Consider the following 57,671-nt stretch of genomic DNA (forward strand, 5'->3'; position numbering starts at 1 on the left):
CCTTGTTCTCCCCGAATCGAGTGCAGCCCGCCTGATAGGCCTGCATCAAAACCTCCACCGGTTTGGTTTTAGTGACGGCAATTAGTTTTGTCTTAGTTCCAAGCTGAGAATTTACCTGTAAAATGTTTTCTTTTATAAATGTATCCATTTTTGTATTAGTTGCCTGACAGTGAGTTATTTAATAAAGTAATTGAAATAAAGCCTTATATTTGCAAAAAGTTGGGATTCAAAAAATCTGGAATAAATAGCATTCAAACCAAACAAACACTAAGCATCGCATGGATTACAATCAGGAGCAAAAGCGTGACCGTAAAACCTTACTTTGGGCCGCGCTCGCCATATTGGCACTTTTAAACATTGTCCTGCTCTATTTCTTTTATCAGGAAAGACAGGAGAACGAGAGCAAAGATACCATCATAGCTGCCAAGACCGAAGAGGTATTGTTTACTAAAACAAAATTGGACTCCATTTCCATTCAACTTGATGCAAAAATTGCAGAAATACAACAATTGGGCGGTAGCGTTGATTCTTTGATTGCACTAAAACAGCAATTGGAAAAAGACAAACAATCGTTGCAAAGCAAGAACGCTTATTCGGCCAAAACCTACGAGGACAAAATTCGCTCCTACGAAGCAATTCTTTCCCAAAAAGACAGAGACATTGCGCAGTTGAAGGAAGAATTGGGTATCGTTACGGCCCGAAACGAAGAGTTGTCACAAACCGTAACCGGGCTCCAATCAGAGCGGGAAGCGTTGGCGGATTCGGTAACAAACTTTGCCGTGCAGAATCGGGAGCTTAGCGAAAAAGTCACGATTGCCTCTGCCCTCAGAGCCGAGAATATCCGGGTAAATGCCCTGACTGCCAAAGGAAAAGAACGCGAAGGTGGCAACTACAAAGCCCGCCGGATTGATCAATTGAAAGTAAGTTTTGTATTGGGCGAAAACTCAATTGCCAAGCAAGATCGTAAGGATGTATTCATGCGGATTCTTGATCCGAATGGTGCCGTACTTTCTGACATGGCTACCGGCTCAGGCGCCTTTGTTCACAACGGACGCGAAATGATTTACAGCTCCAAGGAAGCGGTTAATTTTACCAATTCCCGCCAAAATCTGGATATCTACTACGGAAAAGGTGGCGTTCCACTGAAAGATGGCAAGTACACCGTAGAGCTGTACAGTGAAGGATTCAAAATCGGACAGGGCGACTTTACGGTCAAGTAATTCACCCGGCATCTATATTAACAGCAGCAGGGCTTGGAAAAGTGGATTCCAAGCCCTATTTTTGCACCCTCATTTTTTGAGAAAATAGTTTATATCATTTTAAAAATCAATTCATTCGTATGAACAATCAGTATGAAACGGTGTTCATTTTAACTCCCATCTTATCTGAGGCCCAGATGAGGGACACCGTTGACAAGTTCCGTAGTATCCTTACCGACAATGGTGCGGAGATGGTACACCAGGAAGACTGGGGATTGCGCAAGCTGGCCTACCCAATTCAGAAAAAAAACACAGGTTTTTATCACTTATTCGAGTTTACTGCTCCGGGTACTGTGATTGATACCCTGGAAACCGAGTTTCGTCGTGATGAACGCGTGATGCGTTTTCTTACCGTTGCGCTTGATAAGCACGCTGTGGCTTACAATGAGAAAAAGCGTAAAGGGCTGGTAGGCAGAAAAAAAGAAGTAGAAACTGAAACCAAAAAAGAGGAGGCTTAAGCTATGACACTCGTAAACGAACCGGTTGAAAAAAACATCAACCGCAAAAAATATTGCCGTTTTAAGAAATCAGGCATTAAATATATCGACTATAAGGATCCCAATTTCTTATTGAAACTGGTAAACGAGCAGGGCAAAATTTTACCCCGCCGCCTGACAGGTACAAGCTTGAAATATCAGCGCAAAGTATCGCAAGCCATTAAGCGGTCACGCCACTTGGCTCTGATGCCGTTTGTAGCCGATCAATTGAAATAATCACGTAAAGAAGATCGAAAAGAAATGGAAATCATATTGTTAACTGATATTGCCGGTGTTGGGTATAAAAACGACACCGTGAGCGTGAAAGCCGGTTACGGCCGTAATTACCTGATTCCACAGGGATATGCTGTTTTGGCCAATTCTACAAACCGTAAAATTGTCAACGAAAATATTCGTCAGGCCTCACACAAAGCTGAAAAATTGAAGAAAGATGCCGAAGATATTGCCGCGTCAATTGGTGACATGGTGATCAACATTCCGGCAGTGGTTGGCGAAAGCGGACGTATTTTTGGTCGCGTTACCAACACACAGGTGTCTGATGCCCTGCATGCAAAAGGTATCGAAATTGACCGTAAGAAAATTACGGTAGATGACGTGAAGTCAATCGGTACGTACAATGCAATCATTGACCTGCACAAGGAAGTAAAACATACGGTGGTTATCAACGTGGTACCCGCCGAATAATTTATTTTTCAGGTTTATAGAAGAGAAGGCACGGCAATCCGTGCCTTCTCTTGTTTTTAAAGGTAATCCCAGATTTTTCAGCGCTCTATGCATCTGTACTTTCATATTCCCTTTTGCAGGCAGGCCTGCCACTACTGCGATTTTCATTTCAGTACTTCTCTTTCACAAAAAGAGACGATGGTGCAGATGATGATTCGGGAACTTGACTTACAGAAAGACTATTTGCAATCCAGTCAAATCCAAACCATTTATTTTGGAGGGGGGACGCCTTCGCTTCTGTCTACCCACGAACTTTCGTTGCTTCTGAACGCCATACATAAAAACTATACGGTGTTACCTGAGGCAGAAATTACGCTGGAAGCCAATCCTGACGATCTTTCCAAACCTATTTTAACCACGCTGTCGCAACAGGGCGTCAATCGTTTAAGTATTGGCATTCAATCGTTTCATGATCCTCATCTGCGCTTCATGAACCGGATTCATTCGGCACAGGAAGCCGAAGTCTGTGTGAAACAGGCGCAGGAAGTCGGAATTACCAATCTCAGCATTGACCTGATGTATGCCCTGCCGGCCTCCAATCATGCGATTTGGGAGCAAGACATCTCACAGGCCCTTGCGTTGGGTGTGGAGCATATTTCGGCCTACTGCCTGACGATTGAACCCAAGACCACGTTTGGCAATTGGGTAAAAAAGAAAAAAATTGAACCGATTGAAGATGAATTTGCCGCTGAGCAATTTGAAATCCTCATGCAATCTCTTGACTCACAAGGATTTGAACAATATGAAATTTCAAATTTTGCCAAAAACCAACGGTATAGTCAGCATAACAGCGCTTATTGGCAGCGGAAGCCTTACCTCGGCATTGGCCCAAGTGCCCACTCCTACAACGGGCTTAGCCGACACTATACTATCAATCGCAATGCGGCGTACATTCAGGCGCTTTCAGAGTATACTATTCCGGCTACGGTGGAGGAACTGAGTATGACCGAAAAAGTAAATGACTACCTGCTTACCGGCCTGCGCACCCGTTGGGGCTGTCGGCTGGAAGTTTTACAGGAATTGTCTTTGGAAACCTATTGGCCACGAATGCAAAAGGATTTTGAATCAATTCAAAAGCGGGGCTGGATTGAGTTGGAGAATGACGTACTACGCCTGACACATGCAGGAAAATTCTTCGCTGATCGGGTAGCCAGCGAGTTGTTTTTGGAGGATTAATTTTTTGTGAAGCAAAAAAGGTCTGCCAGCAGTTACTGACAGACCATACTTTCCCAAGAATACTCGCTTTACTTTACCTTTGAGAAATCAGAAGCAAGACTTTCCATGTCGGAATCAGACAAATGATGAGACGCTACCACAACCCGATAGCGTACGGTCATGGATTCGCCTTTGGCAAGTTTCTTATTCCGAGCCTTTTCTTTGCCTGAGGAATATTCCTTGTCACCCATAGGGTTAATCGCATAGAGTCCGTATCCACGTGCATGCCAATAGGCCGGATAGCCAATGTTGGCCGGATGATCCAGAATAGCTACACTTACTTTCTCGCTGCCGATAGTACCTTCCAGATCGCACCACGCAGAGCGCTTGCCCCATACATCGTCGCCGGTTACACCTTCTTTGTTCTGATACATACCTGTAACCCCTTCATTATTTAAGGATGCCACTTTGGTAGCAACACCGTTGGCATCAGTAAATACCTCCGGCTTTTTGGAAGGATGTTCCAGCTCTCGGGCAAGCCGAAGCCCCAAAAGGCCTTCTTTGGAATCATTGAACGTAACATCTTCAACAGCGGTAAGCGTTGTGATGCGGTCAATAATTCGTTGATCCCCCGAGGCACTGAACAGATAAGTAGTTTTTTCGGTCAACAGTGTTTTCCCATCCTGACTTACCCAATCGGCCGTTACACCAAGCTGTCCTTTTTTCTTACCACTTTTTACGGTTGTGATGCCAGTATGAATAATGTCTCCATACTTATGTTTGGTACGATCCACGGCATCTGAACTATTCCAGAAATCATAGCCATTTACATCACCATGATTAAGCCATAGTCCTACGTGGTGCGGATGATCTACGCGTTCGCCCGGCCGCGGATCCATCGGCCACCCGCGGGTGATGAGCGTTCCCTGTGCCGTTCTGACCGGATAAAGTACTGCTTTTTTAAGCTTGTCCGGACCAGGAAAAATATAGGATGTAAACGGCTTGCCATCGACACTTACATCTACCTTTTTTTCGGCAGAATTTTCTACCAGTGTTACTTTTTGAGCCCACACATTTCCGGATAGAAAAGCGATGCCAAGGATACAAATTATTTTTTTCATCTGTAAAAATTCAAGTTGCACGAAATAGATAAGGAATTAACTTACGACAATATCCTTCTTCGTTTCATCCCAGGTAACTCTCTTACCCGTGTGCAAAGCCTGTGTAGCCATGATGTTGGCAACTGCGTGGTTAAATCCGGCCCGGGCGGGTGCATTTGGCTGCTTGCGGCTGCGAATGCAATCCATCCAGTTGCGCATGTGCAGCGAGGTCATCGGATCTGCACCCGTGTTGGCACCTGTTTCCATTTTCATGGTACTTGCCAGCGACATTTCCGGTAGCATATTGGCCGACATTCCCATCGCCTTCGCCGGACCGGCAGCGAGACCGCCTTCGGGTGTAATTTTGTTGGTATCCAGGTTAATCATCCCGCCGTTTGAGTAGTAATATTCTTTTACATCTCCGGCAGCCTGATGCATTCTCGACGAATAAATCACCTGAAATCCTTTGTTTTTGTCATTGAACGGGCCATATTCAAACACGGCCGTAAACGTATCGGCGTTGGTACGTCCGTCTTTCCAGACATATACACCACCGTTGGCTACCACGGAACGCGGAGCTTCTAAACCGGCAAACCAGTGCACGGTATCAATTTGGTGCGACATCCACTGTCCGGGAATACCCGAAGAGTAGGGATAAAACAAGCGGTATTCCAGATAGTACCGGGGGTTCCAGGCAACTTTGGGGCGATTGAGCAGGAAGCGATCCCAGTCTACATCTTCTTTCTTGATGGAATCGACGAGATCCGGGCGGCGCCACCGTCCGGGTTGGTTGACATTCCAGGTCATTTCTACCATCGAAATATCACCAAATTTACCGGAGTTGATAAACTCATTGGCTGCATGGTAGTTTGGTGCTGAGCGGCGCTGCGAACCTACCTGAACAATTTGCTTGGAAGCCTCGGCGGTTTTGAGCGCAAGTTTTGCATCTTCCAGCGACTCGGCAAAAGGCTTTTCCATGTAAACATCGCGTCCCGAGCGAACAGCATCTACGCTATGCAGCGCGTGCTGAAAATCGGCGGTACTGATAATTACGGCGTCTACATCCTTGCGGGCAAGTAGCTCATCGTTGTTGCGGCATTTCACAAAATCGTTGCTTACCCATCCTTTGCCTTTCAGCGTTTTTTCGGCTTCTTCGCGGCGGCGGGTCCAAATATCAGATACACCCATGAACTCAAAATTCATTTCTTTGGCATGCTCCATAAAACTAGGGGCCAATGAACTTCTGAAACGGTCCGAAAAACCGATGATACCAACCCGAACACGGTCGTTGGCACCAACAATTTTGCGATAGCTTGCGGCACTGAATGCCTGTGTGCCGAGCGCAACGCCTGCCGTGGCAAGGGTGGCTTTTTTTATAAAATCTCTTCTGTTTGACATAAATCTGATTTTTTTAGGTTGGGTACGGAATAAAATAATCTCGTTTTGTTCAAAGAACTATTTTTTGATTTCTCTTACTTTCAAGCTTCTGAAAGAAACCAGGTCGCCGTGATCCTGCAACAGAAGATTTCCCTGCTCAGCAAGACCAAATTTTTCGTGATCCTTATACTTGGAACGTGCGACAAGCGCATCATAAATCGGACCGCCACGGGGATATTCCAGTACTTTTTGTTCGTTCAGGAAATGTTCAACTTTTCCATCCGGATGCACCACAATACGCCCACGGTTCCACACGCCAATTTTATTTACAGCGTTTCTTGGCTTTTGGGCCGGAATCAGATCATAAAGCGAAGCAAGCGTGCGGTTGCCCACTACGCCCATTTTGGCATCAGGGTGTTTGGCATCATCAAGTACCTGATATTCCAGACCAAGACCCGATTTTCCTTTGGCATCCAGGCCTTCATTTACAAAATACTTCACACCGCTATTGGCACCTTCGGAAAGTTTAAATTCAAATTGAAATTCAAATCCGGGGCCAAATTTCTCCCGAGTCACGATGTCATTTCCAGTTTCAGAACCATCCGATTTCGTAATTGTGATGGTGCCGTCCGAGGTATTCCAGCGTTTCTGAGGAAACGATTCATTGTTATAACCCCGCCATTGGTCTGCCGACTTACCATCGAAAAGCAGTTTCCAGCCCTGCGCTTTTTCGGGATCTGAAAGCGTATTGGGAATCATGTTAGCTACCCGGATATTTGCTGCGGGTGTCAGCTTCAAATCCGTTGTTTTGATTCGGATATTTTTCCATTTTACCTGCGTTCCGTCCTGCTCGGGCGTGTTGATAGCGTGTACCTGCAAACAGATAAATCCGCTTGGGGTCATGTCGTCGATCAGATACGCAACGGGTACGCCATTCAGGAAGGTCTGAATCGTGTTTCCGATGGCTTCAATACGGTATTTGTTCCACTGATTATTTTTGAAGGCTGTTTTTGCCTCAGGATTAAGGTCGCCGGGATAGAGCCACCCGCGGCGGGCTTCGTCATAAATACCAGCGGCCCAACCCCGGCTACTCGGGTCAATTTCTACCTGATAACCGTGTACGCGGCCATTCATGTAGTCAGGCTTTGACAGACTGCGAATCTGAATACCGGAGTTCAGGCGGTCGTCTACCATGACTTCACATTCGAGGATAAAATCGGCATAATCCTTCTCCGTGGTTAAAAAAGAATTGGGAGTATTCAGGGTAGAGGTTCCCACAATTGCTCCATCTTTTACTTCATATTTTGCTTTTCCATTCAATTGCTTCCAGCCACTCAGGTCTTTGCCATTGAACAGATTTACCCATCCATCTTTCGATTTCTGGGCGAACGAACTACTTGCCAAACATCCAAAAAGCAGGACGGCTACTAAAAAACAATGTTTTTTCATTCTTGAAACTATTAATGTTTTACAGGGTCAGGCTAACGAACGTCAGCCTTTGGATAAGATTGTTGGGAATTAAGTAATTGGAATGTAAATTCTTTTACTCCTTAAAAACGATACAAACCGACTCTTACCCTTACAAAGTCTGTGCATTCAGCCATTTATGGTCAATTCTTTTCATTTTTTAGCCGAATGCCTCACATATATTTGTTCGAATTACTTCATCAATAAAGAAATTCTCGTTTCCAATATACTACTCCTGAAAAAGAGAAAAGTCCCCTACGAGGGGGACTTTTCTACTGAGGAATCAATCGCGCAGAAGCCAACAATTCAATGAATTATGTAGCAAATGCCCTACCCTCACACAGGTAGTGTCGTTAAATGGAATCAATAGCCAGGATTTTGTGGGAAAGCCGTTTGATTGCCTTCTACCCGGTCAATTTGATTTTGTGGGATCGGTCTCAGCACGTGAAAATCCTTAATATTGGGTGCAGCCTGTGGGTTATACTTCTTTACACGCTCCACCAGATTTCCCCAACGTTTCAGGTCAAACCAGCGCATTTGCTCGCCGAGTAATTCTCTCTCACGTTCTGCCATAAGAAATTCCATAGTCAAATCGGAGGCCGTAATTTCCATTTCAGCCTTTTTACCAGGCCAACCTGCACGACGACGAATCACGTTAATTGCCTCTACTGCTTCGGCGGTTTTGCCTTGCTTAAACTGTGCTTCGGCAAGTATCAGGTAGGTCTCAGCCAAACGAAAAGCGATATAATCACGAACCCCTTCAAACTGCGTACGGTCGGCGCGGCCACCGTCTATGTGTTTACGCAGCGCTGGAAAAATACGTTCGGTATACATACTTGGAGTCATAACCTGATAGGGCCGCTTGGCGCGCTCGGCTTCGGACATTTCATAACCCGGATCGAAAATCGTGGTATCTCCCTGAGCAAACGTTACGGTAGGCTTTGATTTATCAAAACTGGTATTGAAAGTTCCAGGCTTGTTGCTATAATACACATCTTTGAAAGTTTTGTAATAGCGACTGTCGATATCACGATTTACAAAAACCTCATTAAGCGTATATTTTGTAGGCATGTACCGCTTAAAAGGGCGACCGTTTTCAGTATCCCGTTGCATCCCGGGAAGTACATCATACTCCATCAGAAAGAACACGTGGGCGTTATTTCCACCACCATTGGTTAAGGGGCTGTTTGTGTATTGTACTGCAAAAACCACCTCTTCGTTTTTCTCATTTCCCTGCCGATGCACATCCGCAAAATCATCTACAAGTTTAATTCCGTAGTTATTAATTACATTGGAAGCAAACGTTGCTGCTTTGGCAAAATCGTCAGAAGCCTTAGCCTCTGAGGTAGCTTTTGTCAAATATACACGGGCTAGTAGATGCTCGGCAGATGCCCGGGTAAAGCGGCCATAATCAGCAGATCTTGCCCTGTTTTCCAAATCGGGCAATGCTGATTCGAGATCGCTAATAATGGCAGCATACATTTCCTGAATAGAAGCCCGGGTCGCTACCTTTGTAGGCGCAACTGTTTCAGTCAGACGTAAATCTACTCCACCATACAATTGCGTAAGAAGGAAGTAGTGGTGCGCCCGGATCACTTTGACCTCAGCTACGCGCTGCTTACGCAGGGCTTCACTGATATTAGGAACAGCTGGTGCACGCTCAACTACTGCGTTTGCGGCATTAATACCTACGTACAACAAATCCCAAACCTCACGAGCGTGTGCTGACCGCGCATCAAAACCTCCGTCGTAGGTATTGATGAATTTGTGGCTACCGTCGGCTCCGTTCTGATAGGAATCTGTACCAAAAATGGTAAAGTTGTTTCCCCGTTCTGTACCATACCATTCACGTAAAGAACTGTAAACTGCATTTACACCATCATTGAAACCGGTGGTAGTATTGAGATAATTATTTCCAATACCAGATACAACTTCCTCATCAAGAACACTCACGTTACATGACTGACCAATGAATAAGGCGGCAACGAGCGCCCCCGTCTGGAAAAATTTAGAAGCTTTTATATTGACTATTTTTTTCATAAAAATAAAATTTTCAGGTTACCGAATAACTTAGAATCGAATGTTTAGTCCGAAAGTAAAAATAGAAGTTGCAGGAGAAAGATCAGACCCAATAGACCTGTTTTCGTTACTTGGGCCATTGTCTAGTTCAACCTCAGGATCTATTCCTTTGTATTTGGTACGGTATTCAGAGAATATAAATGGCTGCTGTATGCTGGAATAAATCCGCAGGCTCTGCATTCCCAGCTTGGCGGCTACATTTGAAGGCACGTTATACCCTACATTAATATTTCTCACTTTCAGGAAAGAACCGTCGAAATACCGCAGAGTTGAGCTATACCGGGGCGATTCCTGATTTTCATTTGGACGCGGGAATTCGTTGGTAGGATTGTTGGGCGTCCAATAGTCGATATCCAGGTTGTTATAACGACCTGCAAGTGCGTTGTTACCCTGATGGAAACCGCTGGTAATAAACTGCCCGGCCCGTGCATACAGGAAGAAGGACAGGTCAATACCTTTATATTCAAAACGGTTGGTAAGACCGGCAACAAATGCGGGTATCGCTGAACCCAAAATCTGACGGTCATCAGCATTAATCACGCCGTCGTTATTGATATCCTCAATTTTGATTTCACCCACTTTGCTTTGGTACCGTGCAGCTTCATCCGCTTCGTTGGTTTGCCAGATACCAATCTTTCTAAAATCAAACACTACCGATAACGGCTCGCCGATAAAACGCCCGGCTGCTATATCATCCACTTTGCCATTGGCAAGTTCAACGATTTCCTCGCGGTTACGCGTGAACATAAAGTCACTTCTCCAAACAAAACCGCCTTTATCTACATTCACTGTTGACAGAGAAAGCTCGATTCCTTTGTTACGTGTGTGCCCGATATTGGTTGTAAAACCACCAAAACCTGTTGAATTAGGAAGCGGCTGTGGTGCAAGCAAATCGGTAGTATTGGTCACATAATATTCCAAAGCACCGGATACGCGACCGTTGAAGAAGCTAAAATCAAGTCCTGCATTTGCAGTGGCGGAGGATTCCCAGCGAAGGTCGGGGTTTCCAATAGAACCCGGACGGTAGCCGAAGGCGGCGTTATTGTCCCAGGCGTAGGAAGTGCGGGAAAGCAATGGTTGTGTTTGATAGGGGTTAATTGCCTGATTACCCGTTGATCCATAGCTCAGACGTAGCTTTGCCATATCTAACCACCGAACATTTTGCAGGAACGACTCGCTGGAAATGTTCCAGCCCACGGCTACCGATGGGAAATAACCAAACTTAGTATTGGCGCCAAATCGCGAAGAACCATCAGCCCGCATGGTTGCAGTAAGAAGATATTTTTCTTTATAGTCATAGTTAACCCGTGCCATGTACGATAACAAAGCCCATTCTGTTAATCCGGTTCCGACACTATTTACCTGGCTTGCGCTTCCCAAGTTATAGAACTGCTGGGTTTCGGCTGGGATGCCTGTCACATTGATACCAGAGGTCTCGAAGTTATCTCTCTGATACGATTGCAATGCCGTTATATTCAGGTTGTGTACCTGATTGAACTGCTTGGTATAGGTCAGGATGTTTTCAAGTGTATAGTTGAAGCTAAATGTATTTCCTACACTACCCGAAGGTGGTGCACTACGACGGGCATTGGTTTGACTTCCAAAGAAACGGCCATAGCGGTTGATGTTAATATCCGGCCCAAAATTAAATCGATATTTCAGCCCATCAATAATTTGAACTTCACCGTACAAACTATTGAAAATGCGGTAGCTTTTGCGCTCGTCAATTATAGCACCTGGTATGATTTCAGCCAATGGATTGGTACGAAGACCATCTTGTGTAGGCAGGAATATCAATAAACCTTCGTCATCATAGGGTTTTCCCAGAGGGTTTTCAGCCAATGCACCTCCAAGTGGGTTGAAGTTTTCACCATTGCGCAAACTATACACAGCCACCGTAGATGTTCCTACCTTGATTTTGTCATTAATTTTATGATCAAGATTTACTCGGAAAGTATACCGGGTAAAATCCTGATTTTTAACGACGCCTTTGTCTTTAAAGAAGTTGCTTGAAATATTGAATTGAGTTTTTTCAGTACCACCTGATACCGACACCTGATGGCTCTGAATAGCACCCGTCCGTAGGAGCGCGGCGGGATAGTCAGTGCTACGGCCCAACTGAATGGACTCTAACTCAACAGGTTCAAAAATTCGTGCATCAGCATCGGCAGTTGCTGGCCCGGCAGGATAGTTGCCACCCGTACGGCGCGACTCACGCTTGTACTCAGCGAACTCCGGTCCGTTCATTACGTCAATTCTTCCAAGCTCCTGATTTACACCAGCATAGGTATCAATACTTACCGTAGTTTTACCGGGCGTTCCTCTTTTAGTGGTAATAATTACAACCCCATTTGCACCTCGTGAACCGTAGATAGCCGTTGATGAAGCGTCTTTCAAAACCTCCATTGACGCAATGTCATTGGGGTTAATATCATCAATACCACCGGCCAACGGAATACCGTCGACCACAAACAGAGGATCGTTGGAAGCATTGAACGACCGGCGACCGCGGATACGAATCTGCGGAGCGGCACCCGGCTTACTACCCGCCTGATTCACGTCCACACCGGCTGCACGTCCCTGCAGAGCCTGACGGGCATTGGTTACCGGAAGTTCGCCAATTTCACGGGCACTTACCGAGGATATTGCCCCCGTCATTTGGCTCTTTTTCTGGGTACCATAGCCCACGACAACTACCTCATTCAGTGTTTTTAAATCAGCACTCATAGATATGTTTATCGTGCTTCTGTTGCCAACAGGAACCTCCTGAATTACGAATCCTACTGCCGAAAAAACAAGAATAGCATTACTGCCCGTCACATTAATTGAATACTTGCCATCTGCATCGGTAGTAGTACCTGCGGTAGAGTTTTTCAAAACTACGGTCACCCCCGGTAATCCTGTATTATCCTCAGCCGAAGTAATGACCCCGGTAACAGTCTGCGCCTGTGCAAATACGGGCATCATGCCCATCATCCAAAGAATCAAAATTGGTACTAAACCCGGAAAACGCGTCCCTTTTTTGCGGTGGGGATCTCCCATCTGACTACTTGTAAAAAGTTTTCTCATTTGTACATTTTTTTTAAAATTTAACTTTGTTTCAACACTCCTTTTTTACTTATTTTAAACTACTCCTATTTTTCCTTTCAATTTCTTTGGATGTACTATCCTGATTTACAGTCACTTGCAAGGTGTCATTTTCACACATAATCGTTTGGGAAAATGAATTCCCGGAAGCACCCGACTCCCAGAATACAACACCTAAAAACAGCCCAATTACTACCAAAATACCTGCACTCCATCGCAAAAAATTCCAGTTGGTGGCGAGCGCTTTCAGCGATGGATCCAGTCTCTCGATTTCGGGCAATAGCTCAATGGACGTGCGAATTCTGTTCCAGAGCGACCCCGTTTCTTCTCCTGACATTTCCTCCAATTCCCAGTCCGATACAGACCGCACCAACTCCCTGGCCGACGATACTGTGCCCGACATGTGTGGATGCTTTTGCAGCCACTGTTCCCAAAAAATCCGAATTGGCGAATCTTCGGGATGACGGATCCACCGGATAAATAGGCGCTCCGTTGCTAACTCTTCGGCAGTATATTCCGAGTATGGTTTCATCGTTTGTTCATGAGATATGCAGGTTTTTGACCTCCCAAACCCATGACACCGATAACGGAATATCGGACGCACGCTTCGGAAGATTACCCCTACAAGAATTTTACAAATTATTCGTAGAATCGTGTAAGAAAAGAGATGCTAGTTAACCATCTACTCGTAATCAGTCAATTTGTCATAGCGTGTAAGATGCTTTAATTTATTTATATAACCGAAAGTAATTTATGCATTAATTTAAAATATAATCATCTGTTTATCAACATTTTGCATAGATCAAAAATTTAGTTCTCTTTGACTATTTTCAATGTAATTCAGCAGTTTTTGGGCACAAAAAAAGACCTCTGCCAGATGGAAGCAGAGGTCTTTTTAAGTAAAATTAATTTTGTATTAAATCTTTTATTTTTTGGATTTCCCTTTCCACTCGTTCAGCGGTTCCGCCTTCTGAATGTTTTTGGAAGAAGTGAAGTATACGGTAAATGCCTGCGTAGAATTTGCCGGCAGATCCGATTCAAAGCCGATCAGCTGTGTGCCTGGATTAGGCGCATCGTAATCATGCGTCGGAACGGTCGTCCAGGTTTTTAGCGTAAGAGGGTTTTGGGATTCAAAAATCAAATACATCTTTTTACCGTTCTGCGAAAGCTCGACCGTCGAGCCATCCACAATACGGGCAGAGGCTGCCGTCAGCAAGGTCCAACGCAAATGGGTCGTTTTGTTTTTGGTTTTTATTTCATCCCGTACCACCACATATTTTTGTTCTTTTAATGCAATGCCACGCTTGATTGTTTCCACCTGATCGGCATATACGGTTGATAAATCCGACACAACACTCTGATTCATCGGTTCTTCGGACCATTGATCAATTTTGGCATAGCCCTTTACCTGCTGACAGGCTCCATTAAAAGTTAATGTATTGTGAACCAAATTATTATATCTGAAAATATCCCAGCGCTCGGCATCCTGAGTCCGGCCAAAAAGCTTGATACCCCGCTCTTCCAACGAATTATATTCCTGCGGGCCAAAATCCATGGCCCAGCGCTCACCCTGTACATCAAGCACAAACGAACCGATGTCCATATGCGCGTGATTCACAGAAGCTGAGCCTGCTTTGAATCCTACAAAAATCGCATTGGGGTCTGTCCACGAGGTCCTGAACATAGCAACCGGGCTATCCCCCTGCCCTACCCATATGTTTGATTTAGGTGCCGAAATGGTTTCCAGTTTCTGCTCGGGGCTCCAAATAAGTAGTGTAGGCAAAATACGATTTCCCGTTATTTTTCCATTACTTTTTGCCATCAGAATACTTCGCTGTCTCCACAACAGGCTCGGGTCTTTTTCCCGACCGGCAAACCAGAACATTGCCGGACTTACGCCTTCACTCAACCCGCTGTCGCCCCAATTGTGGACCATGCCCGTAGGACCGACCATACTTTGATAAAAAGATGCGGTTTCTGAAAATCCTTTAATTTTTGTTAGTCCAAAATCAGAACCCAAAGCTTTTTCCAGTGCACTGATAAACAATACATTAAAGCTCGTACCGTAACCCCAATAGCCAAACCCTTCGGGGTATCCGCCATCGGGTCCGTAAGCTTCCATTGCCCTGGGAATTGTTTGAATGGCCCGGCTGATGGTCCCGGCAGCGAGCGCGGGCTCATCTTCGGCAAGAGCCAATGCGCCAAAGATCATCCCGGCATTGCATACCTGATTCCAGTTATGCTCGGCTGTTAAAAACCAGTTGTACCTGGAATCGTACGATGGCTTAATGCCTTTGGTCAGCATCGCTGACTTTAAAGCTTGGCGCGAAGCGGGCGACAGTTGGTCATACAGCCAATCATACCCGATAGCCACGGCCATGGTCATTTCGGCTACATCCAAAAAATGCGAAGGATTCCAGTCTGAAAATGCGGCAACTGCCAAAAGTTCCTTCTCGGCTCGTTTGAGATATTTTTCTTCTTTGGTCGTGCGGTAGGCATAGGCAAGCTGCATGACCCGGCGCAGGCACTCGCGTGATTTGTCCAGCAAACGGCGACCAATCTGAATTCGCTCAACGGGTGCAACTGCCAGTAAATTATCGCATTCAGCAAGAATGGCTTTATGGACATTGCGCAGGAGTTCGTCATTTTCAACTTTTTGCAACACTTCTTTTTCCTCGCCTTTTTTCCAAAGAAGTCGCGGATGGCTTTTGTCCATCTTTTGCAAGTGTGCAAGAATAGTGGCACTATCGCCCGGAACAGATCCGGCGTGTTGCGCAAAACTGCTGAACGCAAAGAAAAAGAGCAACACGAGGACACCAAATGAAAGATTACTTTTCATATAATTGGGTTTAGATAAAAAAGTGTTCGCATGTGTAATACAAGTAGTTACTGTACTTTACCCTGTTTTTTTAAAAATATTTTTATTCACTAACAATTTCACCACCAATTATCAAAAAGTATGGGCAAAAAAATAGGTTTGGACAATCGGATGAAGGATTGCCCAAACCTTAAATCATTTCAACTATTGAAGCGTGTAGCGCTTGATGCTGATTCTTGCTGTTTTTGCTGAATTATTTACAGCATTGATGTACACATACGCCCGGTACTTACCATCGGCGGTTTCTACCCAAGCCCCCGCTTCTGAACGAAGATTGATGGCATAATTCGGTGCTTCGGAAAGATTAAGCACCTCAAAATCAAGATCATCAATATAAATTCCAAATTGCAATCGCGCCAGGTGAAAATCACGGAGATTCCAGACTTTGCTGATCCTTGTGCTGTTGGTCAATCCTGAGGGAATAAGTACATCCGGACGATATTGGGCTTCCGCAACGGGCGAAACCAACGCATGGTTAAACGTAATATTTGGAATAGAACGGTACAAATACACGAGGTCAATTTTGTCGGGCCGCTGAGCCGCTTCCTCTGCCGTGTAAACGGCCATATCGGCAATTGACAGATAAGCCGCCTTACTATCGCTAATGGTCATGTCCAGTTTCATATCCATTTTTGCAATGGTATATGGCCCCATTTCGTAGGTGATTTTCTCGCCGGTACTGCTGGTTGAAATAAACTTAAACGAAACCTGCTGTCCACGGGCCGCTTCCGGAATTTTGTAATAATACCGCAGCGTAGCCGCAGAGGTATCAGCCGTAAAATTTACACGTGTAATGGGTCCCTCGCTTGACGACGGCTGACCGACCACTACGCCGATATCATCGCCGCTTCCATTGGTGTAGTAGGAGCGGTGTTCGAGGTACGTACCTGAGGCACCACCAATGGAGGCTTCTACTTCTGCCGACACCAACTTACCTTCTTCGGAAGGAAGCGCCATGGCAAACGCAAATTCGAGGTCCAGCCCAACTACATTTGGGCCTAATGTTCTTTTGATAACGTCGTTCTGAAAACCTACCTTTTTGAGCGGCGTTACCGTTGGATTCTCCTCTATTTGGCAGGCGGTCAATCCCAGCAGGAGAGACAAACACAGGGTTGAAAAATATGAGATACTTCGTTGCATGATCAAATGGTTTATGATTACGGTTTTTGAACAGTAATGAAAACTGTATATGTTTTTCTGACCTTCCGATTTCCCGAAACGACAGTATACGTTTTAGGGTTGGTCAGGTCTGAAAAATCCACTTTGCCCACAATTTTGGGATCAAGTTTTGCGTCGGTAACGAGTGAGAACTGTGGGTACACATTTCTCAAATCCGTGCCAAAAAATACATCCACCTGAATGGTTTGGGCTACGGTGTCAATTACTGCATTTTTTGTCCGAACCGTTTGAAAATCAGTACCAAGTAATTCAAAATTACTTACAAAACATTCAGCACGATCGGTAATGAGCAGGCCATCCTCATCGATTGGGAATTCGGGGGTACATCCCCACACGCACAGGGCAGCCATCAGGGCTATTAGTATTTTCGAATATCGTTTCATCAGCTATAATTTTTTAGTAATTAAATCCCTTTTTGGAAAAAGGCCGCTTAGAGCCAGGGAGTGTTTTGGGTTAAGTTGGGGTTACGATCCCGCTCACCGGGTGGAATTCTGAAAATATAGGCTTGCTGATAGACCCGTTCGTCGGTGTTTTGGTAGTAGCGCTGTTGATTGGCGCCGTGGGTATCAATGCGCCACACTCCGTCGGAGTAAGGAGCTCCCCATACACGCTCAATGGCACGCCACCGGCGAAGGTCAAACCCACGGTGTCCTTCGGCCAAAAGTTCAATGATACGTTCCTGCTCAATTGCATCAAAAAACGCCTGTTTACCCGCAACTTTGTCAGCTGCCAAAGCAGGAAGATTTCCTCGGTGGCGAATTTTATTTACCAAGGCAATTGCATCAGCCTGCGGCCCGCTTATTTCGTTGGTTGCCTCGGCGTACATTAGATACACATCAGCCAGTCGCATGACAGGATAGTTATAGTTACCTTCGCTACGACCTTGTCCGGCATAATTTCTCAAAAACTTACGGAATACGTAACCTGAGTTTGTACCATCTGTATTATAGGAAGTCAGGCGCTCACCATTAATGGTAACGGGCTGATTCCAGGTCCGATAAATGAAAGGCACCCAACCCGTAGATTGGAGGGCGATCATGCCGATACTACGTTCAAAATCCCACATAATGGACGATTTCATACGATAGTCACGGTCAGCATAGCTTTGAGGATTCACGGCTGAGCGGGGCATTGTGCGTGCACCAGCAGTGGTCGGATTCATGGGTATGAGTGGCTCAACGAAGTCTCCGGTTACGGTAGACTGATAGCGATCGGCAATTTCGTAGCGGGGCGAAACCCAGCATTGCGAACCTTCGTGCGAGCGCCCCGAAACGTCACGCATGAGCTCTTCACCCTGATTGGTACCGGGCCCGCCGTGCGTAAATACCATAATCATTTCTGGATCACCGTTGGCAACCGGTGTAAAGAGATAGTAGTAATTGGGCAGAATGTCGGCCTTACCAATTTCATCAATCGGACCGGGCTCTCCTCCTCTGAAAAGTGCCAAACCATAATCCTCAATGACAGCTTTGAAATCAGCGGCAGCTCCTGCGTATGCTGTATTAGCTTCGGAAGCACTTGGCGTAAAAGTATCGAGCTCAGGCCAGCCATTTTTATTCCAGGATGCCCAGTATAATTGCAGTTTACCCCGGAAAGCCAATGCGGCGGGTTTTCCGGCCCGGCCAACCGCTGAACCTTTTACCGGTAGTTTTTCGAAGGCATATGTAAAATCCGCCATAATGGAGTCTTTTACCTGAGCCATAGGTATCCGGGTAATGTCCGACACTTCTGAGTTGTCATTAATTACCTTGCTAATATAGGGAACATCACCCCACATGGAAATCAATCGAAAATAAACCATTCCTCGCAGCAGGCGAGCTTCGCCTACAATTGCTTCCAGATTGGCAACCGACGACGGATTGGCAGTAGCAAGCAGGCGATTGGTGTTTTCGATTACATAATTCGCACGGTTTACACCACCATACAAGTAGCGGTACATTTTATCAAAACTTGCACCATAACCCACCGGATTATAGTTGGCACCCTGATAGGCATCCCCCAAACGCAGGTTGCCATTGGTCGCACTTGTACCTCGTGTACGCACATATTCACCGTGTCCGTCAAGGTAGTAATCACGGTCAAACAAGGGACGGATTGAACTATATGCTCCCTGCAAAGCAAAGGTGGCATCAGCTTCGGTTCTCCAGAACACCGCGGCCCCAAGTTCGGTAGTTGGCTCCTGCTCGAGCAAATCTTCCACACAAGAGCTTGCCATGAACAATGTGGCGGTCAGGAGTGAAATGGATAGTATTTTGGATGTTATCTTTTTCATGAGAGTTGTCATTAAATACCGATGTTAATACCAAATGAATAGGACTTATTCAAGGGGTAGGCATCACTTCTGTTGCCAGTTTTTTCAGGGTCAAGACCACGGAACTTGGTGAATGTCGCCAGGTTCTCAGAAGAAGCGAATACTCGTACATTGCTGATCCCTAATTTATTAGTCACAACCTTAGGGACATTGTATCCCAACTGAACGTTTTTGAGACGTATAAACGACAGGTCATCCAGCCAGAAAGTAGTTTCTTCCCGGTTAGCACTTCCTGCCAAACGAGGCCATTCGCCGCTACGGTTTTCTACCGACCAGGGATTTTCCCAGTGCTGCCAGGTAGAAGCATAGCGCTGCGAACCAAAGTTTACGTTGTTGTAAATGTTGAGCCAGTAATCCTTACGACCGGTTGACCCTTGTGCCAAAACCGTTAGGTCAAAGCCTTTCCAGGACACACTGGCATTCAGGCCAAAAAACGTGGTGGGTCGGTTGCGCTGAGTTTTGGGGTAAGCTTTTCTATCGTTACCATCAATCCGGCCATCACCGTTGAGGTCTTTCCGAAGAATATCACCCGGACTTGCTCCCTGTGGAGTAGCGTTGTATATATCCTCCCAGGTTTGGGCAATACCGGCATCTTCGTAAGTATACAGAAATTGATAAGGCATATTTAGAAAAATCCAGCCTCTGCCCAAAAACTCATTCCACTCTTCCAGTACGGTTGCATTATAGGACGCATTCAGGTTGACACTGTACGAAATATCGCCCCGGCTTTCGCGCCAGGTAATGTTGGCTTCAACACCCCGGTTGCGCAGGTCACCGATGTTTCTACGAGGTGCTGTATATGCACCAGTCAAGTGAATCGACATTTCGGACGGACGGTTCATACCCGTAGTAAGACGATCGTAATAATCCAGTTCAGTGGTCAGGCGGTTGTTAAGAAAACCTAAATCCAGACCAGCGTTAAATACTGTGGTAGTTTCCCAGGAGAGATCGCGGTTCACTAGTTTTTGATTTACAAACCCTTTCACAATACTTCCGCCAATCATATAGTTGGAGGAATTGAGCGTTTCTTTTTGCTCAAATCGCCCTACGCCGGAGTTGTTACCCAAGGCACCATACGACACCCGAAGTTTACCGCTGCTCATGAAGCGATCCGTGAAGGATTTAATGAAATTCTCTTCCGTAAAACGCCAACCCAAAGCCGCCGATGGGAAAAAACCAAACTGACGCTCTGTTAAGAAACGGGAAGAACCATCGTACCGGAAGTTCAATTCAAGCAGGTATTTGTCATAGGCAGCGTAGTTTAATCGGCCAATGTACGATTGTAGTCCTTCGGTACTTGAATTACCACCCGTGGTCTGAATATCCGTAAGTGCCGCATCAACTTCACTCAGCGTTGGGTACAAACGGTCGTTCCGGCCTGAGGCCTGATAGCGGTCATACCAGTATTCCTCGCTATATACCACAAGTGCAGTAATATCATGATTACGGGCAATCTTTGTTTTGTAGGTCAATCGGCCATTCAAAAGTGTTTTGTGGCCATTGTTTGTAAAGTTGCCTACACCGGCATTGTCGCCTACATACACGCGACTTCCAAACGTATTGGTCTGAAAATTGAACGAACGGTTAGGAATTGGCGCCGTTACCCGAAACTGATTGTAGTAGTTCAACGCATAATCCAAACGAGCCGTCAAACCTTTGATAGGCGACCAGTCAATGTATATATTGGTGTTTGCTTCCTGCCGATTCTGACGGTTCAGGTTGTTTACGTACAATGTATAAGGGTTATAAGCCTGCGGATCTTCGTTGTAGGCCATTACCCCGCCATAATTTCCAGACACCGGATCGTAGGGTACAATCCCGGCGATAGCATACTGCATGTCAAATCCAGCAGTATTGGTAGCATTGTCATCTGTAAACCCATCTTCCAGTGCATAGGTGAATTTAGACCAGTTGCCATTGAAGCGAATCCCTACGTTGATGTTGTTACGGATTTTGTAATCGTAGTTGAAACGGGCATTGTAGCGGGTAAAATCATTGTTTACCTGCAATCCCTTTTCATCCATGACTCCGACAGAAATAAAGAAATTGGATTTGTCATTTCCACCAGAAGCCGATAAGTTATGATTTTGAACCGAACCCGTCCGCATGATCACATCCCACCAGTCAGTACTTGGGTACCGCAGCGGATCTACCATGCTGAGCGCCATCCACTGATCAATTGTTCCGTCACGGAAAAGCTGATTGGCACGCAGGGTGTTAACCGCCGCTGACCGCTGATGCAGAGTAAGTGCCCGTGAATAATCGTTCATAAAGTCGTAGGCACGGGTTGGATTCTGGAAAGCGTAATTGCCTGTATAATTGATACTCGCTTTTTCCTGTCCTTTACCCGATTTGGTCGTAATCAGAATTACCCCATTCGCAGCCCGTGATCCATACACCGAAGCAGATGTCGCATCTTTCAAAACCGATATACTTTCAATATCATTCATATTCAGACGGTTAATATCCACATCGGGCATTCCGTCCACGACTATCAGCGGGCTGGCGTTGTTAACCGTACCCAACCCACGAATAATGAGTGCAGCATTATTACGTCCGGCCATACCAGTTGACTGTGTAACGGCCAAACCAGGAACCAAACCTGCTAAACCAGACGAAACGTTGGTCAGCGAGCGGCTCGTGATTTTGTCATCAATCGTTACTGTAGAAACAGCGCCGGTCACGTTGGCTCTTTTCTGCGTGCCATAACCGACGACCACCACTTCTTCAAGAGCCTTGATGTCAGCTTTCAAAACCAGATTAATGGTAGATTGAGCCCCCACTTCCACTTCCTGTGACATATAGCCAATGGCACTAAAAACCAGAACAGACGACTGATTGGCCACATTGATCGTAAATGTGCCTTGCACATCCGTATTGGTGCCGTTGGTCGTTCCTTTTTCCAAAATATTTACCCCCGGAATTCCCTCTCCATCTTCTCCGGTAACCTTTCCGGTGATCGCAATGGCTTGCATTTTCAGGACGCTTGTAAGCATTTGGCTCACAACTTCCGAACGAAATGGATTTTGAATTCCGACCTTAGGCTCACGGGTTGCCATATGAACAGGTGTCGGGGTAGCCGAGCCAACCATTTCAGTAACAGTCACTTTCTTTGTCGGATTGTGCATTACATAAATTGTCTCGTTTACACGACGAAAACCAAGGCCGGTTTCTTTGGAAATGGAGCGCAGCACATTGCCCAAACTAGAATTTACAAAGTTGTGGCTCAGCTTTTTGTTGGCAACCAGTTCTTTGGTGTACTGAAAATTGAGATCCGTTTTTTCTACAATTTTCACGAAGGCATCTTCCAAACTTACGTTTCGAAAATTTGCAGTGATAAAAATGTTCTCGATACTTTTCTCCTGTGCACTCAGATCGGAGGCAGTAAGAAGCCCCACAAACACACACTGAATCATAAGACCGATCATAGCATACCTTGTCATGGCTACAATTTGTGGTAGTAATTTGTATTTCATAATTTTAAGGGTTAATAAATAGTCTATTAAATGGAGCCCAATGTGATTTAATGGAGCGGCAACTCCTGCAAATCCTGGGCGGCCCTGAAAGCCGATGATGTTTCATTGTCGGTTTTTTTTATTTAACTACTGTTCATTTTTTAACTATTTTTACTTTATAACAACTTTATTATCAAGGACTTCATATGAAAATCTTTCTGGATATCGGCAAACATCCAAAATGTAATCAATTGATTTTTTCTCAAACTTTCCGCTAAAACGCCAGGTAGAATCTACCTTCACACCTTGCTGAACAGTCACCTCAACACCGTACCATTTTTCAAGCTGATTGACGATTTGGGGGAAACTCGCCTTTTCAAAATAAAGTATACCATCCTTCCATCCTAGCATATCGGTCTGATCAAAGCTGCTCACTTTCAAGGCCTTATTTTGCTTTTCCAGCGTGGCCATTTCGTTACGAGTCAAAAATACCTCGTTCGTTTCGGTTGATTCTGTGTCTTCTTTTTGGTTAGAATTTACCGCCACTTTGCCTTCCACCACGGCTACTTTCACCTCCTGATTCTCGGGATAGGCTTTTACCGTAAATTTGGTACCGATTACTTTCACCCGAATGTCTTCTGTATAAATGAAAAAGGGCGCGTGGGCATTGGGCGCTACTTCAAAATAGGCCTCGCCTTTCAGACGAACTTCCCGGCGGTCTTTCTCAAATTTTTCAGGATAAGATAAAGTAGAACCGGCGTTGAGTTGAATCACCGTACCATCGGTCAATGTAACCGTTACTTGCTGCCCGTTAGGAGCCTCTTTTTGGGTTAGTAAAGTAGACGAAGGATGGAAGAAAGGCAGGTAATTTTTGCCAATCCAAAGCCCGGAAAGCAAAACCAACGCCGCCGCAGCCACTCGTAGCCACCCTGGAAAATAACGTATAGGGATATCTTCTTCCTCACTTGCTGACTCCGGCTCCAAATCAGCGATCTTTTCCTTTACCACTTCCCACTGCTGCTGTACGACATTCATATCGATTTCCTCGGTACGGAAAGACATAGACATCAACAAATGCCGCGCCTTTTCTACTTCGACTCGTTGCTCAGGATGCTGAATCAGCCAGGTATTCCAGCGTGTATCCAACTCTGGATTTTTATGCCTGATCCAGTTAACAAAATCATCATCCAATACAAAATCAGATGCTTTGAAGTGATTGTAGCGTTCCTTTTCCAAATGCGTTCAAATTGATCTATACCCCTATAAAGCTTCCTTTTTACCAGAGTGACCCTTTGGAAATTATTTTTTTTCTAAAAAAAATGCAGAATCTTTTTCAAAAGAAACAAGCAAACCACCTGAGCAAGGCTAAACTAGCTAGTATAAAGTAGTTAACTAAGCTTACAGGTTCTGAAAGTCATGGGAGACAAGGCCGGAGAAGCCTTTCGGTAAATTTACTCGAATCGGTAGGTAAATCGAAGTTCATCATTCAGTGTATCGAGCGCTTTGTAAATCAACTTATAAACGGCCCGCGTCGTGATATTCATAACGGCTGCAATTTCGGCAAAGGACTGATTGCCAAAATATTTGAGGTAAAGTGCCTCTTTTTGTCGTTCCGGAAGTTTCTCAATAGACTGTTGCAACAGAATTAAATTCTCCTTTATCGACTGATCCTGAATAAGTTGCGCCTCTACTGAAAGCTCCGTTTGGAGGTTAAATGTGTCCAAATCAATGCCCATTCGGCCATTTTGATCTCTCATGCGTTTCAGCACAAGGCGACGTAACGAAGCAAGCAGATAGTTGCGGATTGAAGTGGTAGTGCCCAAAAACTCCCGCCGTTCCCAAATGGTAAGAAACAGGATTTGAATACAATCCTTTATCTCGTCTTCGTCATCATGAAAACGAAGGCAATAGTTGAACAAAAACCCATAATTCGTCTTGAAAATACTTTCAAATACAGAAACATTTCCTGCTTTCAAAGATTCCCAAAGTAATGCATCGGTTCTGTTTTCGTCCTGATTCAAGTTCAATTGCCTTTCTACTTATTTAGTGTCTGTTATTCTACCGGCCAATTTACTCCTACCTGCCCGATTAGCGCTGTCTGCAGGGTCAGGCTATTGAGGTATAGCGCTTAGGATGTGGATTGGGTTTATGTATTGCTTTTTCAGGATTTTGTATCTTTTCGATACATGGATTTACTTTTTTACTCCGAATCTAACTTTTTTGGGAAAGTGAATGTAAGAAAATGTTATGATTACTTGTTCAAACAGGACGCCAAATACAAGGAATCCCCCTACTTTTTAGGTCATATCGTCAAATTAGTGGTTTTTGTTGGAGGCAAAAGAATCGTTCTTAGTAAACTCCACACTGATAAAAATCATTTCGTATTCGGTTGTATTTTTTATAATTCGGTCTATGAAAAAACTGCCGACCTCCATGCTTTATATAGCTTTAATTACAGTATCGGTTATATGCTGTAAAACGACTACTTCCGAAAGCACCCGGCAAGAGCGCAATTTTATCGCAGTAGATTCCATTCAATCGGCAAGGTTACAAGAGCTTGGAGCCTATTTGGACTCTACCGATTTGTCAGCGTCAGTGCTGACAGTTGATTCGCTTTTCGCCTTGGCCCATCAGCTTAAGTACGGCTCCCGGCCTGCTCATATTAGTTATATGGCACTTTCAGAAACCCTCGATTCTTCCTCCTTAACGAAGATTGTTGCCGCATTTCTGAATCCTGAAACTCAGAATTATATGCAGCAATTTCAATCACTTGAACCCACCGCTCAGCAATATCATTCCCTCAAAAGACACTATCAACGACTGATCCGCGAACAAAAAACCGACAGCTTACCCGGAGTTCGGGAATCTCTTCGGGCTTTTCGGTGGATGCAGCGCATAACAGATAGCACACTTGTGGTTATAAATATTCCATCTGCCGAATTATTCGTCAATCAAAAAAACGGCGTTGAAAAACTTCGGATGCGGGTAATTGTCGGTAGTCGTAGCCACCAAACACCTTCATTTATTACTTTCTCGGATGAATTGGTCACCTATCCCTACTGGAATGTTCCTCGTAGCATCGCGCTAAAAGAGATTCTGCCAAAAGTAAAACGAAATATAGGGTACCTTAGTCAGAATAATATGCAGATTATTGATTCTCAGGGGAATATACAAAACCCGGAAGCCTTATCCTGGGCAGATTTCAGCGTAACTAATTTTCCCTATCGGTTTAGACAATCGACCGGCTGCGACAATGCTTTGGGGCTGGTAAAATTTAATCTCAAAAACCCCTACTCTATTTATCTTCATGATACAAACGCGCGGAGTTTGTTTTCCCGCAGCAATCGTTGGCTAAGTCATGGATGCATTCGGCTACAAAAACCAACTGAACTAGCTAATTTTTTTCTGAATGATGAAGTATTTGACGAGAAATTCATGGAACTATGCCGCCTGAACGCCAAACCCTCCACGCTCAAACTACCAAAACCTATTCCCGTTTGTATTGTATATTTATTGACTGACGTAGACACAAGCGGAAACTTACGCTGGAACTCGGATGTATACGGTTGGTACGAATAATTCGAAAAAACAGGATACCCTTTTATTCAATAATCAAAGCATATTTATGAAGCAAACCGGGCAAACCTTCTTTCGAGAATTTTGCCTTTTGAATTCGGTTAGTTTCCGGATTTATAGAAAAATTCCATGCCGTTCGTAAATCTGCTTTTTCAAGATTTGTTTCGTCAAAAAGAGCGCCGGAAAGGTTGCAGTCCGAAAATATTGCTTGCGAGAGATTGGCCCCGGCAAAATCTACCTCTTGCAGCGAACAACTCAGAAACCTTGTTTTTCGCAAATCCCGGCCATAAAATGACGATAAATTGAGCTGACAATTATCAAAAGAAACTCCAAATAAAAACGGATTACAGGCATCAAAATGTACACCTACAAGCTTACAGTTCTGAAAATGTACCTCCTGAAACGACGTTCCCTTGGTGTGAGACAAGCTAAAATTACAGGAATCAAAATGGCAATTGACAAACCTAATCTGTGAAATAGTTGATTCTGAAAAATCACATTGTTTAAACAAACACTGTTCGTATTCACCCTTGTCCAACGGTTTTTCTTTAAAATCAATACCTACAAATTCCTGCTCTTCTATGTACATACCTTGTCTTGTTCCTTAAAAATGTTTTTGTAAAATTAAATCAATTGATTCAGGAAACTGTCTGAATGTTGGGAATTGGAAATTTCATTTTAAAATCACGAATTGCCAAGCCACCCAATAGATTTGACTCGTTCATCATGGGAAAAAACTCGGGATCAGAAAACCATCCGGTCGCACGCAGCCGCTGCCCTTTTCCCCTGGCTTCGGGTGCGGTGACGAGCAGTTCGTGGCGGCGTTCCTGACCGATTTTTAACGGAAAAAGCGCCGTAGAAATCGGAAATTTCCAGCCTGAGCGTTTTAGATGAACCGAGAAAAATGGTTTCTTATTTCTGCTCACTACCCATGTTTCTTCCAACTCACTTCTAGCCAAATCGTTCGTAAGCACATCAAAATCAGCTACTTCTTTCGGGATCCCCCAATTTTCGACGCCATTCCATTGGCTATCCGCAGAAGAAACATAAATCTTGGAAATTGAAAACATGTAGCTACTGGCAAACTTAAATATACCCGGAATGTAGAGTAGCTCGTGGTAAGGGCCTACCGGCGATTCGGCATAGTCTACGAGCAGCAAAGCCCCAAGCCCGGTAATCAATCGCTGACTCTGATATTCTTTCAAAAAGGCATATTTTTGAAGTGCTTCTTTGGACTGCCGAAACAGAAAAATACTGCCATTTCCCCGAAGTTTCCAGGGCGCAGGAGCTACTCGGGAAGGGCCAGTAAAAAAGGGATCTTCGTAGTTTTTCACTTCTGAAAATTGGTTTAGGTAAAAAAATTTTTGAGTAATTTTTTATTCCAATCTGCCACTCAAAAATCTACATCATTATCCAGCCATTGTAATGCGCGAACGTTCACAAACTCCCCCAATCGGTGGATTAAATTTTGATACCGATACCTCAACCCGGCCAATTTCCGGATGTAGTTTTTTTATTTCTTCAATCAATCGGTACGCAATATGTTCCAGTAATCGTGCGGGTTCCTGCATTACTTTTACGGCCACCTGATACAAGTCAACGTAGTTCACCGTGTCGCTCAGGCGATCTTCCTGAGCCGCCTTTTCAAAATCCGTATGAACGGTAATATCCAGCGAATAGCGATTTCCCATTTTTTGCTCCTCGGCAAAATACCCGTGATACGCAAAAAACTCCATTCCTTCCAATGAAATTGTTCCCAAGGTTGAATAAAGAAAAAGTGCAGAAAAGCCATTATCAGGTAGGTTTTTCTGCACTTATGTTAAAAAAATATACGATTGATTTATTAGCCTATTTGATCAAAAAACGAACCTTTATTTTTGGTATCGTCTTCCGTTTGGGCACCTTTCTTTGCCTGTTCAAGTTCCTGAGCGGCTTTTCGATTTTGTGCCATTTTCTCAATTTCGGCCATTGCTTCTGAGGCAGCATCCGAAACACGGCTATGCCCAAAGGTCATTTCTTCATTACCTGCTTCTTCCGACGCAGTTTCCACGTCTTCATCGCCTTCACTATTTTTAGCAACTACCTCAATTTCAGCACCTTCTACCGCCTTCAATTCAATTTCTGTCTCAGCTTCCATTTCTGATGTTTCCACTGGAATATCAGCAACTATTTCTTCGGCGGCAGGCACTTCCAGGTCATTTTCCGACATAACAATCGCCTCCTCTTCACCTGACTCCTTCTCTACCGGTTCGGCAGGTACTTGCGGTTTGCCTGCTTCCAGAATTTGAAGTTTAATTTCCTCCATCCGTTGCCCAAAGGATTCCTGATTAAACTTCTTTTCAAAACGTTCTACGGTTTCATTAGTGTTGTTAACCAGGGATTTAAGCTGAACAATCAGATTATCCCGGTATTTTTCCATGGTCTTAAAATCCCTTTCCTGATTTTTAAGCTCATTGATAATTTCTTCTTTGATAAACTTCGCCTCATTTTCGGCATCCTGCACAAGCATAGCTGCTTTCCGACGAGTTTCAACCAGCATTTCATCCGACTTTTGCCGCGATTCAAGCAGGTATTTTTCGGCAGCTTTGTTGGCCTGATCCGTAATTTGGCTGCTTGTGTCCTCTGCGGTTTTGAGCGTCCGGAAAAGTGTCATTTCTACATCTCGTAGCTTATTGAGTTCTTTTTCGGCAATTTCGAGCTGCATTTTCAGCATTTTATTCTCGTTCATCACGCGCTCCCATTCCTGCGAAAGTGAGTTCAGAAAGGCATTTACCTCGTCGATATTGTACCCTCTAAATCCTTTTTCAAATGTATGCTGACGAATATCAATCGGTGAAATTTTCATTCCAATAGCCTTTTTTATGGTGACGTAACTGATTCGGTAAGTACAGATTTTAATTGCAATTTTCAAAAACTTATGCAAATTATTATGTATTCGTAGTCAAAAATGAGACCATTTTTAATCGGCAGCCAATAAAAGTTTTCAGGATTAATTATCGCCAAACTCCCAAACAGAGACCATCCGGTCGTCACTTGCCGAAACAAGCAGGTTTTCGGTGGTCATCCACAGCAGTTTATTGATGGAAGTAGCATGCCCTGCATGTCGGGCCCGATCTACCACTTTTAGGAGTTTAAAAGAATTTGCATCCCAAATTTTTATCGATTTGTCCATACTTGCCGTAGCAAGCAAAGCGCCGTTGCCGCTATATGTGATATGATTTATCGAAAACATGTGCGCCGGAATATCCTGAATCGACTGATAATTTTGTTCAACACACCATACTTTCAGGTGCGCGTCACGGCCGGCCGTGACTAAAAAAGTACCATCAGGAGAGTACTGCGCTGAAAAAACCGAATTGTCGTGTGCTTGAAATCTTTTTTTCAACGACATCGTGGTTAGATCAAAAATGCACACGCACCAATCACTAAATCCGGCGGCCAATTCGTTGGTAGTTTTCAGGATTGCTAACGTCCGGACACTTTTCTGCGAAATTTTCAGGTGCTTTTGGATTGAAAATGTCGGTGCATCCACCACCGTCAGAATTCCATCTCCCTGAGCGATATACGCTTTTTGTCCCTGAATTTTTATGTCAAAAATGGCTAATGCTCCTAGCTTGATGGAAGCTACAATCTTTTTTTGGACAGGATCTACCACCTGAATGCCTTCGTAATTATGCCCAATCCAAAGCAACCCGGTTTGCGGGTCAAGGGCCAATGCATAGATTGACGCCCCTACCCGAGCGACCAATTCACCCAAATCAGGCTTTGTTACATTCCATCGAACCACCTGCCCGTCTCCCCCGGCAGAATAAAAAATGGGGGAACGTTGATCAGAAATTAAAGCGTAAACACAGTCGCGATGCCCCGAAAAAGTATCAATTTTGCGTACATTCATAAAAATAAGCCAGCCTGCATGCAGGGAAGGCCGTTTAGAAATTTGTTAGTTAACGTTTATGTTATGCCGCTCGTTCACTCCGAAATCATTGCATCCAATTGTCCGCTACTTGTCTGGAAACTTACCGAAACCCTAGATGAGTTACATGAACTCTTGCCGATTTACTGCGAAAATGATGAATTAGCTTCCATTTCTCATCCCCAAAAAAAACGAGAATGGCTGGCTGGAAGACTGGTTATCAAGTATTTATTGGAAAAGGAAGGCCACATTTTTATGGGTCTCCGAAAAGATGAACACGGCAAACCGTTTCTATTAAATTATGATTTTTTCATTTCGGTCACGCACACAGCTGAATATGTGGCTGCGGTTTTATCTCCACAGAAGGTTATTGGAATAGACATGGAAAAAAAACACGAAAAGTTACTCAGAACATTTCCACGTTTTATGTCCAAAGGCGAACTTCGTCCTGACCCACAGCAGCTTGCGCTGTTGTGCATGTATTGGTGTGGCAAAGAAGCGATGTTCAAATTGAACGGACGCAAAAAAGTAAGTTTCCAGAAAGACATTTCACTCGAACCACTTACAGCCGAAAGTATCACCGGAACAGCCCGGCTGCATGACGACGGTCAGACAATTTCAGCGGGCTTACATTTTCGATGGATTGACGATTATTGCCTTGCCATTGCGGTTTGAGTGAATTTCCGTAGGTTAATCTTCAAACGAATTTTCGTCCAAAATAGCGATCAGTACCTGTTCTACTTCCTTGATCTTTTCGGGCTCGCCGGCTTTTTCGTACGAGAGAATCAGATTTCTCAGGACCCGCTGTACGATTTCAAGGTTGGAGCAGGGTTGAAAAAAGGAATCTTTGGGAGGCAAATTCAGCTGTGCGATGTAGTGATCAATGTCGGTTTTGGAAAAAATGATCCCCCGATTAAATACATTGATGTAGAATTGAACTTTATCCTTTTTAAAAGTCAATACAAATAAATTAGGCAGATTAACACCGTATACCGGCATGTTGAGCCGACGGGCAATCAGTAAGTAAATCACACACAGGGTGATAGGATTTCCCCGGCGGCTTTCGAGCACGACGTTGATCATAGAGTTAGCGGCCGAATGGAAACTCTTGGTATTGGCACCAAAATTCATGGATCCATAAAACTCTCCGTTCAAAATCTTCACCTGATCCACCGGATTCATCTCCGCTTTAAATTGCAGCCATACCTTATAGTACAGTTGATTGACATCAGCCTGCAATTTTTCCAGCGACAAATCCGGATATTGATAGGTAGCCACGATCCACATCCCTTCCAGTAAATCGATGGCACCACCGTTTTTCCATTCGGTTAGCCGCTCAATCATCACGGAGAGTTGAAGTTCGTGAATCAACTCTTCGATCCGGCGTTGGGCAATTGCGCTGAAACTTTCCTCCCATTCAGATTCCAGAAAAGGAATAATCTTACTCCCCATCGACCGGATTTTCTGCTCTACAAGCGTCGTTACCTCCGAATCCTCATCGTCCAACAGCGAAACCAATGCTTTTATTTCTCGCTCATTCATACCTGTTCATTTCTTTTTTCCACTACGAATGCTTAAAGAAAAACAATTTTTATATGGCTTTCAAATTTTCTACTTTTGCCACGAAAAAAATTGCACTTTCAATAGAAAGAATCGACCCTTAGATTGATTGTTTTGTATTTTCATCAATAAGTTACTTCTTTTGTTCAAAGATCGTTTATGAACATTTTTTGCCCGTCTATTTCTACCAAGTTTTTCCTTAACTCATGAAAATACTAGTTACCGGAGGTACTGGATTTATTGGCTCCCATACGGTTGTTGAGCTGCAATCGGCTGGTTTTGAGCCTGTCATTTTAGATAATTATTACAATTCCAATGAAAAGGTTCTCACGGGCCTCAAAAACATTACGGGCGTAGCCTATTCGTGCCACACCATCGACTGCACCAACGAAGAGGCGGTTCGTACGTTGTTCAAAAACGAAGCTTTTGACGGTGTTATTCACTTTGCGGCCTACAAAGCCGTGGGCGAATCGGTAGAAAAACCTTTGAAATATTACGAAAATAATATTGGTTCTCTGCTCGTACTGCTGAAAGTCATGCAGGAATTCGGCGTGTCCAATTTTGTATTCTCCTCTTCCTGCACGGTGTACGGCCAACCCGACTCGCCCCCCGTAACCGAAGACACGCCGCGCAAACCCGCCGCCTCACCCTATGGCAATACCAAGGCGATTTGTGAAGATATTATCCGGGATCATGTATTTTCAAATCCCGGGCTGAAAGCTTTGTCGTTGCGCTATTTTAATCCGGTTGGCGCTCACCCTACGGCAGAAATCGGAGAATTGCCGCTCGGTGTTCCCAGCAATTTGGTTCCTTACCTCACACAGGCCGCTGCCGGACTTCGTGAAAAACTCGTAGTTTTTGGCGATGATTATAACACCCCGGATGGCAGTTGCATTCGCGATTTTATACACGTGGTAGACCTCGCAAAAGCGCACGTAAAAGCCATTGAACTCCTGAACTCGCAGACAGAAGCAAACTATTACGACGTAATTAATGTGGGAACAGGAGAAGGGAATTCTGTTTTTGAACTTATTAATACCTTTGAGGAGGCAAACGGAATCAAGCTCGCCTACACCGTAGGACCTCGACGTGCGGGCGATGTGGAGAAAATTTGGGCACAGGCTGACAAAGCAACCACTGTTCTCCAATGGACACCGGAAAAAACCCTGACCGATTCGCTGCGTGACGCCTGGAATTGGCAACAAAAAATAACCAAGAAGTAATTGATCCTATGAAAAAAATACTAATCACAGGCGGAGCCGGATTCATTGGTTCTCATGTAGTTCGGCGGTTTGTCAATCAATATCCCGACTACCATATTTATAATCTTGATGCGTTGACCTACGCCGGAAATCTGGAAAACCTGCTGGATATTGAGCATTTGCCCAACTACACGTTTGTCAAAGGAGATATAACGGATGCGGCTTTTCTGGATGGTTTGTTCAGCGAACATGATTTTTTTGGGGTAGTTCATCTCGCCGCCGAGTCGCACGTGGATCGTTCCATTACGGACCCCTTGGCGTTTGTGATGACCAACGTAATCGGTACGGTGAATCTGTTGAATTCCGCCCGCATTGCGTGGAAAAATGATATGGCCAATCACCTTTTTTACCACGTATCGACGGATGAGGTATACGGCGAGTTGCATAATCCAGAGGACTTTTTCCTGGAAACTACAAAATACGATCCCCGATCGCCCTATTCTGCATCCAAGGCTTCGTCTGATCACTTTGTACGGGCCTATCACAATACCTATAAATTGCCGGTGGTGATTTCCAATTGCTCCAACAACTACGGTCCCAATCATTTTCCGGAAAAACTGATTCCGCTGATGATTCATAACATCATGCAAAACAAGCCCTTACCGGTATACGGCAAAGGCGAAAACGTGCGTGACTGGCTTTTTGTGGAAGACCACGCAAGAGCGATTGACGTTATTTTTCATAAAGGTACGCTTGGTGAAACCTACAACATTGGCGGCCACAACGAGTGGAAAAATCTGGATTTGGTACTTCTGCTCTGTCGAATTATGGATCAGAAATTAGGTCGCGAAGTTGGAACGTCCGAAGGGCTGATTGTGTACGTAACGGATCGGGCCGGGCATGACCTGCGCTACGCAATTGACGCCACTAAACTCAAAACAGAACTAGGTTGGGAACCTTCGCTGCAATTTGAGGAAGGACTTCAAAAAACCGTTGATTGGTATTTTGACAATCAGGCTTGGCTGGACAACGTGACGTCGGGCAACTACAAGAAATATTACGAAGATATGTATGACGGACGCTGAAATGTTCGTCAAAAATGTAGATGAATAAAACTCAAATTGGGTAAATAAATTTCTATGAAAGGTATCATCCTGGCCGGAGGCTCCGGTACGCGGCTTCATCCGCTCACACTCGCTGTCAGTAAGCAACTTATGCCGGTTTATGACAAACCGATGATTTACTACCCGCTGTCTATTCTGATGCTCTCGGGGATTCGGGAAATTCTGATCATTTCGACTCCGCATGATTTGCCGCATTTTGAAAAATTATTAGGAGATGGCAGCTCTTTGGGTTGCTCTTTTCAGTACGCAGTACAGCCTAGCCCCGACGGGTTGGCGCAGGCATTTATCATTGGGGAAGAATTCATCGGAAATGATAAAGTTGCCCTGATTTTGGGCGACAATATTTTTTATGGCTCCGGGCTGTCCAAACTTTTGCAAGCCAACAATGACCCCGACGGAGGCGTAATTTATGCGTATCAGGTACACGATCCCGAGCGCTATGGCGTCGTAGAATTTGATGACAATTTTCAGGCACTTTCGATTGAGGAAAAGCCCGAAGTACCTAAGTCAAACTATGCCGTGCCAGGACTTTATTTCTATGATAATGACGTCGTTGACATAGCCCGAAACATCAAGCCTTCGCCGCGTGGTGAACTGGAAATAACCGACGTGAACCGTCGCTATCTGGAACTTGGAAAACTGAAAGTTGGTGTACTTGACCGAGGTACGGCATGGCTCGATACGGGCACGTTTCAATCGCTGATGCAGGCCGGTCAATTTGTTCAGGTGATTGAAGAAAGGCAAGGTCTGAAAATCGGATGTATTGAAGAAGTAGCCTACCGAATGGGTTTCATTGACGATGCTCAGCTCAGAAAAGTAGCACAACCACTTCTCAAAAGCGGGTACGGTACGTATCTCGAACGTTTATTAAAATAATTAACCTTTTTACACAAAAAGGAGAGAAGTAGCGCAGGAATTTTACACAAGAATTCTGAAAAGATGTCGTTTCTTTGATATATTTGAAGAAACGACATCTTTTTTATTTCTCTTGCCGCCCAACAAAATGGAGCTCTTATCCAAAGAAATTGAAGCTTATGCCGAGGCACACAGCGAGCCTGAAAGCGAATTGCTTCGTTTCATCAACCGTGAAACTCACCTGAAAGTCCTGCGTCCCCGAATGCTTTCAGGACAGCTTCAAGGCCGCATTTTGGCCCTGTTTTCACGATTGATACGCCCCGTATCCATTCTTGAAATCGGGACTTACACGGGCTATTCGGCGTTGTGTTTGTGCGAAGGCTTGCAGCCAAACGGCACTTTACTCACAATTGACAAGAATGAAGAACTTAGGCCTTTCGTGGAAGAAACATTTTTGCGCTCGCCTTTTGCTTCTCAAATTGACTTTCGTGTCGGAAAAGCACTTGATATAATTCCAGATTTACCCGGTCCTTTTGATCTTGTTTTTATTGACGCCGACAAAGTCAATTATCAGGCCTACTATGATCTTATACTTGACAAAGTAAGGCCCGGTGGGCTAATCATGGCCGACAATGTTTTGTGGAGCGGGAAGGTTGTACAGCCGTTGCCCGATAAGTACGATAAGGATACGGTAGCTCTTTTGGCCTTTAATCAGTATGTTCAGCAGGATGCACGTGTGCAAAACCTGCTGTTGCCCGTGCGGGACGGAATTATGATCGCTCAAAAAATATAAAAAGAAGCACCTTTTGAATCTAATATGCCGACCAATTAAGTAACCCTTAATTTATATGAAAAAATCTGATACAGTATTCCGAATGGGCAAGTTTTTTCTTGCGTTTTCACTGAGTAGTTTTTTTTTACTGACAAGCACTTCTGCTATCCGGGCCCAGGAATTTCCTGAGGTACCGGCCAATGTAATGTTTGGCGGGTTAATAGTCAAGTTTGACAATGGGGCTAAAAATATTATTGAAACGGATATTCGCAGCCTGATGGCAAACAAGCGGTTTTGGGAAGACAAAATGGATCGTGCTGTTTTGTATTTTCCAATACTGGAAGGAGTCCTGATTGAAGAAGAAGTACCGCTCGACTTTAAGTACCTGGCTTTGCAGGAAAGCTCCCTGACGCCCGATGCAGTGTCGTCTTCAAATGCGGTTGGTTTCTGGCAATTTAAAGAAGAAACTGCCGTCGAACTTGGCCTGCGTGTTGATAATCAAATAGATGAGCGAAAAAACATCACCTCATCGACCCGGGCGGCGGCGCGCTATCTGAAACGTAGTAATCAGCAATTCAACAACTGGGTTTCTTCGCTATATTCCTACTATTTGGGAATGGGTGGAATCAGCAAACTAGTACCCGCCAACTGGGCCTACGCACGTGAGATTTTGCTTACCTCCCGTACAGACCGCTACGTGCTTCGCTTTTTTGCCCACAAAATCGCCCTCGAAGCTGGTTTGGAACGCCACCGAACTGCCAATCGCATCGTACTTTTTGAATACCCAAACAGCGGCGGACGTTCCTTGGATGTGATTGCCCGTGACCTGGAACTTGACCCGCTCGAATTGCGCCGCTTTAACCGGTGGATCGAAACGGACGTGATTCCGATGGATCGCGAGTACGTTGTGGCGCTGCCCGTTGGAACGCCCCAAATCAATACTGTTCGTGAAAAACTGATGTCGGCCCGACAGTCACCCGGGCAGGAATACAATCGTGATGACATTGGTTTTCCGGTATTGCGCAAAGCAAGTGTGCAGCTAAAAGGCCGGAACGATCCGGTTTTTTATGAAATCAATGGCCTGCCTGGAATTCAGGCTCGTCCCGGCGACAAATCGTATGACCTGGCGAAGGCGGCAAAAGTCAGCACGGGTAGTTTTCTAAAATTTAATGAACTCAGCAGCCGGGACCCGTTGGTGCCGGGAGAGGTCTATTATTTGGCCAAAAAGAAGAAAAAAGCAATGGTTCCTTTTCATACCGTGCGGGAAGGTGAAACCATCCGGGGTATTTCCCAAATCTACGGCATACGTACCAAGGATCTCCTGAAATTTAACCGAATTTCAAACCGTAATTTACGCCTGCAAACAGGTCGGGTTATGTGGCTGAATAAAAAGCGTCCGTCGAGTTCGCCGATTGAGATTATAGAAAAAGGCAGCAACTTCCCGCCGGCAACCTCCACTCCTGTACCGATGGCAGAAAATACTTCGACGGAAAAGGCTACTCCTGAGATTCCAAAAAATGCATCTGAACGCAAAAAATACAGCCCAAAACTTGCCGACAAGATCGAAGAGCCCGTTGCCACTACGCCCGAGAAAAAAGTAGATACCAAAGCTCCGGCGCAGGTTTCGGGGGGAACGGGCGATCGGGTGGTGATTATTACGCAGGAAGACCGACCCGACAATTCTACGTTTGATTCGGAAACCAAAAGAAACAATAGAAATCGAAGTACAACTCCTGCTGAAACCCGCACAACAGCTACGCCCTCTACTCCGGCACCCACGCCGCAGCGGAGCAACTCCGGTTCACATACAGTCGAAAGCGGGCAGACGTATTACAGCATTTCAAAGCTATATGGACTTGAAATTAATGATTTATTGGCCTGGAACAACCTGACTTTAAATGATAAACTGGCGGTGGGTCAGCGACTCGTTGTGAGTAAATCGCAGGCAAAACCCACCTCCGTATCGCCGGCTCAGCCTGCTCAGTTTACCGAACACACGGTTGTTTCGGGCGAAACGCTCTTTCGTATTTCCAAAAATTATGGCGTATCGATGGAACAGATTCAGCAAGCCAATGGCATGAGTGATACCAATGTAAAATTGGGTCAAAAACTGAAAATACCCCGCAATTAACCCTTATTCTATCTTTTTTTATTAAGTCAAAATCTGCATGATACTCATCGACAACACCTGTATAAGTGACGACATCGGGGACCAATTTTTTGTTTGTAATCTCAGTAAATGCAAAGGTGCCTGCTGTGTCGAGGGTGATTCAGGTGCACCGCTGGAAGACAATGAGTTGCCCATTTTGAAAAAGATTTATCGACACGTTGAACCGTACCTTTCAGAAGCCGGAAAAGCTGAAATAGCCAAAAGCGGCGTTTATACCGAAGATTGGGAGGGCGATATGGTTACGCCCGTTATTGAAGGCAAAGAATGTGCATATGCTTTTTATGATGAAAAAAATATTCTGAAATGCGGAATTGAACAAGCGTACAACGACGGCAAAATTGATTTCAAAAAACCTCTTTCCTGCCATCTGTACCCCATTCGGGTGACCAAGTATGAGCAGTATCATGCCATAAATTACGACCGTTGGGATATTTGTAGCCCCGCCTGTGAATTGGGTGGAGAGTTGGGAGTGCCCCTTTACAAGTTTCTTAAAGAACCCTTACTCCGAGCGTATGGCGCAGAGTGGTATGAACAACTGGTGAAAGAGGTGGAAGAGAAAAATGCCGCACCCGATGCCGCAAAATGATTTTTTTGAAACGATATACGAGGTTGTACGCCTTATTCCCACTGGCCGGGTGTCTACTTACGGTGCTATTGCGGCTTATTTAGGCTCAGCCAAAGGTGCACGAATGGTCGGTTGGGCCATGAACAATTGCCATAGCCGCCCGGATATACCCGCGCATCGGGTGGTGAATCGGAATGGGGTGCTGACCGGAAAACTTTTTTTTGGCTCGCCCACCCGAATGCAGGAATTACTGGAAGCCGAAGGAATTCAAATTCAGGAAGATCAGATCGTTCATTTCTCAGACCACTTTTGGGATCCTTCCGTTGAATTAATTTAAATGAAAAGAGGTGAATCGGATTGAACCGAGTTCACCTCTTTTCTTCTATATACTCTACAAGATACGAGCACCAAATTCCGCCCGTTACCGAGGCAATCAAAAATAACAGTACGTCCATGTGTCAATTTTTTTGGTTTTGCGATTAGTACTAAAATTTTCGCTCCACCTTTCGACAAATCCGGCTACCCGTTTAAGTGGGGAATGGTTTTCACAAAACCGCTCCCTTTTGTTGCGTTCCTTTCGTGGCTTGTAACGAAAGCAGCCATAATCCCAGCCCTGTTAATAATCCATTTAGTATCAGCCGCTCAAAACCAATTTGGTAGCCATTGAACCAATCAGCTGAATAGATATTGGCGATGTAGGTCAAAATCGGAGCAGCTATACACACGAAGGGGACATACCGATCCCGAACCGTGCGCTTGTTTAACAGCCCAAAACCAAACAAACCCAGAAGCGGGCCATACGTATAGCCTGCCAAATCAAAAACTGCGGTGATTACTTCTTTGCTATTCAGGCGATTAAAGATGATAATTACTACAAAAAACAAAACCGAAAACCCAATGTGCACCCAAAATTTGATGGTAGAGCGTTGCTTTTCCGGCTTTTTTTCGACCCCCATAAAATCTATACAAAATGCGGTGGTCAGAGCTGTAAGGGCCGAATCTGAACTTGCATAGGTAGCGGCGGTGATGCCTAACAAAAAGGTAATTCCGACCACTACGCCCAAATGATTCAGCGCAAGCATCGGGTAAAAATCATCTGTTTTGGCTGGTAAAGTAATCCCTTTGGTTTGGGCGTACACATACAAAAGCGCACCCAAAGACAGAAAGAGCAAATTGACAACCACCAGCACAACTGTAAACCAAAACATGTTTTTCTGTGCTTCACCAATATTTTTACACGTCAGATTCTTCTGCATTAAATCCTGATCCAGGCCCGTCATAACAACGGCAATGAATGCACCGGCAAAAAACTGTTTGAAAAAATTCTTCGGGTCATTTACATCCCAATAAAAAATTTGTGAATAGTCACTTTCCCGAACCGTTGATACCATTTCCGAAAATCCGCTGAGGTTTAATTCCCTCGAAACCAGAACAATTGTCAGAATTACGGCTGTTACCAAAAATGTAGTTTGGAGGGTGTCCGTCACGATTATCGTTTTTACCCCTCCTTTAAACGTATACACCCAAATAAGCAGGATCGTAATGGCAACTGCCACTTCAAAAGGAACCCCCAACGGGCCGAAAAGAGCGATTTGAAGAACACCCGCGGCTACATATAACCGAACTGCCGAACCAACTGTACGAGACAAGAGAAACACCGCTGAGCCGGATTTGTAGGACCAAAACCCAAATCGACTTTCCAGATACGAGTAAATAGAAATGAGGTTCATTCGATAATACAGCGGCATCAGCACCGTACCAATAAACAGATAGCCGAGCAGATATCCCAAAACCACCTGAAAGTACGAAAACTGAATATTGAGCACAGCTCCCGGAACAGAAATAAATGTAACCCCAGACAACGAAGTACCAATCATCCCGAACGCTACGAGATACCATGGAGACTGACGGTTGGCAGTAAAAAAGGCGTTGGTATCGGCCCCGCGGGAGGTAAAGACTGACACAACAATCAACATTCCAAAATAGGCAATCAGAATAGCGAGCGCAATATAAGGATTCATTAATACAGAATTGGTTACTAAAAAGGGTTCAAATAGAGCACAAAGTAAGGTGTTTCCCTTCCGATAGTCTTTATTTTTGATTAATTTTGCTAATCAAACGTAAATTTGATTGTTATGCAAACCGATATAGAAACCGACGTTGAGGTTCTGGAAAAAACTGTGGAAACAGAAGTGCGCACACTCGTCGTATTCAATGATGATATCAATACGTTCGATTGGGTAATTGACACGCTGATAAATGTGTGCGAACACACTGCCGAGCAGGCTGAGCAATGTACACTTATCATACATTTTAAAGGAAAATGTTCTGTAAAGGAAGGGGAATTTGAAGCGCTTGTGCCTATGCGAAACGAAATTTGTCGTCGGGGCATCTCGGCTGAAATCTATTAATCCCCGCCTTTCCGCACCCGTATGAACTATCCTTCGCGATTGATTGAAGATGCCGTCAATGAAATTTCGAAATTGCCCGGTATTGGAAAAAAAACTGCCCTACGGCTTACCCTCCACTTGCTCAAACGGGAAGAACAGCAAACCCGCTCGCTGTCGGATGCACTGCTTGCGATGCGCACTCAAACGCGTTTTTGTACCCGCTGCAACTCTATCTCAGATGATGAACTTTGCACCATTTGTAAAAGTACCCGGCGCGACGCTGCTCTCTTGTGCGTTGTTGTAGACACCCGTGATGTATTGGCAATTGAAAACACAAGTCAGTACACGGGTGTTTATCACGTATTGGGTGGCATAATCTCCCCGTTGGAAGGCATTGGTCCGGCAGACCTGCACATTGATTCACTCGTGAACCGAATTGCTCAGGAATCAATACGGGAAGTCATATTGGCCCTCAGTCCAACGATGGAAGGTGATACGACGGCATTTTATTTGCAAAAAAAATTAAAACCAACCGGGGTAAAAATAAGTACAATTGCCCGGGGTATTCCGATGGGCGGCGACCTGGAATACGCCGATGAGGTTACGTTGGGTCGTAGTATCGTAAGCCGGGTGGCTTACGACTGATTTTTTACATTCCTACAAACTAATTTACTTATGAATCGTATTGAGTTTTTGCGGACTTTGGCCGGTACAACCTTTGCCGTTGGTGCGTTGGCAGGCAACACGGCCTGTAATGCTGCTTCAAAAGAAGAAAGCCTTATGGCTCCTTTTTCACAAAAGCCCCTTCCCTATGATTTTGCGGCCCTGGAACCTTCTATTGATAAAATGACCATGGAAATCCACTATGGTAAACATCATGCTGCGTATGTAAAAAATCTGAATGATGCCATAAAAGGGACAGAATTTGAGAAAATGAGCCTTACCGATATGTTTAAAAACATAGGCAAGGCCCCGGCGGCTATTCGAAATAATGGCGGCGGGCATTGGAATCATACCTTTTTTTGGGACATTATGGCCCCCGGCAAAGGCGGCACTCCTACCGGAGCCGTTGCAGATGCGATTAATGGAGAGTTTGGTAGTTTTGATTCGTTCAAAGAAACGTTTGGAAAAGCCGCTGCCACCCGGTTTGGTTCGGGATGGGCGTGGCTTGTGGTTCAAAATGGCAAGTTGGGCGTGGGTTCAACGCCTAATCAGGACAATCCGTTGATGGCCAACGCAGAAATTAGCGGTACACCCATTTTGGGAATAGACGTTTGGGAACATGCCTATTACCTCAAATACCAAAACAAACGCGCTGATTATGTAGGCGCATTTTGGGATGTTATCAATTGGGACAAAGTTGGAGAATTACTGAAAGCAGCAAAGTAAATTTAACCTGCTTCCCGTTCCATCAAAAAAACCGCTGAACTTTGCTCAGCGGTTTTTTTGATGTTGATATGCTAGTAATTTTTTTATTAGTTACAATAATCACTGATTACTTTATAGGCAGGAGTATAGCCTAACTCGCCCGATTTGCTGAGATCCAGGCAACCGCCGTTTACATCACCAAGACTATGCTTGATTATTCCCCGCAGATAAAAAGCTTCCGAATAGCCTGACCGAAGTTTGATGGCATTGCTGCAATCCAGAATAGCGCTCATTTGCTCGCCCATTGCCGAATGCACCAATCCTCTGGAAAAATATGCTTCCGAATACGTTGGATTAAGATCAATAGCACTGTTCATGTCCAAAATCGCTCCTTTATTATCGCCGCTTTTACTTTTGCTAAGCCCACGGATAAAAAACGCCTCAGCTCGTTCGGGGGACAGTTCATTAATTTTGATTCTCTCCTGAACCACACTCCGAAGGTTATCCAGAACACCTCTGGAAATTGGCCCGATGTACACAATCTTCTTAGAATCGGTGGTGTAGTTATTGTTGATTTCTACGGCTCTGCTCAAATCCTGAATAGCACCACGCTGATCACCCAACTTACTTTTTGCAAATCCGCGTCCGTAGTAAGCTTCTATGTCCGAAGGATTTATCTGTAAAGAGCGATTATAATCGGAGATTGCACCTTCAAAATCGTCTACCTTAGCTTTGGCAAAACCCCGGAAAGAATACGAGGAGCTCTCTTCGGGACTGATTTCGATAGCTTTGGTATAATCGGCAATTGCGCCTTTAAAATCTCCCAGTTTAATTTTGGCAAAACCACGACCCGCATGCGCTCCACCACGCTTGGGACTGAGGTCGATCACGCGTGAAAAATCAGCCAAACAGCCTGCATAATCTTCCAGATATTGCTTGCTGCTACCTCGTGCATAAATCGCCAATACATCATTTGGGTCAAGGGTTACGGCTTTATTAAAGTCCTGCAAGGCGCCCCGGTGATTGGTCAGTTTAGCCCGGCTTACACCCCGGTTGTAGTACGATTTCGCATCGTCAGCGTTTAGTTCGATTGCCTGCGTGTAGTCTTGAATGGCAGAACGATGATCTTCCTGCATGCTTTTACTCACTCCCCGGCTTTGGTAATAAACGGCTTCCTTGGAGTTAATTTCGATGGCCCGGTCGTAATCGATAATTGCTCCCCGGTGATCTTTTAGATTTGCTTTGGCCAACCCTCTGTTAAAAAAACTGGGTGCATGATCGGGATTCATTGAAATAACGGCACTGTACGATTGCAGGGCACCGGCAAAATCTCCGGACCGTGCTTTGGAATTCCCTTCTTCAAAAAACTCAGCCGCCGAGCGCTGTGCAGTTGCCTGTTGAACCAGGGCAAGGGTGAGTACTAGTGATAAAAAGGACGTAATTAATTTTCTCATGAAGCTCAGAGGATTTTTTGGGGTTTGTTTTTGTTTTTTGAATCCTAAAAGTATTCAAATTCGGTGGCAGGCACAAAACTTCACAGGTTATTTTTAATTTATGTAACAAAGAAGATGAAGAACCACGCTACCCATTACAGGATACATATACAAATACCCAAAATTAGTAACAGGAATAACCTTGACGTTTTCAAAACACCGCTTTGAACTTCCGGTTATGTTCCGGGAACTTTGTTAAACAGAACGGTATTTTAAAGTATTACCCAAGTCAACAATCAAACTTTCCCAACTACTCCTATGAAATCAAATCTGAAATATGTGGGTATTGCAGCCGGGCTTCTCTTGCTGGCAGTCGCAATCTATTTTAGTATGAAAGACAACACTCCTCCTGCTGCTTCGGAAACAGCTGCTACTGCTGATTTGCCGCCTGCGGTGGATGGCGACGCCTCTCTTTATCTGACATTGAGCGATATGAAAGGAAATGCCGTGGCGATGGATACCTCAAAATTGATTTTCCTGAATGTTTGGGCTACATGGTGCGGGCCCTGTAATGCGGAAATGCCAAGCATTCAGTCGTTGTATGAGCGCTACAAAGAAAATCCCAGGATGGCCTTTTATATCGTTTCTGACGAAAATCCGTCAACGGTACAAAATTTTCTGCAAAAGAAAGACTATCAGCTCCCCTTCTATTTGTTCAATGGTAGCTATCCCGGTCCGCTGAATGGCGATGCAATTCCCCGTTCGTATTTAGTACGAAACGGTAAAGTACTTGCCGAACAAATTGGAGCGATTGACTGGTCAAACCCGGAAATATCTCAGTTTATAGATCAACAGTTAGCCTTGTAATTATATAGTATAAACGTTGTAGCATACAAAAAACGGCGAGCTGGTTATGATGAACCGGCTCGCCGTTTTTTTGTACCTGAATGTAGGCTTGTTTACACAGTAGCAACCAAAGCCTGCTGACTCAAATGCCGAGTGGCTCGGTGCGCTTGTAAGGTTTTTTCTTACGTGCCCACACGGCTGCCGTACTAACCGCAAGTGCTGCGACGGGAAACAACCATAGAACTTTTTTCATGACTTTATCCTATAAATATTATTTTTGTACAATTTAGTACGTACATCGTGCTAAACAGGTTTGCAATTTGCGAATTTTCGCTCGTATATTTTAACGTAAAAACACTTGATTTTGTTGGGGAATTACTTCTTTTTTCAAAAAAGAGAATAATTATTTGGAAGAAAGTAGGGTCAATTGTTCCAGGACTTTTTGAAAATAAGCCGGACTGCGTAGTAAGCGCGATCCATACCACGAAAAAAGCTCGCCGTTGACCCGCAAGACCTGCGTTTGGGGAAAGAGTGCCTGCAATTGTTCCCGATGTTTTTCCTGAAAAGGAAACGGTTCGGTAGAAAGAAAGATCACATCCGGGTGAGCAGCTTCTAAATCAAGTTGTGAGCATTCCGGATAACGCGCCTGATCTTTGAAAGCATTTTGAAAACCGGCTTCGGCAAGCATGGAATCAATGAAGGTATTGCCACCCGCAACCATCCATGGTTTCTGCCAGATCATATAGGCGACCCTCCGTGGCACATGAGAGGTAGCCTGCGATTCACGAAATGCCTGAAATTGTCGCTCGATTCGCTCTGCAATCCAATCCGCAGAAGAAGAATTTTCCAGAATTTCGCCCAATTTCCGAATCATGTCCGTGGCCTCCGCGAGGGTATTTACATCCGAAATCCAGACGGAAAAATCCTGTTTTAGAGCCAAAATGTCTTCTTCCCGATTTTCTTCTTTATTGGCGATGATGAGGTCAGGTTTTAACGAGCGAATGAGTTCCAAATCTGGATTTTTAGTGCCGCCCACCTGCGTTTTATCCTGAATTTTGAATGTGGGATATATACAAAACCGAGTGATCCCAACGACGGTTTCATCAAGCCCCAAGTCAAACAGTAGCTCAGTTTGAGAAGGCACCAACGAAACGATTCGCCGGGGAGGCGAGTCAATCTGAGTCGTAAAGCCGATTTGGTCGGTATACAAGGGCATCGTGCGGGTACTTTTGTCTTCTTTTCAAATATACATGAAATTACCCAAAAGCGGCAGTTCAAGCCCGTTTAACCTGTTTCAGAGCAGAAGCTGCTCCACTTCCCGCCAATTATTCACACGCGTGTAGCCTTCAATGTGCCGGTTGTGAGCGGCAGTGAAAAGCAGCGGTGTACCTTCGGTAAAGGCAGCAATATTTTTTAGATGATCGTCAATCAGGTAGTCGGCTTTAATCATGTACTTATGCCCACAGAAAACCAGAAACCGCCAGTCGATGAAGGGAAAATGTATTTTTAACCACTCTACTTTTTCCTGCATAGAAAGCGGAAACTCTACCGCCGCCGACACCACGAAAATCTCATATTTTTCCATTAGTTTTTGAATAACCTCCTGTGCATCAGGCATTACTTTCATACCGGCAAAGAAACCAGATTCATAGGTCCAGGAATGAATCGTTTGGTAATGTTCCGGGAATGCACGTTGCCAGCTAAATTCGGGCATCAGGAGATGTTCGGTACAATCGACTCGCAGGCGATCCAGGAGAATTTCCCGAAAGCGACCGTTGGCATCCGCCATGACATCGTCCATGTCTATGGCAATTCTTTGTTTTTTCATAGTACTAAAAAGACAATTCTATTATTCGCAAATAACTGAATAATCAGATATTTTCATTCCCCAAACAAAAAGTTTACACAAAGATACCATTGGAGAAAAATCTTAATCAATTCATAACACCTCAAAGCATGTAGGCAGGATCACTATCTGCATAGCAACCCTGCCTACACAATTTTTACAAATCTAAATTATTTGATATACCGGAAATCTTCGTTGCCTTTGAGGTTCAGCAACACTTCGTACATCAGGTTAATGACATTTTGCACGTCGTCTTTGTGCACCGTTTCGATGGTCGTATGCATGTATTTCAACGGCAGTGAAATCAGGGCAGACGCCACACCCTCAGCGGAATAGGCAAACGAATCGGTGTCTGTTCCTGTGGAACGGCTAACCGCCTGCCGCTGAAACGGAATTTCTTTTTGACGGGCAATATCAAGAATAAAATCGCGCAGGTTGTTTTGAACCGCAGGCCCGTAGCAAAGCACCGGTCCGGCTCCGCATTTCAAATCGCCCTGTTCTTTTTTGTTGTACATCGGCGACTGCGTATCATGAGTAACGTCAGTAACAATTGCGAGGTCGGGTTTGAGGCGGCGCGAAATCATTTCGGCTCCCCGAAGGCCAATTTCTTCCTGCACGGCATTCACCACGTACAGTGTAAAAGGCAATTGAACGTTGTTTTCATGAAGCATACGGGCCACTTCGGCAATCATGAATCCGCCCACACGGTTGTCGAGTGCTCGGCCCACATAAAACCGGTTATTCATTTCGGTCAGGCCGTCCGCAAACGTCACCACCGTTCCTACATGAATTCCCATATCGAGTACTTCATCTTTTTTGGCAGCACCTACATCGATAAAAAGCTCATGTACTTTTGGCACCTGATCTTTGGCTACATCGCGCACGTGAATGGCAGGCCATCCAAAAACACCCGGCACCGGGCCGTTGGCGGTGTGCAGATTTACCCGCATCGAAGGTGCAATTGCCGCATCAGAACCGCCATTTCTGCGTACGTGTATATAACCTTCCTCCGAAATGTAATTTACAAACCAGGCTATTTCATCTGAATGAGCCTCAATCACTACTTTATACTCCTGTCCGGCGCCGATAACCCCAACGGCAGTACCATACACATCTACGATTTGTTCATCAATGTAAGGTTTGATATAATCCAGCCAAATTTGTTGTCCGGACGCCTCAAAACCTGTGGGTGAGGCGTTGTTGAGGTACTTGTAAAGAAATTCTCTGCTTTGTTCGGTCATAATCCAATTCATTTTTTTGTATCAACTCTTTTGTTTGCAAGATAGTATAGGAAGGGATGGTTCGGGTCTATCCAGATTATTTTTTATAAAATGCTTCAAATTCTTTGGTACTTCCTGTTAAATTTGTCTGTTAATTTACTCAAAAGGATGAAACCCATTTTATACAAAATCCGGTGTCCAATCCTGACCAAAATCCAGTGTTCCCAACAATAAATATCTTTAACCAGTACGTAGCTATGAAATATACTCCCATAGAAAAACGCTCGGGACTTAGCCGGGAAGAGTTCATTGAAAACTACCTCAAACCCCGTAAACCTGTTGTTTTTACCGATTTGATCAAAGATTGGCCTGCCACCCAAAAATGGACTTTTGACTGGTTTCGTGAAAACCACGGCGATTTGGAAGTTCCGTTGGTAGACAACCACATTCATGATCCTGACAAGTACTTTCAAAATGCGGCCACGATGCCTTTTGGCGAATATCTTTCGCTGATCGAAGCAGGCCCAACCGATCTACGTATATTTTTGTTTGATATTTTTAAGAAAATCCCTGAACTCGGCGACGACATCAGCTTTCCGACCATCATGGATGGCTTTGTAAAAAATTACCGATTTATGTTCTTTGGCGGGCAAAATTCCGAAGTGAATTTGCACTACGACATGGACTGCTCGCACGTATTTTTGTCGCAGTTTCAGACCCGCAAAAAGATTATTCTGTTCCCGCCCGAAGACAGCACCAAGTTGTATCAGCATCCTTTTACGGTGATGAGCCACGTGCATCCGCTAAATCCTGATTTGAAGCGTTTTCCGGCTTTTGAAAAAACCCACGGCTACGAAACTATCCTCGAACACGGCGAAACGGTCTTCATTCCGTCACTTTGGTGGCATTACATCAAGTACGTCGACGGCGGGTTTGGCCTTGCGCTGCGCGCCAACGACTCCGTGTTTACGCTCTTGAAAGGCGGCATGAACCTCGCCCGGCATACCGTGGTAGACAAAGGCATGAACTCGTTGCTTGGCCCACGCTGGAAAGAATGGAAAGAGAAAAAAGCCATTGAACGCGCCACAGCGGTGGTTTAGTTCAAAAATCTGTTTCCTCAAAAACGAAATGGAGAAGTCAACGTCAATCGTTGCTTCTCCTTTTTGTTTTTTACTAAGTAATCATGCAGAATTAAACTAATTTTTAAATGTTTACACGTTTAAAAATGCTCCTACGGGGCTTAAAAATTCTGATAATTCAAGAGTTACCCCTTGAAAAATATACTCTAAACTAATTCTGCCTGACTACTTAATGGTTAAATGTCAATTATTCAGGAATAGAGGATTTTAGTCCAATAGCAGGCTGAAATAAGTGCACCGAACCAGGATTCAGAACCGCTTCGGCTGCCCAAACGAGCAGTTCGGCTTTTTCGGACAGGCTCAAATCCAGCGGCAACTGAGCCAGGCCAATCAGTCGACGAATGATTTCGGCCCCACAAAATCCAGCCAGCAACTGCCGGTCAAGCCGGTCTTTTGGTAAATAAGCAGATAATATTTGTTGAATCAGTGTAAGATCAACCCTTGCCATTTTGAGGTGCGCAACCATCACCCCAAGGTCAAATTCGGCCCGGCCTAGGTACGCAAATTCCGGATCAATGATGCGTGTACCGTTCATCGTTTGCAGCCAACTGCCCGGATAATAATCGCCATGAATCAATACAGTACCCTGCCCCAAATAAACCGCACTAAGCTCCTCAACGGCTCGTTTGAGACTTTCATGGTTTTTATAATTCCTGGCCAATTCTCCCAGACCCGGCTGAACGGTATCCAGATCAAAGCCGTTGTCGGGCATGTAGGGATAGTTGAAAATATGCTCAGCATTGAGTGTTTTCAGCGATTGATTGGCCGGAAATGGCTCCTGAAACTCTTCGGGAGAAACCTGATGAAGATCCGAAAGAAAGCCTGTTAACTCGTGCAGGGCCGAAATATCAGGCAAATTTGTTTTTGAATAAATTGCCGTAAAATCTGACGCCTGACCCAAATCTTCTACCACCATGATAAAACTCTCCGCCTTAAAACCCTTCAAAGCCGGAATGAACGGACGCAGCGACTGAACCTCGGAAAGCACATCATAAAATTGCGCTTCCACAATAATCCGCTCGATGGGGGCATCAATCTGAGGATACTTTTCAACCCAGGGCCGCGACTGCTTCACAATCAGCGACTGCTGATCAGTTTTTACCCGCAGCACGTAGTTCATATTTCCTTCACCCGGTTTTTCAAGTACAAGCAGCTGTTCCTGTTCGTCAATCCAGGCATTTGCTTTCATAAAAGTTAACAGGGCCTCGGGCTCTTCCACGGTTAAGAAAAATGAATTCGGATAAAGCTCCTGAAAACGTTTTCGTTTGTCAGTCATAGGTGTCAATCGCTAGTTGAGTTTTGGTGTAAAAATGCGGTTTTATAGGGGAATATTTCCGTGTTTTTTTCTGGGCAAATTCGCTACTTTATTTTCCAGCATGGCAAAGGCCCGAATCAGTTTTTCGCGGGTTTGCTCGGGATAAATCACCTCATCTACATAGCCCCGATGCGCAGCACGATACGGATTGGCAAACTTTTCGGTGTAATCCGCTACTTTTTCCTGCAACTTAGCCGCCGGATCTTCGGCTTCGGCAATTTCACGTTTAAAGATTATTTCGGCAGCCCCGCTCGCTCCCATCACCGCAATTTCGGCGGTAGGCCAGGCATAGTTCATATCCGCCCCAATGTGCTTGGAATTCATCACGTCGTAGGCTCCGCCATAGGCTTTGCGCGTAATGACCGTAATGCGCGGCACGGTAGCTTCGCAAAAAGCGTACAGCAATTTGGCCCCGTTGGTAATGATGGCGTTCCATTCCTGATCGGTTCCCGGCAAAAAGCCCGGTACATCTTCCAGCACCAGCAAGGGAATATTGAAACTATCACAAAAACGAACAAACCGTGCGGCTTTTTGACTTGCGTTGATGTCGAGCACTCCGGCCAAAACCGCCGGCTGATTGGCCACGATGCCTACGCTTCGACCTGCGATCCGAGAGAAACCAACCACGATGTTTTCGGCAAAATAGCGATGCACTTCAAAAAAACTGCCTGCGTCGGCCAACTCCTCAATCACCTCCCGCATATCATACGGCTGATTGGGATTATGCGGAATGAGCGTCGCCAGTTTGGGCCGACTTTCATTTTCAAGTTCGTAGGGTACAGGCGGCGCTGTATCCTCACAATTTTGCGGCAGGTAGCTCAGTAACTTTTTCAGGTTTTCGATGCACTGTACTTCATTGGCTGCCACAAAATGCGTCACCCCCGATTTGGTAGCGTGCGTCATGGCTCCGCCCAGTTCTTCGGAAGTTACGTCTTCGTGCGTAACGGTTTTTACCACGTTGGGGCCCGTCACAAACATGTAGCTCGTTTGCTCCACCATCATGATAAAGTCCGTAATTGCGGGCGAATACACCGCTCCGCCCGCGCAGGGGCCCATAATGGCCGAGATTTGGGGAATGACGCCGGAGGCCAGGGTGTTTTTATAAAAAATATCGGCATAACCTGCCAACGACAGCACACCTTCCTGAATGCGGGCGCCGCCTGAATCATTTAATCCCACGATGGGCGCTCCATTTTTCATCGCCAAATCCATGATCCGGCAGATTTTCTCGGCGTGGGTTTCGGAGAGTGAACCGCCAAAGACCGTAAAATCCTGGGCAAACACGTAGGTCAATCGCCCGTTTACAGTGCCGTAGCCCGTCACAACGCCATCACCCAGGTAGTGTTCTTTATCCAGCCCAAAGTCTTTGCTGCGGTGCATCACAAATTTGCCAATTTCTTCAAATGAACCTTCATCCATAAAAAGTTCGACACGCTCCCGGGCCGTCAGCTTGCCTTTGGCGTGTTGGGCAGCAATGCGTTTTTCCCCTCCGCCGAGCAGGGCTTCCGCATTTTTTTTATCCAATATTTCGGTTCTGACTGACGTTACATTCGTTGATTCCATGCTACTTAAATTTTTCCGGATGACTTAGTTGGGTTTATGTATCAAAAAACCGGCAGTACGGGGTTAAGTCAGGATTGCTTTCCTGATTCTTTTTTTTCCTTGTACTTTTACTTTGCCCGGTTGTTTAATTTAGAACGGGCAAGTTACGGAATCAATACTTTTTTGCAACATCTCAGTCACCCATGCATCTACGTTTGACCCTGTTCGCCGGATTGATTTTTGTGCTGACGAGCCTTCCAAGCTTGTCACAACCCACAGGCGGACGTAGTGGTTTATCCTTTTTGCAACTTCCTGCTCAGGCACGGCTCTCAGCACTAGGTACGCGCGCCATTTCTTTGCCCGGGAACGACGCTGCCCTTTTCATGCAAAATCCAGCTGCTCTCGACACCACAAAATCTGGAAGTTTGTCGCTTTCCATGATGCCCCACCTCGCCGATACACGACTGCTTACGTTGGCTTACGCTCAATCAATTGGCTCTACAGCGGGAGTTTGGGCAGGAGGCATTCACTACTTCAATTACGGTACTTTTACTGAAACGGATGCGTCGGGCAACGAAATTGGACAATTCAGGGCCGCCGACTATGCGGTTTCGATGGGCTATGGACATACAATTCAGCACATTACAGTAGGAGCGTCTGCCAAATTCATAGGCTCAGGTGTGGCTTCCTATCAGCTTTGGGGACTAGCGCTGGATTGGGGGGCGCTATTTAAACATCCCCGACAGGATTTTACCGCCGGTTTTGTGGTCAAAAATATGGGCTTTTTGCGGCAGAATTATGGCGGCAGCGAACCTCCCCCACTCCCGTTTGACGTACGCATCGGCCTCACCTTCAAGCCCCAATACATGCCCGTTCGGATTTCCCTGACAGCGCATCACCTCAACGCCTTCGATATAGTGTACAATGACCCCGATCTGTTTTTTGAGTTTGACGCCAACGGCAACCAAATTCCCCGCAAAGTAGCCCTGCCTGAGCAGCTGCTCCGGCACCTGAGCCTGGGCACGGAACTGATGCTGCACGCTCAATTTCGGCTGATGCTGGGCTACGATCATTTGCTTCGGCAGGAACTGCGGCTTCAAAATCGGTCTGGTTTTGAAGGAATTTCGACAGGTGCATGGCTCCGCATCAAACAGCTCGAAATCAGCTACGGACGGACGCAATTTAACGCCGGACGAGCCTCGCACACGCTGAGCGCGCAGCTACGATTGAAGAATTGAGCGACTGTCTGAAAACGCTATCACGATTTTTTATGTTAAAAGAAAAGTAACTTATTTTATCTGTACACAACGAACCCACGAATGACTGAACACTTGAATAGACTCACGCCGCGGCAGATTGTCGCCGAATTGGATCAGTATATTATCGGACAGCACGAAGCAAAAAGAAATGTGGCCATTGCCCTGCGAAATCGGTGGCGCCGCATGAATAGCCCGGCAGAGATTCAACAGGATATTATTCCCAATAATATATTAATGATTGGCGCCACGGGCGTTGGTAAAACCGAAATTGCCCGTCGCCTGGCAAAAATCGCCGATGCACCTTTTGTAAAAGTAGAAGCATCCAAGTTTACGGAAGTCGGCTACGTAGGCCGCGACGTTGAAAGCATGGTACGCGACCTTGTGGAGCAATCGGTCGGTATGGTGAAGGCTCAAAAGAAAGAAGAAGTCAAAATCAAAGCCGAACAGCTTGTCGAAGAGCTTATTCTGGACATTCTGATTCCGCCGATGCACTCGCTGACGCCCGGCAGCGTTGGGTTTGATTCGACAAAATCTGCCTCTACCGGCGAAATGCCCGGCAGCGATCAGGAACTCAATCAACGGACGCGCGAGCGATTTCGGAAAAAAATCAAAAATGGTGAACTTGATTCCCGCAAAATTGAAATTGAAGTTCAGCAAAATGGCTCCCCCAACATTGGCATGATCGGCGGCTCTGTTGACGACGTGTCGATGATGAATATTCAGGAAATGATTGGCAACATGATGCCCAAGCGTGGCAAAAAACGGAAGGTTACCGTCAGTGAAGCACGTCAGATTCTGCTCGAAGAGGAAGCTTCCAAGCTGATTGATATGGACGAAGTAAAGGAGGAGGCGATTCGCAAGGCCGAGAATTTGGGCATTATTTTCATTGATGAAATCGACAAAGTAGCGTCAAGCCGCTCGTCCGGCAGCGGCCCCGATGTAAGCCGCGAGGGCGTGCAGCGCGACCTGCTCCCGATTGTGGAAGGAAGTGCCGTCAACACCAAGCACGGCATCATCAATACCGACCATATTCTGTTCATCGCCGCCGGGGCTTTTCACGTGGCCAAGCCCTCCGACCTTATTCCTGAATTACAGGGCCGATTCCCGATTCGGGTGGAGTTGCAAAGTCTGACGCAGGATGATTTTTACCAGATTTTGAAAGCACCCAAAAATGCTTTGACTAAGCAGTACGAAGCCATGATGCGGGCCGAAGAAGTAGAGCTTTCGTTTCAGGATGAAGCTATTCATGAAATTGCAAAAATAGCTTTTGAGGTAAACAGCGAAGTTGAAAACATTGGCGCGCGGCGGCTGCAAACGGTTATGAGCACGCTGCTCAATGAATTTATGTTTGATATTCCGGATATTATCGGGCCCAACGCCCACGTGGTAATTACCAAAGAAATGGTGGAAGAAAAGCTTTCAGCTCTGGTGCAAAACCGGGATTTGAGTCAGTTTATTTTGTAAGTAGCTGTTAGCTAAAATATCTTAAGCCTCGTAGAGGCATTCCGTTTGTAGGTGGACATATAAATTGAAATGCTCACTAGCTCCGTAGGAGCGGCCCAAAAACAGTAGCCACGGGTCGCTCCTACGGAGCTGTTGTTTTACATTTATTCATTCAATGACTACAAACAGGTGGCTCCTACGGAGCGTTTTTGTTGTGCTTGATGAGGAACAATGGCATGGCAAATGTTCCATTTCGAAATATCTCCTTGTTTAAGCCTCATAGAGGCATTCCATGCCGGGCATTCCATGCCGGGCATTCCGTTTGTAGTCAAGTTTACATTGAAATAAAAAATAGCTCCGTAGGAGCGGCCCAAAAACAGTAGTCATGGGTCGCTCCTACGGAGCTTTTGTTTTTACATGGATTCATTCAATAACTACAAACAGGTGGCTCCTACGGAGCGTTTTTGTTGTGCTTGATGAGGAACAGATTTCATTTTTTTCTAAAATATTTCATTTTAAAAATCTAAAATTCAATGAAATACAAAAAATCAACTGCCATAACCTATTGATTTTCAGCTACTTAATAATACAACCATTCCAGCGCTTTGGGAAACTCCTCTCCCCAGCGTTCTTCCTGATGCTGCCCCGTGGGGTCAATTTCGAGCCGGAGCTTTACCCGGTCATAGCCGTAGCCCTGTTGTTCAAGGGTTTCGTACAAAAATTCCAGATTCTGAACCATGTTGGCGCCTTCTTTTTGGCCGCCGTAGAGATACATACGGGTTTCGAGCGGTTCAAAAAAATGGGAAGCGTCGAAGTAAATCCGGGGAGAAATCCAGAGCGAAGGCGAAAAAACCATCAATTTCCCGAACACGTTCGGGTGCATCAGGCCCGCATAGGCCGCCATCAACCCGCCAAGCGAACTCCCGCCAATGCCCGTATGCAGGCGATGCGGCTCCGTGCGGTAGCGCTGATCCACCTGCGGTTTCAGTGTATCGGTAATAAACCGTAGAAACTCCCGCCCTTTGCCCTTGCCGTGTTTGGGGTTGTTGTAGGGCGAAAACTCCTGAATCCGCTTTTCTTCGCCGTGATCAATTGCCACAATGATGACGTCGCCCCGCTGTCGCGAGGCCAAAACGGCCATTTTGCGATCAATGCCCCAACTCCCAAAAGCAGAACCTTTGCCAAACAGATTCTGAGCGTCCAGCATGTATAGCACCGGATACCGGCGGTTGGGTTGCTCGTGGTAGGCATGCGGCAGCAGCACGTATACCTTCCGTTCGGTTTGTAGCTGCGGAACTCTGAAATTCTGCGAAAACAGTTCGAGAATTGGCATGTAGGTGGTATCCAAAGAAACCCCATTCCGGCGCCAATGCGGCACAAAATCGTGCGTAACCGGAGCCGTACGATCCAGCACCCGATTCTTTGGCGCCTTGCCTTCGCTGTCCAGCTCGACCTGATCCCAGCCGCCGCGGGTGTATTTATACTCTATTTTTTCGGGCAAATCCAGCTCCTCCGGAAACACAAACCGGTAGTGACCGGGGCCGATCTGATGCAGCCGGTACTGCTCCATGTCGGGGTACCATTTACAAAAATTGCCTGACACAAACACGGGCCGGTCGTCTAGCACGGGCGTGTGTAGTTCAAGGGTAATCGTATCGATGTTTGTGTGTATAGAGGTTTCCATGGTAGGGTCATAAACAAAAAACGGGCTCAAAAGTACCTTTTTTGATGGTCAAATGCCACTTTTTCGGCAGGAAATGCAGCAAACGACAGCAAACGGATAGGTCTGAGAAATTATCGATTGGTCACATTGAATTTTCGAAAATAAATGGTTACTTGGGGAAGGAATTCCGCAGGGAGGAGATACAACTTTAACTGATATAACCGTAAGTGATTGATCTATTGGCAATGAAAAAGAGGAGGATTGCGGATATACGGTCGTTGGCGGCAACCTTAAAATGACATTAACAGACAAACATATCACATACGAAAGTGACTGCCGACAAATGTTCTTTGGACAGACAATTCGTGGTGTTGTTTATGGGGAACTAAAATACTTTGCTGACGAAGAAGGGAACAATATTAATTCTGAACCTTATTACAAAACAAAGTATCCAGACATTGACACTCTTGACCATTCTATCTACTTCAAGACAGACAACAAAACTATTTACGTCTTTTGGGACAATACATTTATTAGTTACGGACTTCAATCAAAATTGCTTGACTTAACCGAAACAACAAATGACTATGAACAGAAATGGGACGTTTCAACCGAGAAAAAATGGATTGACTGCATTGGACAAAAAATCGTTGACTTTAAAATAGTTTGGGAAGAAACTTGGACTTCAAATCTTGATGGCTCTAATAAAGTTTACACGACCTATCCGCAGACATTTGAAATAAAAACGGAAAACGGAAAGACAATTATTTTAAGTGCTTCTGAATTTAAACGTGATGAAGAAAATGAAATTTATCCCTTAATGGACAACCTACTCGTTACGACAAATATTGACTTGGCGAGACAACTAAAACTTATAGAATGACAAGAAAGGCAGCCCATAACAGCACCTACCCAAAAGGCGGGGATTTAGTGCTTACATGAAAGTGAAGTGCTAAATCAAAGGTCTTTACATTTGATAAACTTTGGTGGTGTCGGACAGGTAATCGCCTTGAAATCTGCCACTGCTCTCATACTTAGCCGTTTTCGGCCAATATAATTTGTAAGCCGCCCACTGATAACATACCCTTATTTTGGTTGAACGAGAGTAATTTTTACCTCCATTTTGACAACGAGAGTAAATTTTTGGTAATTTTACCCTTGTATCTTCTATCAAAGTTTCTGCCTGGTTGACAGTGAAATGCTATTTATTCCTACCCTTCGCAAACATTTTGCCATCATCCCCCAGCCCATGAAACAACAACTCCCCCTTTTACTCCTACTATTTTGTACACTTTCCGCCCATGCCGACTGTGATGGAATAGGGCTTCGGGTTTTTCCGGGTGGGCTGGCAATCAAACAAAATTCTCTTTTTTCGTCTTACATCTCAAACCCCTGAAAACCAAAATCTTCATCAACAATCTACGAACCCCTACCCCCCAATGGCAAAAAACAAGACAACCTCCACCGAAGTCAGCGTTCGTGAGTTCATTGACTCCTATGTTGACAATGACCAAAAGAAGGCGGATAGTCTCCGGCTGATGGAACTTATGCAGGAGTGGTCGGGATTTGAACCCAGGATGTGGGGGCCGACGATCATTGGCTTTGGCCGGTATCATTACAAATACGCAAGCGGCCACGAAGGAGATGCGCCAATCCTTGGTTTTTCTCCACGAAAGGCAGAATTTTCCCTCTATATCCTTTCTCCAACCGATGAAAGTAAAAAACTTTTGGACGAGCTGGGGAAATTTAAGATGGGAAAAGCTTGCATCTACATAAAAAAACTGTCGGACATCAACCTCTCTATCCTACACAAACTCTGCCTTGAATCAATTACGTATATCAGGGAAAATCATGGTACTGAGTGAGGAGAAATGCCCTCTGACATCCGTGGGCTGTGTCTCAC

51 protein-coding genes (1 of these 51 only partly in view) are annotated in these 57,671 nt (G+C 45.1%); 23 read left to right on the forward strand and 28 right to left on the reverse strand.

Annotation, left to right across the window (positions count from 1 at the left end; genetic code table 11):
* Positions 1-148 carry the 5' end (the start) of a YggS family pyridoxal phosphate-dependent enzyme gene (locus EZE20_RS11485; RefSeq protein ID WP_132117669.1) on the reverse strand. The gene continues 521 nt to the left of window position 1, outside the view, so only the first 148 of its 669 coding nucleotides appear in the window; its start codon is at positions 146-148; the stop codon falls past the left edge of the window.
* Between the two features lie 130 nt (positions 149-278).
* Between EZE20_RS11485 and EZE20_RS11490 the strand changes: the two genes are divergently transcribed.
* The 5 genes from EZE20_RS11490 to hemW all read left to right on the forward strand — a co-directional run bounded on the left by EZE20_RS11490 (position 279) and on the right by hemW (position 3,655).
* A complete protein-coding gene (locus EZE20_RS11490) occupies positions 279-1,220 on the forward strand; it encodes a hypothetical protein (RefSeq protein ID WP_132117671.1) in 942 nt (313 codons plus the stop codon).
* A 119-nt stretch (positions 1,221-1,339) separates the two neighbouring features.
* A complete protein-coding gene (rpsF, locus tag EZE20_RS11495) occupies positions 1,340-1,717 on the forward strand; it encodes a 30S ribosomal protein S6 (RefSeq protein WP_132117673.1) in 378 nt (125 codons plus the stop codon).
* A 3-nt stretch (positions 1,718-1,720) separates the two neighbouring features.
* Positions 1,721-1,972 (forward strand): 30S ribosomal protein S18, encoded by a 252-nt coding sequence (rpsR, locus tag EZE20_RS11500; protein ID WP_132117675.1) that lies wholly within the window; start codon positions 1,721-1,723, stop codon positions 1,970-1,972.
* A 24-nt stretch (positions 1,973-1,996) separates the two neighbouring features.
* A complete protein-coding gene (gene rplI / locus EZE20_RS11505) occupies positions 1,997-2,440 on the forward strand; it encodes a 50S ribosomal protein L9 (RefSeq protein WP_132117677.1) in 444 nt (147 codons plus the stop codon).
* A gap of 87 nt (positions 2,441-2,527) precedes the next feature.
* On the forward strand, positions 2,528-3,655 hold the full coding sequence (gene hemW / locus EZE20_RS11510; RefSeq protein ID WP_132117679.1) for a radical SAM family heme chaperone HemW: 1,128 nt from the start codon (positions 2,528-2,530) through the stop codon (positions 3,653-3,655).
* A gap of 68 nt (positions 3,656-3,723) precedes the next feature.
* Here hemW and EZE20_RS11515 read toward each other — a convergent pair whose 3' ends face one another.
* The 13 genes from EZE20_RS11515 to EZE20_RS11575 all read right to left on the reverse strand — a co-directional run bounded on the left by EZE20_RS11515 (position 3,724) and on the right by EZE20_RS11575 (position 24,594).
* Positions 3,724-4,755: a DUF6807 domain-containing protein gene (locus EZE20_RS11515; RefSeq protein ID WP_132117681.1), complete on the reverse strand. Its 1,032-nt coding sequence runs from the start codon at positions 4,753-4,755 to the stop codon at positions 3,724-3,726.
* Between the two features lie 36 nt (positions 4,756-4,791).
* Positions 4,792-6,132, reverse strand: coding sequence for a Gfo/Idh/MocA family protein (locus EZE20_RS11520; protein WP_132117683.1), 1,341 nt, complete (start codon positions 6,130-6,132; stop codon positions 4,792-4,794).
* 57 nt (positions 6,133-6,189) lie between these two features.
* Positions 6,190-7,560: a 3-keto-disaccharide hydrolase gene (locus EZE20_RS11525; RefSeq protein ID WP_132117685.1), complete on the reverse strand. Its 1,371-nt coding sequence runs from the start codon at positions 7,558-7,560 to the stop codon at positions 6,190-6,192.
* 381 nt (positions 7,561-7,941) lie between these two features.
* Entirely contained in the window at positions 7,942-9,618 is a 1,677-nt protein-coding gene (locus tag EZE20_RS11530) for a RagB/SusD family nutrient uptake outer membrane protein (RefSeq protein ID WP_132117687.1), read from the reverse strand.
* Between the two features lie 30 nt (positions 9,619-9,648).
* Complete coding sequence (locus tag EZE20_RS11535; protein WP_228713701.1) at positions 9,649-12,633, reverse strand: SusC/RagA family TonB-linked outer membrane protein; 2,985 nt, start codon at positions 12,631-12,633, stop codon at positions 9,649-9,651.
* A gap of 142 nt (positions 12,634-12,775) precedes the next feature.
* Complete coding sequence (locus EZE20_RS11540; RefSeq protein WP_132117689.1) at positions 12,776-13,276, reverse strand: hypothetical protein; 501 nt, start codon at positions 13,274-13,276, stop codon at positions 12,776-12,778.
* 393 nt (positions 13,277-13,669) lie between these two features.
* Positions 13,670-15,583, reverse strand: a complete 1,914-nt coding sequence (locus tag EZE20_RS11545; RefSeq protein ID WP_132117691.1) for a heparinase II/III domain-containing protein — start codon at positions 15,581-15,583, stop codon at positions 13,670-13,672.
* Positions 15,584-15,766: 183 nt separating this feature from the next.
* A complete protein-coding gene (locus EZE20_RS11550) occupies positions 15,767-16,762 on the reverse strand; it encodes a DUF4466 family protein (RefSeq protein WP_132117693.1) in 996 nt (331 codons plus the stop codon).
* 17 nt (positions 16,763-16,779) lie between these two features.
* Complete coding sequence (locus EZE20_RS11555; protein ID WP_132117695.1) at positions 16,780-17,184, reverse strand: DUF5018 domain-containing protein; 405 nt, start codon at positions 17,182-17,184, stop codon at positions 16,780-16,782.
* A 47-nt stretch (positions 17,185-17,231) separates the two neighbouring features.
* Positions 17,232-19,073 (reverse strand): RagB/SusD family nutrient uptake outer membrane protein, encoded by a 1,842-nt coding sequence (locus EZE20_RS11560; protein WP_132117697.1) that lies wholly within the window; start codon positions 19,071-19,073, stop codon positions 17,232-17,234.
* Between the two features lie 11 nt (positions 19,074-19,084).
* Complete coding sequence (locus EZE20_RS11565) at positions 19,085-22,588, reverse strand: SusC/RagA family TonB-linked outer membrane protein (protein WP_199879893.1); 3,504 nt, start codon at positions 22,586-22,588, stop codon at positions 19,085-19,087.
* A 150-nt stretch (positions 22,589-22,738) separates the two neighbouring features.
* Positions 22,739-23,803 (reverse strand): FecR family protein, encoded by a 1,065-nt coding sequence (locus EZE20_RS11570; protein ID WP_132117699.1) that lies wholly within the window; start codon positions 23,801-23,803, stop codon positions 22,739-22,741.
* Between the two features lie 215 nt (positions 23,804-24,018).
* A complete protein-coding gene (locus EZE20_RS11575; RefSeq protein WP_132117701.1) occupies positions 24,019-24,594 on the reverse strand; it encodes an RNA polymerase sigma factor in 576 nt (191 codons plus the stop codon).
* A 385-nt stretch (positions 24,595-24,979) separates the two neighbouring features.
* Between EZE20_RS11575 and EZE20_RS11580 the strand changes: the two genes are divergently transcribed.
* Positions 24,980-26,146 carry a L,D-transpeptidase family protein gene (locus EZE20_RS11580; protein WP_132117703.1) on the forward strand — a complete coding sequence of 389 codons (1,167 nt, stop codon included), beginning with the start codon at positions 24,980-24,982 and terminating at the stop codon, positions 26,144-26,146.
* Positions 26,147-26,168: 22 nt separating this feature from the next.
* Here EZE20_RS11580 and EZE20_RS11585 read toward each other — a convergent pair whose 3' ends face one another.
* The 5 genes from EZE20_RS11585 to EZE20_RS11605 form a co-directional block, all read right to left on the reverse strand.
* Positions 26,169-26,732 carry a pentapeptide repeat-containing protein gene (locus EZE20_RS11585; protein ID WP_132117705.1) on the reverse strand — a complete coding sequence of 188 codons (564 nt, stop codon included), beginning with the start codon at positions 26,730-26,732 and terminating at the stop codon, positions 26,169-26,171.
* Between the two features lie 49 nt (positions 26,733-26,781).
* Positions 26,782-27,477 carry a hypothetical protein gene (locus EZE20_RS11590; RefSeq protein WP_132117707.1) on the reverse strand — a complete coding sequence of 232 codons (696 nt, stop codon included), beginning with the start codon at positions 27,475-27,477 and terminating at the stop codon, positions 26,782-26,784.
* Positions 27,478-27,552: 75 nt separating this feature from the next.
* Positions 27,553-27,903 (reverse strand): dihydroneopterin aldolase, encoded by a 351-nt coding sequence (folB, locus tag EZE20_RS11595; protein ID WP_132117709.1) that lies wholly within the window; start codon positions 27,901-27,903, stop codon positions 27,553-27,555.
* A gap of 83 nt (positions 27,904-27,986) precedes the next feature.
* Positions 27,987-28,988, reverse strand: a complete 1,002-nt coding sequence (locus EZE20_RS11600; protein WP_132117711.1) for a DivIVA domain-containing protein — start codon at positions 28,986-28,988, stop codon at positions 27,987-27,989.
* A 144-nt stretch (positions 28,989-29,132) separates the two neighbouring features.
* Complete coding sequence (locus EZE20_RS11605) at positions 29,133-30,038, reverse strand: WD40 repeat domain-containing protein (protein ID WP_132117713.1); 906 nt, start codon at positions 30,036-30,038, stop codon at positions 29,133-29,135.
* A 63-nt stretch (positions 30,039-30,101) separates the two neighbouring features.
* On the opposite strand from EZE20_RS11605, the gene EZE20_RS11610 reads away from it, so the two are divergent.
* Positions 30,102-30,731, forward strand: a complete 630-nt coding sequence (locus tag EZE20_RS11610) for a 4'-phosphopantetheinyl transferase family protein (RefSeq protein WP_165933456.1) — start codon at positions 30,102-30,104, stop codon at positions 30,729-30,731.
* 15 nt (positions 30,732-30,746) lie between these two features.
* On the opposite strand, the gene EZE20_RS11615 is transcribed toward EZE20_RS11610, so the two are convergent.
* Positions 30,747-31,598 carry a transglutaminase-like domain-containing protein gene (locus tag EZE20_RS11615; protein WP_132117717.1) on the reverse strand — a complete coding sequence of 284 codons (852 nt, stop codon included), beginning with the start codon at positions 31,596-31,598 and terminating at the stop codon, positions 30,747-30,749.
* Positions 31,599-31,822: 224 nt separating this feature from the next.
* Between EZE20_RS11615 and galE the strand changes: the two genes are divergently transcribed.
* The 7 genes from galE (at position 31,823) to EZE20_RS11650 (ending at position 38,641) form a co-directional block, all read left to right on the forward strand.
* Positions 31,823-32,839: a UDP-glucose 4-epimerase GalE gene (gene galE / locus EZE20_RS11620; RefSeq protein WP_132117719.1), complete on the forward strand. Its 1,017-nt coding sequence runs from the start codon at positions 31,823-31,825 to the stop codon at positions 32,837-32,839.
* Between the two features lie 8 nt (positions 32,840-32,847).
* Positions 32,848-33,903: a dTDP-glucose 4,6-dehydratase gene (gene rfbB / locus EZE20_RS11625; RefSeq protein WP_132117721.1), complete on the forward strand. Its 1,056-nt coding sequence runs from the start codon at positions 32,848-32,850 to the stop codon at positions 33,901-33,903.
* Positions 33,904-33,957: 54 nt separating this feature from the next.
* The gene (gene rfbA / locus EZE20_RS11630) at positions 33,958-34,818 is read left to right on the forward strand and encodes a glucose-1-phosphate thymidylyltransferase RfbA (RefSeq protein WP_132117723.1); all 861 of its coding nucleotides are present in this window, start codon (positions 33,958-33,960) and stop codon (positions 34,816-34,818) included.
* 127 nt (positions 34,819-34,945) lie between these two features.
* A complete protein-coding gene (locus EZE20_RS11635) occupies positions 34,946-35,590 on the forward strand; it encodes an O-methyltransferase (RefSeq protein ID WP_132117808.1) in 645 nt (214 codons plus the stop codon).
* 55 nt (positions 35,591-35,645) lie between these two features.
* Positions 35,646-37,700: a LysM peptidoglycan-binding domain-containing protein gene (locus tag EZE20_RS11640; protein ID WP_228713699.1), complete on the forward strand. Its 2,055-nt coding sequence runs from the start codon at positions 35,646-35,648 to the stop codon at positions 37,698-37,700.
* 37 nt (positions 37,701-37,737) lie between these two features.
* Complete coding sequence (locus EZE20_RS11645; RefSeq protein ID WP_132117725.1) at positions 37,738-38,325, forward strand: DUF3109 family protein; 588 nt, start codon at positions 37,738-37,740, stop codon at positions 38,323-38,325.
* Complete coding sequence (locus tag EZE20_RS11650) at positions 38,312-38,641, forward strand: MGMT family protein (protein WP_132117812.1); 330 nt, start codon at positions 38,312-38,314, stop codon at positions 38,639-38,641. Before EZE20_RS11645 ends, EZE20_RS11650 begins: the two co-directional genes overlap by 14 nt.
* Before the next feature lie 208 nt (positions 38,642-38,849).
* Here EZE20_RS11650 and EZE20_RS11655 read toward each other — a convergent pair whose 3' ends face one another.
* Complete coding sequence (locus EZE20_RS11655) at positions 38,850-40,325, reverse strand: sodium:solute symporter (protein WP_132117727.1); 1,476 nt, start codon at positions 40,323-40,325, stop codon at positions 38,850-38,852.
* Positions 40,326-40,439: 114 nt separating this feature from the next.
* Here EZE20_RS11655 and EZE20_RS11660 point away from each other — a divergent pair, with 114 nt between their 5' ends.
* The 3 genes from EZE20_RS11660 to EZE20_RS11670 are packed head-to-tail and all read left to right on the forward strand — an operon-like array spanning position 40,440 to position 42,083.
* On the forward strand, positions 40,440-40,715 hold the full coding sequence (locus EZE20_RS11660; RefSeq protein ID WP_132117729.1) for an ATP-dependent Clp protease adaptor ClpS: 276 nt from the start codon (positions 40,440-40,442) through the stop codon (positions 40,713-40,715).
* A 21-nt stretch (positions 40,716-40,736) separates the two neighbouring features.
* Positions 40,737-41,339, forward strand: a complete 603-nt coding sequence (gene recR, locus EZE20_RS11665; protein ID WP_132117731.1) for a recombination mediator RecR — start codon at positions 40,737-40,739, stop codon at positions 41,337-41,339.
* A gap of 30 nt (positions 41,340-41,369) precedes the next feature.
* A complete protein-coding gene (locus tag EZE20_RS11670; RefSeq protein ID WP_132117743.1) occupies positions 41,370-42,083 on the forward strand; it encodes a superoxide dismutase in 714 nt (237 codons plus the stop codon).
* An 86-nt stretch (positions 42,084-42,169) separates the two neighbouring features.
* Here the strand turns inward: EZE20_RS11670 and EZE20_RS11675 are convergent, their stop codons facing one another.
* Positions 42,170-43,516, reverse strand: coding sequence for a tetratricopeptide repeat protein (locus EZE20_RS11675; protein ID WP_132117745.1), 1,347 nt, complete (start codon positions 43,514-43,516; stop codon positions 42,170-42,172).
* Between the two features lie 297 nt (positions 43,517-43,813).
* Here EZE20_RS11675 and EZE20_RS11680 point away from each other — a divergent pair, with 297 nt between their 5' ends.
* Positions 43,814-44,362, forward strand: a complete 549-nt coding sequence (locus EZE20_RS11680; RefSeq protein ID WP_132117747.1) for a TlpA family protein disulfide reductase — start codon at positions 43,814-43,816, stop codon at positions 44,360-44,362.
* Between the two features lie 382 nt (positions 44,363-44,744).
* Here the strand turns inward: EZE20_RS11680 and EZE20_RS11685 are convergent, their stop codons facing one another.
* From EZE20_RS11685 to EZE20_RS11695, 3 genes are all read right to left on the reverse strand, one after another.
* Entirely contained in the window at positions 44,745-45,557 is an 813-nt protein-coding gene (locus EZE20_RS11685; protein ID WP_132117749.1) for an ABC transporter substrate-binding protein, read from the reverse strand.
* Between the two features lie 78 nt (positions 45,558-45,635).
* Entirely contained in the window at positions 45,636-46,169 is a 534-nt protein-coding gene (locus EZE20_RS11690) for a 5' nucleotidase, NT5C type (RefSeq protein ID WP_132117751.1), read from the reverse strand.
* Positions 46,170-46,357: 188 nt separating this feature from the next.
* A complete protein-coding gene (locus tag EZE20_RS11695) occupies positions 46,358-47,428 on the reverse strand; it encodes a M42 family metallopeptidase (protein ID WP_132117753.1) in 1,071 nt (356 codons plus the stop codon).
* A 236-nt stretch (positions 47,429-47,664) separates the two neighbouring features.
* On the opposite strand from EZE20_RS11695, the gene EZE20_RS11700 reads away from it, so the two are divergent.
* Positions 47,665-48,507, forward strand: coding sequence for a cupin-like domain-containing protein (locus tag EZE20_RS11700; RefSeq protein WP_132117755.1), 843 nt, complete (start codon positions 47,665-47,667; stop codon positions 48,505-48,507).
* Positions 48,508-48,733: 226 nt separating this feature from the next.
* Here EZE20_RS11700 and EZE20_RS11705 read toward each other — a convergent pair whose 3' ends face one another.
* Both EZE20_RS11705 and EZE20_RS11710 read right to left on the reverse strand, forming a co-directional pair.
* Positions 48,734-49,822 carry a phosphotransferase gene (locus EZE20_RS11705; protein WP_132117757.1) on the reverse strand — a complete coding sequence of 363 codons (1,089 nt, stop codon included), beginning with the start codon at positions 49,820-49,822 and terminating at the stop codon, positions 48,734-48,736.
* Positions 49,823-49,864: 42 nt separating this feature from the next.
* The gene (locus EZE20_RS11710) at positions 49,865-51,424 is read right to left on the reverse strand and encodes an acyl-CoA carboxylase subunit beta (protein ID WP_132117759.1); all 1,560 of its coding nucleotides are present in this window, start codon (positions 51,422-51,424) and stop codon (positions 49,865-49,867) included.
* A 182-nt stretch (positions 51,425-51,606) separates the two neighbouring features.
* On the opposite strand from EZE20_RS11710, the gene porQ reads away from it, so the two are divergent.
* Together porQ and hslU are read left to right on the forward strand one after the other, a co-directional pair.
* Positions 51,607-52,641 carry a type IX secretion system protein PorQ gene (porQ, locus tag EZE20_RS11715; protein WP_132117761.1) on the forward strand — a complete coding sequence of 345 codons (1,035 nt, stop codon included), beginning with the start codon at positions 51,607-51,609 and terminating at the stop codon, positions 52,639-52,641.
* Positions 52,642-52,722: 81 nt separating this feature from the next.
* Complete coding sequence (gene hslU, locus EZE20_RS11720; protein ID WP_132117763.1) at positions 52,723-54,126, forward strand: ATP-dependent protease ATPase subunit HslU; 1,404 nt, start codon at positions 52,723-52,725, stop codon at positions 54,124-54,126.
* 559 nt (positions 54,127-54,685) lie between these two features.
* On the opposite strand, the gene EZE20_RS11725 is transcribed toward hslU, so the two are convergent.
* The gene (locus EZE20_RS11725) at positions 54,686-55,789 is read right to left on the reverse strand and encodes an alpha/beta hydrolase (RefSeq protein WP_132117764.1); all 1,104 of its coding nucleotides are present in this window, start codon (positions 55,787-55,789) and stop codon (positions 54,686-54,688) included.
* Positions 55,790-56,063: 274 nt separating this feature from the next.
* On the opposite strand from EZE20_RS11725, the gene EZE20_RS11730 reads away from it, so the two are divergent.
* A complete protein-coding gene (locus tag EZE20_RS11730; protein ID WP_132117765.1) occupies positions 56,064-56,651 on the forward strand; it encodes a hypothetical protein in 588 nt (195 codons plus the stop codon).
* Positions 56,652-57,207: 556 nt separating this feature from the next.
* Positions 57,208-57,633, forward strand: coding sequence for a DUF1801 domain-containing protein (locus EZE20_RS11735; RefSeq protein ID WP_132117766.1), 426 nt, complete (start codon positions 57,208-57,210; stop codon positions 57,631-57,633).
* The last annotated feature ends 38 nt before the right edge of the window (positions 57,634-57,671 follow it).

This window comes from Arundinibacter roseus (genome assembly GCF_004348825.1).
Taxonomy (GTDB): Bacteria; Bacteroidota; Bacteroidia; order Cytophagales; family Spirosomataceae; genus Arundinibacter; species Arundinibacter roseus.

Bases quoted from the DNA above. Each gene is read 5' to 3' on its own strand.
- hemW (WP_132117679.1), top strand. From the start codon at position 2,528: ATGCATCTGTACTTTCATATTCCCTTTTGCAGGCAGGCCTGCCACTAC.
- EZE20_RS11695 (WP_132117753.1), bottom strand. From the start codon at position 47,428: ATGACCGAACAAAGCAGAGAATTTCTTTACAAGTACCTCAACAACGCC.
- rpsR (WP_132117675.1), top strand. From the start codon at position 1,721: ATGACACTCGTAAACGAACCGGTTGAAAAAAACATCAACCGCAAAAAA.
- EZE20_RS11685 (WP_132117749.1), bottom strand. From the start codon at position 45,557: ATGCCCTTGTATACCGACCAAATCGGCTTTACGACTCAGATTGACTCG.
- galE (WP_132117719.1), top strand. From the start codon at position 31,823: ATGAAAATACTAGTTACCGGAGGTACTGGATTTATTGGCTCCCATACG.
- EZE20_RS11600 (WP_132117711.1), bottom strand. From the start codon at position 28,988: ATGAAAATTTCACCGATTGATATTCGTCAGCATACATTTGAAAAAGGA.
- EZE20_RS11540 (WP_132117689.1), bottom strand. From the start codon at position 13,276: ATGAAACCATACTCGGAATATACTGCCGAAGAGTTAGCAACGGAGCGC.
- EZE20_RS11700 (WP_132117755.1), top strand. From the start codon at position 47,665: ATGAAATATACTCCCATAGAAAAACGCTCGGGACTTAGCCGGGAAGAG.
- EZE20_RS11645 (WP_132117725.1), top strand. From the start codon at position 37,738: ATGATACTCATCGACAACACCTGTATAAGTGACGACATCGGGGACCAA.
- EZE20_RS11640 (WP_228713699.1), top strand. From the start codon at position 35,646: ATGAAAAAATCTGATACAGTATTCCGAATGGGCAAGTTTTTTCTTGCG.
- EZE20_RS11635 (WP_132117808.1), top strand. From the start codon at position 34,946: ATGGAGCTCTTATCCAAAGAAATTGAAGCTTATGCCGAGGCACACAGC.
- rfbB (WP_132117721.1), top strand. From the start codon at position 32,848: ATGAAAAAAATACTAATCACAGGCGGAGCCGGATTCATTGGTTCTCAT.
- EZE20_RS11555 (WP_132117695.1), bottom strand. From the start codon at position 17,184: ATGAAACGATATTCGAAAATACTAATAGCCCTGATGGCTGCCCTGTGC.
- EZE20_RS11680 (WP_132117747.1), top strand. From the start codon at position 43,814: ATGAAATCAAATCTGAAATATGTGGGTATTGCAGCCGGGCTTCTCTTG.
- rplI (WP_132117677.1), top strand. From the start codon at position 1,997: ATGGAAATCATATTGTTAACTGATATTGCCGGTGTTGGGTATAAAAAC.
- EZE20_RS11650 (WP_132117812.1), top strand. From the start codon at position 38,312: ATGCCGCAAAATGATTTTTTTGAAACGATATACGAGGTTGTACGCCTT.
- EZE20_RS11735 (WP_132117766.1), top strand. From the start codon at position 57,208: ATGGCAAAAAACAAGACAACCTCCACCGAAGTCAGCGTTCGTGAGTTC.
- EZE20_RS11725 (WP_132117764.1), bottom strand. From the start codon at position 55,789: ATGGAAACCTCTATACACACAAACATCGATACGATTACCCTTGAACTA.
- EZE20_RS11545 (WP_132117691.1), bottom strand. From the start codon at position 15,583: ATGAAAAGTAATCTTTCATTTGGTGTCCTCGTGTTGCTCTTTTTCTTT.
- EZE20_RS11670 (WP_132117743.1), top strand. From the start codon at position 41,370: ATGAATCGTATTGAGTTTTTGCGGACTTTGGCCGGTACAACCTTTGCC.
- EZE20_RS11550 (WP_132117693.1), bottom strand. From the start codon at position 16,762: ATGCAACGAAGTATCTCATATTTTTCAACCCTGTGTTTGTCTCTCCTG.
- EZE20_RS11660 (WP_132117729.1), top strand. From the start codon at position 40,440: ATGCAAACCGATATAGAAACCGACGTTGAGGTTCTGGAAAAAACTGTG.
- EZE20_RS11565 (WP_199879893.1), bottom strand. From the start codon at position 22,588: ATGAAATACAAATTACTACCACAAATTGTAGCCATGACAAGGTATGCT.
- EZE20_RS11615 (WP_132117717.1), bottom strand. From the start codon at position 31,598: ATGAATGAGCGAGAAATAAAAGCATTGGTTTCGCTGTTGGACGATGAG.
- hslU (WP_132117763.1), top strand. From the start codon at position 52,723: ATGACTGAACACTTGAATAGACTCACGCCGCGGCAGATTGTCGCCGAA.
- recR (WP_132117731.1), top strand. From the start codon at position 40,737: ATGAACTATCCTTCGCGATTGATTGAAGATGCCGTCAATGAAATTTCG.
- EZE20_RS11675 (WP_132117745.1), bottom strand. From the start codon at position 43,516: ATGAGAAAATTAATTACGTCCTTTTTATCACTAGTACTCACCCTTGCC.
- rpsF (WP_132117673.1), top strand. From the start codon at position 1,340: ATGAACAATCAGTATGAAACGGTGTTCATTTTAACTCCCATCTTATCT.
- EZE20_RS11530 (WP_132117687.1), bottom strand. From the start codon at position 9,618: ATGAAAAAAATAGTCAATATAAAAGCTTCTAAATTTTTCCAGACGGGG.
- EZE20_RS11730 (WP_132117765.1), top strand. From the start codon at position 56,064: ATGACATTAACAGACAAACATATCACATACGAAAGTGACTGCCGACAA.
- EZE20_RS11490 (WP_132117671.1), top strand. From the start codon at position 279: ATGGATTACAATCAGGAGCAAAAGCGTGACCGTAAAACCTTACTTTGG.
- EZE20_RS11585 (WP_132117705.1), bottom strand. From the start codon at position 26,732: ATGTACATAGAAGAGCAGGAATTTGTAGGTATTGATTTTAAAGAAAAA.
- EZE20_RS11520 (WP_132117683.1), bottom strand. From the start codon at position 6,132: ATGTCAAACAGAAGAGATTTTATAAAAAAAGCCACCCTTGCCACGGCA.
- EZE20_RS11655 (WP_132117727.1), bottom strand. From the start codon at position 40,325: ATGAATCCTTATATTGCGCTCGCTATTCTGATTGCCTATTTTGGAATG.
- EZE20_RS11535 (WP_228713701.1), bottom strand. From the start codon at position 12,633: ATGATGGGCATGATGCCCGTATTTGCACAGGCGCAGACTGTTACCGGG.
- EZE20_RS11605 (WP_132117713.1), bottom strand. From the start codon at position 30,038: ATGAATGTACGCAAAATTGATACTTTTTCGGGGCATCGCGACTGTGTT.
- EZE20_RS11710 (WP_132117759.1), bottom strand. From the start codon at position 51,424: ATGGAATCAACGAATGTAACGTCAGTCAGAACCGAAATATTGGATAAA.
- EZE20_RS11560 (WP_132117697.1), bottom strand. From the start codon at position 19,073: ATGAAAAAGATAACATCCAAAATACTATCCATTTCACTCCTGACCGCC.
- rfbA (WP_132117723.1), top strand. From the start codon at position 33,958: ATGAAAGGTATCATCCTGGCCGGAGGCTCCGGTACGCGGCTTCATCCG.
- EZE20_RS11515 (WP_132117681.1), bottom strand. From the start codon at position 4,755: ATGAAAAAAATAATTTGTATCCTTGGCATCGCTTTTCTATCCGGAAAT.
- EZE20_RS11525 (WP_132117685.1), bottom strand. From the start codon at position 7,560: ATGAAAAAACATTGTTTTTTAGTAGCCGTCCTGCTTTTTGGATGTTTG.
- EZE20_RS11580 (WP_132117703.1), top strand. From the start codon at position 24,980: ATGAAAAAACTGCCGACCTCCATGCTTTATATAGCTTTAATTACAGTA.
- EZE20_RS11690 (WP_132117751.1), bottom strand. From the start codon at position 46,169: ATGAAAAAACAAAGAATTGCCATAGACATGGACGATGTCATGGCGGAT.
- EZE20_RS11705 (WP_132117757.1), bottom strand. From the start codon at position 49,822: ATGACTGACAAACGAAAACGTTTTCAGGAGCTTTATCCGAATTCATTT.
- EZE20_RS11610 (WP_165933456.1), top strand. From the start codon at position 30,102: ATGCCGCTCGTTCACTCCGAAATCATTGCATCCAATTGTCCGCTACTT.
- porQ (WP_132117761.1), top strand. From the start codon at position 51,607: ATGCATCTACGTTTGACCCTGTTCGCCGGATTGATTTTTGTGCTGACG.